At 40.8% G+C, this 57,671-nt stretch carries 49 protein-coding genes and 1 tRNA gene (1 of these 50 running past the window's edge); 16 read left to right on the plus strand and 34 right to left on the minus strand.

Annotation, left to right across the window (positions count from 1 at the left end; genetic code table 11):
* Window positions 1–551 precede the first annotated feature (551 nt).
* A complete protein-coding gene (pssA, locus tag IEY03_RS07445; RefSeq protein ID WP_188840734.1) occupies window positions 552–1,337 on the minus strand; it encodes a CDP-diacylglycerol--serine O-phosphatidyltransferase in 786 nt (261 codons plus the stop codon).
* Between the two features lie 108 nt (window positions 1,338–1,445).
* On the opposite strand from pssA, the gene IEY03_RS07450 reads away from it, so the two are divergent.
* Window positions 1,446–1,880 (plus strand): DUF4124 domain-containing protein, encoded by a 435-nt coding sequence (locus tag IEY03_RS07450; RefSeq protein WP_188840735.1) that lies wholly within the window; start codon window positions 1,446–1,448, stop codon window positions 1,878–1,880.
* A gap of 83 nt (window positions 1,881–1,963) precedes the next feature.
* Here the strand turns inward: IEY03_RS07450 and clpB are convergent, their stop codons facing one another.
* From clpB to rluD, 3 genes are all read right to left on the minus strand, one after another.
* Window positions 1,964–4,537, minus strand: a complete 2,574-nt coding sequence (clpB, locus tag IEY03_RS07455; RefSeq protein ID WP_188840736.1) for an ATP-dependent chaperone ClpB — start codon at window positions 4,535–4,537, stop codon at window positions 1,964–1,966.
* 146 nt (window positions 4,538–4,683) lie between these two features.
* Window positions 4,684–5,433, minus strand: a complete 750-nt coding sequence (pgeF, locus tag IEY03_RS07460) for a peptidoglycan editing factor PgeF (protein ID WP_188840737.1) — start codon at window positions 5,431–5,433, stop codon at window positions 4,684–4,686.
* Window positions 5,434–6,408: a 23S rRNA pseudouridine(1911/1915/1917) synthase RluD gene (gene rluD, locus IEY03_RS07465; protein WP_188840738.1), complete on the minus strand. Its 975-nt coding sequence runs from the start codon at window positions 6,406–6,408 to the stop codon at window positions 5,434–5,436. It abuts the gene before it with no gap.
* Between the two features lie 124 nt (window positions 6,409–6,532).
* On the opposite strand from rluD, the gene IEY03_RS07470 reads away from it, so the two are divergent.
* Both IEY03_RS07470 and IEY03_RS07475 read left to right on the plus strand, forming a co-directional pair.
* Window positions 6,533–7,294, plus strand: coding sequence for an outer membrane protein assembly factor BamD (locus IEY03_RS07470; RefSeq protein ID WP_188840739.1), 762 nt, complete (start codon window positions 6,533–6,535; stop codon window positions 7,292–7,294).
* A gap of 517 nt (window positions 7,295–7,811) precedes the next feature.
* Window positions 7,812–7,887 (plus strand) — tRNA-Phe (locus IEY03_RS07475).
* A gap of 141 nt (window positions 7,888–8,028) precedes the next feature.
* On the opposite strand, the gene recJ is transcribed toward IEY03_RS07475, so the two are convergent.
* The 4 genes from recJ to brnQ form a co-directional block, all read right to left on the minus strand.
* A complete protein-coding gene (recJ, locus tag IEY03_RS07480; protein ID WP_188840740.1) occupies window positions 8,029–9,753 on the minus strand; it encodes a single-stranded-DNA-specific exonuclease RecJ in 1,725 nt (574 codons plus the stop codon).
* Between the two features lie 85 nt (window positions 9,754–9,838).
* Window positions 9,839–10,561, minus strand: coding sequence for a bifunctional protein-disulfide isomerase/oxidoreductase DsbC (dsbC, locus tag IEY03_RS07485; protein ID WP_188840741.1), 723 nt, complete (start codon window positions 10,559–10,561; stop codon window positions 9,839–9,841).
* Between the two features lie 123 nt (window positions 10,562–10,684).
* Complete coding sequence (gene xerD, locus IEY03_RS07490) at window positions 10,685–11,560, minus strand: site-specific tyrosine recombinase XerD (protein ID WP_188840968.1); 876 nt, start codon at window positions 11,558–11,560, stop codon at window positions 10,685–10,687.
* 117 nt (window positions 11,561–11,677) lie between these two features.
* A complete protein-coding gene (brnQ, locus tag IEY03_RS07495) occupies window positions 11,678–13,009 on the minus strand; it encodes a branched-chain amino acid transport system II carrier protein (protein ID WP_188840742.1) in 1,332 nt (443 codons plus the stop codon).
* A 505-nt stretch (window positions 13,010–13,514) separates the two neighbouring features.
* Here brnQ and IEY03_RS07500 point away from each other — a divergent pair.
* From IEY03_RS07500 to IEY03_RS07525, 6 genes are all read left to right on the plus strand, one after another.
* Complete coding sequence (locus IEY03_RS07500; RefSeq protein ID WP_188840743.1) at window positions 13,515–14,240, plus strand: tRNA1(Val) (adenine(37)-N6)-methyltransferase; 726 nt, start codon at window positions 13,515–13,517, stop codon at window positions 14,238–14,240.
* Between the two features lie 55 nt (window positions 14,241–14,295).
* Complete coding sequence (gene srmB / locus IEY03_RS07505) at window positions 14,296–15,519, plus strand: ATP-dependent RNA helicase SrmB (protein WP_188840744.1); 1,224 nt, start codon at window positions 14,296–14,298, stop codon at window positions 15,517–15,519.
* 371 nt (window positions 15,520–15,890) lie between these two features.
* Window positions 15,891–17,093 (plus strand): efflux RND transporter periplasmic adaptor subunit, encoded by a 1,203-nt coding sequence (locus IEY03_RS07510; protein ID WP_188840745.1) that lies wholly within the window; start codon window positions 15,891–15,893, stop codon window positions 17,091–17,093.
* On the plus strand, window positions 17,093–20,224 hold the full coding sequence (locus IEY03_RS07515) for an efflux RND transporter permease subunit (RefSeq protein ID WP_188840746.1): 3,132 nt from the start codon (window positions 17,093–17,095) through the stop codon (window positions 20,222–20,224). The genes IEY03_RS07510 and IEY03_RS07515 overlap by 1 nt, the downstream gene beginning before the upstream one ends.
* Before the next feature lie 95 nt (window positions 20,225–20,319).
* Complete coding sequence (locus IEY03_RS07520; protein WP_188840747.1) at window positions 20,320–20,982, plus strand: TatD family nuclease-associated radical SAM protein; 663 nt, start codon at window positions 20,320–20,322, stop codon at window positions 20,980–20,982.
* 128 nt (window positions 20,983–21,110) lie between these two features.
* Window positions 21,111–23,363 carry a diguanylate cyclase gene (locus IEY03_RS07525; RefSeq protein WP_188840748.1) on the plus strand — a complete coding sequence of 751 codons (2,253 nt, stop codon included), beginning with the start codon at window positions 21,111–21,113 and terminating at the stop codon, window positions 23,361–23,363.
* 7 nt (window positions 23,364–23,370) lie between these two features.
* Here IEY03_RS07525 and IEY03_RS07530 read toward each other — a convergent pair whose 3' ends face one another.
* From IEY03_RS07530 to IEY03_RS07540, 3 genes are all read right to left on the minus strand, one after another.
* The gene (locus IEY03_RS07530; protein WP_188840749.1) at window positions 23,371–24,771 is read right to left on the minus strand and encodes a hypothetical protein; all 1,401 of its coding nucleotides are present in this window, start codon (window positions 24,769–24,771) and stop codon (window positions 23,371–23,373) included.
* A gap of 110 nt (window positions 24,772–24,881) precedes the next feature.
* Window positions 24,882–25,406, minus strand: coding sequence for a hypothetical protein (locus IEY03_RS07535; RefSeq protein ID WP_188840750.1), 525 nt, complete (start codon window positions 25,404–25,406; stop codon window positions 24,882–24,884).
* Complete coding sequence (locus IEY03_RS07540; protein WP_188840751.1) at window positions 25,399–26,124, minus strand: winged helix-turn-helix domain-containing protein; 726 nt, start codon at window positions 26,122–26,124, stop codon at window positions 25,399–25,401. Before IEY03_RS07540 ends, IEY03_RS07535 begins: the two co-directional genes overlap by 8 nt.
* A gap of 290 nt (window positions 26,125–26,414) precedes the next feature.
* Between IEY03_RS07540 and IEY03_RS07545 the strand changes: the two genes are divergently transcribed.
* Entirely contained in the window at window positions 26,415–27,080 is a 666-nt protein-coding gene (locus tag IEY03_RS07545; protein WP_188840752.1) for a response regulator, read from the plus strand.
* 77 nt (window positions 27,081–27,157) lie between these two features.
* On the opposite strand, the gene IEY03_RS07550 is transcribed toward IEY03_RS07545, so the two are convergent.
* The 6 genes from IEY03_RS07550 to tkt all read right to left on the minus strand — a co-directional run bounded on the left by IEY03_RS07550 (window position 27,158) and on the right by tkt (window position 35,472).
* Window positions 27,158–27,898, minus strand: a complete 741-nt coding sequence (locus IEY03_RS07550; RefSeq protein ID WP_188840753.1) for a DUF481 domain-containing protein — start codon at window positions 27,896–27,898, stop codon at window positions 27,158–27,160.
* A 112-nt stretch (window positions 27,899–28,010) separates the two neighbouring features.
* Window positions 28,011–29,360 (minus strand): MATE family efflux transporter, encoded by a 1,350-nt coding sequence (locus IEY03_RS07555; RefSeq protein ID WP_188840754.1) that lies wholly within the window; start codon window positions 29,358–29,360, stop codon window positions 28,011–28,013.
* A 457-nt stretch (window positions 29,361–29,817) separates the two neighbouring features.
* On the minus strand, window positions 29,818–30,885 hold the full coding sequence (gene fba, locus IEY03_RS07560; protein WP_188840755.1) for a class II fructose-bisphosphate aldolase: 1,068 nt from the start codon (window positions 30,883–30,885) through the stop codon (window positions 29,818–29,820).
* A 131-nt stretch (window positions 30,886–31,016) separates the two neighbouring features.
* The gene (locus IEY03_RS07565; protein WP_188840756.1) at window positions 31,017–32,195 is read right to left on the minus strand and encodes a phosphoglycerate kinase; all 1,179 of its coding nucleotides are present in this window, start codon (window positions 32,193–32,195) and stop codon (window positions 31,017–31,019) included.
* 120 nt (window positions 32,196–32,315) lie between these two features.
* Window positions 32,316–33,338, minus strand: a complete 1,023-nt coding sequence (gene epd, locus IEY03_RS07570) for an erythrose-4-phosphate dehydrogenase (RefSeq protein ID WP_188840757.1) — start codon at window positions 33,336–33,338, stop codon at window positions 32,316–32,318.
* Between the two features lie 139 nt (window positions 33,339–33,477).
* Window positions 33,478–35,472, minus strand: coding sequence for a transketolase (gene tkt / locus IEY03_RS07575; RefSeq protein ID WP_188840758.1), 1,995 nt, complete (start codon window positions 35,470–35,472; stop codon window positions 33,478–33,480).
* A gap of 482 nt (window positions 35,473–35,954) precedes the next feature.
* Here tkt and metK point away from each other — a divergent pair, with 482 nt between their 5' ends.
* Complete coding sequence (gene metK / locus IEY03_RS07580; RefSeq protein WP_188840759.1) at window positions 35,955–37,106, plus strand: methionine adenosyltransferase; 1,152 nt, start codon at window positions 35,955–35,957, stop codon at window positions 37,104–37,106.
* 281 nt (window positions 37,107–37,387) lie between these two features.
* Here metK and IEY03_RS07585 read toward each other — a convergent pair whose 3' ends face one another.
* From IEY03_RS07585 to IEY03_RS07595, 3 genes are read right to left on the minus strand one after another with little or no spacing between them, the layout of a single operon-like run.
* On the minus strand, window positions 37,388–37,741 hold the full coding sequence (locus tag IEY03_RS07585; protein WP_188840760.1) for a hypothetical protein: 354 nt from the start codon (window positions 37,739–37,741) through the stop codon (window positions 37,388–37,390).
* Between the two features lie 21 nt (window positions 37,742–37,762).
* Window positions 37,763–38,317, minus strand: a complete 555-nt coding sequence (locus tag IEY03_RS07590) for a GNAT family N-acetyltransferase (protein ID WP_188840761.1) — start codon at window positions 38,315–38,317, stop codon at window positions 37,763–37,765.
* Complete coding sequence (locus IEY03_RS07595) at window positions 38,314–38,601, minus strand: hypothetical protein (RefSeq protein ID WP_308424619.1); 288 nt, start codon at window positions 38,599–38,601, stop codon at window positions 38,314–38,316. The genes IEY03_RS07590 and IEY03_RS07595 overlap by 4 nt, the downstream gene beginning before the upstream one ends.
* Window positions 38,602–38,701: 100 nt before the next feature.
* Between IEY03_RS07595 and IEY03_RS07600 the strand changes: the two genes are divergently transcribed.
* Together IEY03_RS07600 and argR are read left to right on the plus strand one after the other, a co-directional pair.
* Window positions 38,702–39,118 (plus strand): META domain-containing protein, encoded by a 417-nt coding sequence (locus IEY03_RS07600; RefSeq protein ID WP_188840762.1) that lies wholly within the window; start codon window positions 38,702–38,704, stop codon window positions 39,116–39,118.
* A gap of 134 nt (window positions 39,119–39,252) precedes the next feature.
* On the plus strand, window positions 39,253–39,723 hold the full coding sequence (argR, locus tag IEY03_RS07605) for a transcriptional regulator ArgR (protein WP_188840763.1): 471 nt from the start codon (window positions 39,253–39,255) through the stop codon (window positions 39,721–39,723).
* Between the two features lie 146 nt (window positions 39,724–39,869).
* Here the strand turns inward: argR and IEY03_RS07610 are convergent, their stop codons facing one another.
* The 6 genes from IEY03_RS07610 to IEY03_RS07635 form a co-directional block, all read right to left on the minus strand.
* Window positions 39,870–40,808 carry a Dyp-type peroxidase gene (locus tag IEY03_RS07610; RefSeq protein WP_188840764.1) on the minus strand — a complete coding sequence of 313 codons (939 nt, stop codon included), beginning with the start codon at window positions 40,806–40,808 and terminating at the stop codon, window positions 39,870–39,872.
* Window positions 40,809–40,929: 121 nt separating this feature from the next.
* Window positions 40,930–41,958, minus strand: coding sequence for an ABC transporter ATP-binding protein (locus IEY03_RS07615; RefSeq protein WP_188840765.1), 1,029 nt, complete (start codon window positions 41,956–41,958; stop codon window positions 40,930–40,932).
* A gap of 1 nt (window position 41,959) precedes the next feature.
* Complete coding sequence (locus IEY03_RS07620) at window positions 41,960–43,591, minus strand: ABC transporter permease (protein WP_188840766.1); 1,632 nt, start codon at window positions 43,589–43,591, stop codon at window positions 41,960–41,962.
* An 87-nt stretch (window positions 43,592–43,678) separates the two neighbouring features.
* Entirely contained in the window at window positions 43,679–44,686 is a 1,008-nt protein-coding gene (locus tag IEY03_RS07625; RefSeq protein WP_188840767.1) for an extracellular solute-binding protein, read from the minus strand.
* Between the two features lie 181 nt (window positions 44,687–44,867).
* On the minus strand, window positions 44,868–45,617 hold the full coding sequence (locus tag IEY03_RS07630; RefSeq protein WP_188840768.1) for a ferredoxin--NADP reductase: 750 nt from the start codon (window positions 45,615–45,617) through the stop codon (window positions 44,868–44,870).
* 9 nt (window positions 45,618–45,626) lie between these two features.
* Window positions 45,627–46,244, minus strand: coding sequence for a DUF5610 domain-containing protein (locus IEY03_RS07635; RefSeq protein ID WP_188840769.1), 618 nt, complete (start codon window positions 46,242–46,244; stop codon window positions 45,627–45,629).
* 212 nt (window positions 46,245–46,456) lie between these two features.
* On the opposite strand from IEY03_RS07635, the gene IEY03_RS07640 reads away from it, so the two are divergent.
* Together IEY03_RS07640 and IEY03_RS07645 are read left to right on the plus strand one after the other, a co-directional pair.
* Entirely contained in the window at window positions 46,457–47,947 is a 1,491-nt protein-coding gene (locus IEY03_RS07640; protein WP_188840770.1) for an FMN-binding glutamate synthase family protein, read from the plus strand.
* Between the two features lie 154 nt (window positions 47,948–48,101).
* Complete coding sequence (locus IEY03_RS07645) at window positions 48,102–48,293, plus strand: hypothetical protein (RefSeq protein ID WP_188840771.1); 192 nt, start codon at window positions 48,102–48,104, stop codon at window positions 48,291–48,293.
* Window positions 48,294–48,375: 82 nt separating this feature from the next.
* On the opposite strand, the gene IEY03_RS07650 is transcribed toward IEY03_RS07645, so the two are convergent.
* Together IEY03_RS07650 and IEY03_RS07655 are read right to left on the minus strand one after the other, a co-directional pair.
* On the minus strand, window positions 48,376–48,621 hold the full coding sequence (locus IEY03_RS07650; protein WP_188840772.1) for a hypothetical protein: 246 nt from the start codon (window positions 48,619–48,621) through the stop codon (window positions 48,376–48,378).
* Window positions 48,622–49,085: 464 nt separating this feature from the next.
* A complete protein-coding gene (locus IEY03_RS07655) occupies window positions 49,086–50,873 on the minus strand; it encodes an ABCB family ABC transporter ATP-binding protein/permease (protein WP_188840773.1) in 1,788 nt (595 codons plus the stop codon).
* Window positions 50,874–51,242: 369 nt separating this feature from the next.
* Between IEY03_RS07655 and IEY03_RS07660 the strand changes: the two genes are divergently transcribed.
* Window positions 51,243–51,413: a hypothetical protein gene (locus IEY03_RS07660; protein ID WP_188840774.1), complete on the plus strand. Its 171-nt coding sequence runs from the start codon at window positions 51,243–51,245 to the stop codon at window positions 51,411–51,413.
* Between the two features lie 29 nt (window positions 51,414–51,442).
* On the opposite strand, the gene aroG is transcribed toward IEY03_RS07660, so the two are convergent.
* The 6 genes from aroG to nrfA form a co-directional block, all read right to left on the minus strand.
* Window positions 51,443–52,501, minus strand: coding sequence for a 3-deoxy-7-phosphoheptulonate synthase AroG (aroG, locus tag IEY03_RS07665; protein WP_188840775.1), 1,059 nt, complete (start codon window positions 52,499–52,501; stop codon window positions 51,443–51,445).
* An 891-nt stretch (window positions 52,502–53,392) separates the two neighbouring features.
* The gene (locus tag IEY03_RS07670) at window positions 53,393–54,511 is read right to left on the minus strand and encodes a tetratricopeptide repeat protein (RefSeq protein ID WP_373290848.1); all 1,119 of its coding nucleotides are present in this window, start codon (window positions 54,509–54,511) and stop codon (window positions 53,393–53,395) included.
* 210 nt (window positions 54,512–54,721) lie between these two features.
* Window positions 54,722–55,063, minus strand: coding sequence for a hypothetical protein (locus tag IEY03_RS07675; protein ID WP_188840776.1), 342 nt, complete (start codon window positions 55,061–55,063; stop codon window positions 54,722–54,724).
* A gap of 88 nt (window positions 55,064–55,151) precedes the next feature.
* On the minus strand, window positions 55,152–56,402 hold the full coding sequence (gene amtB, locus IEY03_RS07680; RefSeq protein ID WP_188840777.1) for an ammonium transporter AmtB: 1,251 nt from the start codon (window positions 56,400–56,402) through the stop codon (window positions 55,152–55,154).
* 12 nt (window positions 56,403–56,414) lie between these two features.
* Window positions 56,415–56,753, minus strand: coding sequence for a P-II family nitrogen regulator (glnK, locus tag IEY03_RS07685; RefSeq protein ID WP_188840778.1), 339 nt, complete (start codon window positions 56,751–56,753; stop codon window positions 56,415–56,417).
* A 339-nt stretch (window positions 56,754–57,092) separates the two neighbouring features.
* Window positions 57,093–57,671: the 3' portion of an ammonia-forming nitrite reductase cytochrome c552 subunit gene (gene nrfA / locus IEY03_RS07690; RefSeq protein WP_373290845.1), read on the minus strand. 822 nt of this gene lie beyond the right edge of the window; only the last 579 of its 1,401 coding nucleotides appear in the window; the start codon falls outside the window, past its right edge — the gene reads right to left on this strand; its stop codon occupies window positions 57,093–57,095.

The raw sequence follows: 57,671 nt of genomic DNA on the forward strand, positions 1-57,671 counted from the left end.
CCTAAGAAGAAGCAATTTCGAATAACTCAATACCTGTGAATGTCCACACAGATTTCTTGTTTAAGTTTTTAAAGAGCGTTGATGTTAATTTTTCAAACATCGCCGTTAGACGCTAGGTCGTTGGCTTGGGCTGCGTATTCTACGCTTTCCCTTGTCTGCGTCAAGTGTTTTTTCAAACTTTCTTTTCGCTGTTGATTTGAGCTTAAAACCGAAGTCTTTCTGTTTCAAATCAACCTGACTTGCTACTTTGCTTTCGCGCTGTGCCGTGTCAGTGGATGCGCATTATAGGGAGCTAAGATTTTTGCGCAAGGGGCAATTTGCACTTTTTATTAAAATAAGGTTTGTTCGATTACGAATTCATCAATTCGCTTTTATTTCGCACTATTTTGGTGTTCTTAGCTTGGATAAAGTGGATTTTTAGTGACTGACCTTTACTGAATCGATTTATATCAACGGCAATTTAAAACAAAAAACACCTTAGTTAATGAAATTAACAAGGTGTTTAGACGTTGCATATTCTGCTTTATAAGCACACAGGTTTAAGGTGGTGGCTATTTCTTGTCATCAAAGGAAGTTTCATCTGATGGATCATCGCCAACAATATGACCAACCTTTATTCTATCGACATTTTTTAACGTAATGAAAGGACCTGATAATGCGTATAGATAGAAACCAATACAAAGAATGATAGCGGGTTCTACCGATATAATGGCAAATACCGCGACAACTAGGATCATGACTAAAAAGTTAACTTTACCTTTCCAATCTACATCTTTAAAAGAGTGATATTTAAAGTTGCTCACCATCAGCAAACCGATCAGTGCAGTTATAAAAGCCACCAAGTAACTTATTTTTGTGGGTTCAATACCATAAGTTGAGCCGCTCCAGATACTGCCAGCTATTACTGCTGCAGCAGCTGGACTTGCTAATCCTTGGAAAAAACGTTTATCAGCTGATCCTACTTGTGTATTGAATCGGGCCAGTCTTAACGCTGCGGCAGCGCAATAAATAAATGCGGCCATCCAACCAATCTTGCCTAAATCATTTAATGCCCAATTATATGCAAGAATGGCTGGTGCCATACCAAAAGACACCATATCAGCCATACTGTCATATTCAGCACCAAAATCACTTTGTGTATTTGTTAGCCGTGCAACTCTGCCGTCTAGGCCATCACATACCATGGCGACAAAGATAGCAATTGCTGCAGATTCAAAATGTCCATTCATGGAAGAAATGACCGCATAAAAGCCAGAAAACAGGCCTGCTGTAGTAAATAGGTTAGGTAATAAGTAGATACCTTTGTTTTTTGCTGTTTGATTTGCTGAATTTTGCATACACTAATACTTAAATTATAAATATAAGTTGGATTTTACCTTAACATAACATATTTTTGTTTTATCAAGGATAGTCGTTTATTTCAGCTTTACACTTTGGATGCTTATATGAAACCCTTACTTTTATTGCTAGCAAGCCTTTTTATTGCACCATCTGTTTTAGGCGCAACAATCTATACATGGACAGACAGTAATGGTTTGGTTCATTACAGTCAGCAAGTGCCACCAGGTGTCGATGCCAAGCGTATTAGCAGTGATGATATTGAACCCAGTAAAATTGGCACTGCTTCGCCAATTCGTAAAACCGCCGAAAAAGAACCTGAAACAGATTTAGCTAAGTCAGCAAAACTGATTAAAGAAAAAGATTCTAAGCAGGCTGAATCTATTTGCGAAAGCGCAAAGCACAGTATGAGCTTACTTGATACCTACAATAGGCTTACCAGAAAAGATCCGGTGACGGGTGAAGATGTGGTAATGACAGAAGAAGCTAAGCAAGCCGCTAGAACCGAAAACGCTGAGCGTGTTAGGCTATTTTGTAATTAGTTCAGTTAGTGTAGAACACCTACCTAATTGGAATAACAAAGGGAGCCTTGGCTCCCTTTGTTTATTTAAGTTGTCAATTAAAGCTATTGTAAAAACACCAACTGTCCCTCTTCGACATCGACTCGTATCGCTTGGCCAGGGATTAACTGTCCACGGAGCAATTTTTGCGCTAATGGATTTTCCACTTCCTGTTGCAATGCTCGTTTTAGCGGTCTTGCGCCATAGACGGGATCAAATCCTGCTTCTGCAATTAACGACAATGCTTGTTCAGATACCAGTAGATCGAAATCTTTTTCTGCTAGGCGCTTTCTCAGTAATTCAATTTGAATACTGGCAATATGTTTGATGTTATTCGCATCTAGTGGATGAAAGACCACCGACTCATCGACTCGATTTAAAAACTCAGGACGGAAGTTTTGCATTACGACGTCCATGACACTTTGCTTCATCTCATCGTAACTCACCATGCCAAAGCTTTCTTGAATACGATCTGAACCTAAGTTCGATGTCATGATAATGACGGTATTCTTGAAGTCCACGGTACGCCCTTGGCCATCGGTTAAGCGTCCGTCATCTAATACCTGCAGTAAAATATTAAAGACATCTGGATGCGCTTTCTCGACTTCATCTAATAAAATGACTGAATACGGTTTACGGCGTACGGCTTCGGTTAAATATCCGCCCTCTTCATAACCGACATATCCTGGTGGGGCACCGACGAGTCTTGAAACTGTATGTTTTTCCATAAACTCTGACATATCGATACGCACTAATGCTGACTCTGTATCAAACAAAAACTTAGCTAATGATTTACATAGCTCGGTTTTACCAACACCCGTTGGCCCGAGAAATAAAAATGATCCAATGGGCCGCTGCGGATCGGCAAGTCCTGCTCGGCTGCGACGAATAGCATTTGATACGGCATCGACGGCTTCATTTTGGCCTATGACACGCTCATGGAGTGCTTGTTCCATTTGCAGTAACTTTTCACGTTCGCCTTCAAGCATTTTAGACACAGGGATCCCTGTCGCTTTAGATAATACCTCGGCGATTTCAACGTCGGTCACTTTATTGCGTAACAAGGTCATATCTTGCATTTCTGCTTGAGAGGCTAAATCTAACTGTTTTTCAAGCTCGGGAATACGGCCATACTGTAGCTCTGACATACGCGTTAAATCGCCCGCTCGACGGGCTACATCCATGTCCATTCTGGCTTGTTCTAAATCAGCCTTGATATGCTGAGTACCAGCTAAAGCTGCTTTTTCTGTATGCCAAATTTCGTTTAGCTCTGATGCTTTAGATTCAACATCTTTTAGTTCAACCTGCAAATGGTCTAAACGTTTACGACTAGCATCATCAGTTTCTTTAGACAGCGCTTGCTCTTCAAGTTTTAATTGGATTGCACGGCGCTCAAGTCGGTCTAACGATTCTGGTTTAGAATCAATTTGCATACGGATGCTTGATGCAGCTTCATCGATTAAATCGATGGCTTTATCTGGCAACTTACGATCTGAAATATATCGGTGCGACATACTGGCGGCTGCAACAATTGCAGGATCGGTAATTTCTACGTGATGATGTAATTCATAACGTTCTTTCAAACCACGTAAAATAGCAATGGTGTCTTCAACACTCGGCTCATCCACCAGCACTTTTTGAAAGCGACGCTCAAGTGCAGCATCTTTTTCAATATATTGACGATACTCATCTAAAGTGGTGGCACCAACACAATGCAAATCACCCCGGGCTAAGGCTGGCTTTAGCATGTTACCCGCATCCATAGCGCCTTCGCCTTTACCAGCGCCAACCATAGTATGTAACTCATCAATGAACAGAATGACCTGGCCTTCTTCTTGGGATAATTCATTTAGCACAGCTTTTAAGCGCTCTTCGAATTCACCACGATATTTTGCCCCCGCAATTAATGACCCCATATCTAAAGAAAGTACCCGCTTGTTTTTGATACCCTCAGGGACTTCACCATTGACAATGCGTTGAGCTAACCCCTCAACAATTGCGGTTTTACCGACTCCCGGTTCACCAATTAACACCGGATTATTTTTACTGCGTCGTTGTAAAACCTGAATGGTGCGACGAATTTCATCATCGCGGCCAATAACGGGATCTAATTTGCCCTGCTCAGCACGCTCAGTTAAATCGACGGTAAACTTCTTCAATGCCTGGCGTTGATCTTCAGCATTTGGGTCATCCACTTTTTGACCGCCACGAATTTGCTCTATAGTTTGCTCCATTAACTCTTTTGTGGCGCCAGCATCTTTTAATGCTTTAGCTAATGGGTCGTTACCTTCAAGGGCGGCAAGGATAAATAATTCTGATGAAATATATTTATCTTTACGTTTTTGAGCCAACTTGTCGCACAAGTTTAACAAGCGAATAAGGCCTTGCGATAATTGAACATCACCGCCAGTACCATCGACTTGTGAAAAACGTTCAAGCTCTTGACTTAACGACGAGCGCAAGGCACTGACACGAATGCCTGCTTGGGTTAATAAGGGGTGGATTGAACCGGAATCTTGATTAAGCAGTGCCATCATTAAATGGATGGGTTCAATAAATTGATGATCCCGTCCTAATGCTAATGACTGCGCATCAGAAATGGCAATTTGAAACTTATTAGTCATACGATCGAGTCTCATACAACCTCCTACATCTGATACATAAAATGGATATCCATTTTGGATATTCTGTTACCTAAAAGATGGGGGCGTCAGCAGACATTTTCAAGCGTATGAACAATTAACTTGTATAAAAAAGTGCAACTTTTTTGTACAACTAAAAAGGATTAAGATTTCAGCCAAATTAATGAGGCCATTCTGCCGGTTTGTTTTTCTCGGCGATATGAAAAGTAATTATGGTTAGACATGGTGCATTCATCGACACTCAATATACAACTGACACCAAGTTTGGCTAAACGCAGTTTTGCTAAACCGACAATGTCTGCTAAATATTTATCATCAGCCCCAGCCTTGGCGATAAAGCAACTGGCTGCCGTCATTTGTTGCGCCACAAACGCGCTTTTAACTTCCGCCCCAACTTCAAACATATTTGGACCAATAGAAGGACCAAGGCAAGCAATTAACTCAGAAGCTGGCACAGAAAAGCGCTTAACCGCTTGCTCGATAATCCCTGAGCATAAGCCACGCCATCCTGCATGAACCGCAGCAATTTGTTGGCCTTGTTTATCACAAAACAAAATAGGCAAGCAGTCTGCTGTCATGACCGCGCACACTTGCCCGAATTGATTAGTGTAACTACCATCAGCAATGGGTACTTGTTGATCATTTTTAGGTATTGAGGCGATGTCTGAAAACGACAGTACTTCAACACCATGAACCTGCTCGAGCCATAATGGTTCGCTAGGTAGATTTAATGCGTATACCAGTTGCTCACGATTCGCCTTTACTCGTTTAGGATCATCTCCAACATGCAGCCCAAGGTTTAAACTGTCGTAAGGTGGCAAACTATAACCACCATGACGGTCAGTAAACGCAATGGCTACATTTTTCGGTAAAGGCCAATCGGGTTTTAGCACTTATAAATACTCAACCGGATTTAGCTCGGTATCAATACGTAGGGCCTTAGTCAATAAAGCCATGTCTTCAGGAATAGGCGCTTGCCAACTCATGATTTCACAGGTAATAGGATGAGCTAACTCTAAACGTACTGCATGTAATGCTTGGCGTTTGAAGTTTTTCAATAGTTCAAAAAACTCAGGGCTTGCCGCTTTAGGTGGGCGAGGACGACCGCCATAAACGGGATCACCAAGCAGAACATGACCAATGTGCGCCATGTGCACACGAATTTGGTGAGTACGGCCGGTTTCAAGACGTAAACGCAGACGCGTATGTGCACGGAATTTTTCAGCAACACGGTAATGTGTCACTGAAGGACGCCCACCGTTAATCACTGCCATTTGCACGCGTTTAGTAGGATGACGATCGATAGGTTCATCAACAGAACCACCAGCTGTCATGGTACCTTGCACGATGGCTTCATACTCACGAACGATATCGCGAGCTTGAAGTGCTGCAACTAAGTGGGTTTGTGCTTCAACCGTTTTAGCCACAACCATTAAACCGGTTGTGTCTTTATCTAATCGGTGAATGATCCCCGCTCGTGGTACATGCTCAATATCAGGGCAATGATGCAACAAAGCATTCATTAATGTGCCATCAGCATTACCAGCTCCTGGATGAACGACCAAACCAGCAGGCTTATTAATTACAATAATGTAGTCGTCTTCGTAAATGATATTTAAATCGATATCTTGAGCTAATGCGCGGACTTCTTCTTCAAGCGTTGCATTAATTTCAATTAACTGAGATTCAAAAACCTTTTCCCGAGGCTTGTCGACTATGATACCGTCTACGGTAACTGCACCGGATAAAATCCATTCTTTGATGCGTGTGCGCGAGTAATCAGGAAAAAGAGCGGCCAATGCTTGGTCAATTCTTTGCCCTGTTTGGGTTGCTGTTATCTCGCTTTTTAGATTAATCTCTTGTGTCATAGGAACCGTACCCCTTTTTTGGGGTCCAAAGTGAATGTAGTATCTGTTACAATCGGATGTTTTCTATTTTACCGTGAAATGGAAAAATTCTTAACCACAACTTATAAAAGAATTGAATTCAAGTATGTATAAATTAGCCAAAGGCGCCGCCCTAGTATTACTTTCAGTAGCCATAACGGCTTGTAGCAGCAGTCCCGAAGATGACGAGTTTGCAAGTAAAGCTTCTCCAGAAGTGCTTTATTCACAAGCTAGAACATCAATGGAGTTAGGAAACTACTCTAAAGCGGTTCGTACATTAGAAGCGCTAGATTCGCGTTATCCTTTTGGCCCACATAAAACTCAAACTCAATTAGATCTGATTTTTGCTTATTACAAAATGGATGATGTTGCTTCTGGTTTAGCCAATATCGACCGTTTTTTACGTTTAAACCCAACTCATCCCAATATTGATTACGTGTATTATATGCGTGGTTTAACAAATATGCAGGCAGATAGTTATTTATTTCACGATATGATGAATATTGATCGTACAGATCGTGATCCTAAAAACGCTGAAGAAGCATTTAAAGACTTTGATCGCATGATCAAAAGCTATCCAAACAGCAAATATGCAGCAGATGCCCAACAACGTATGCAGTATCTAAAAAACCGCTTAGCGCGTTATTCAATTAACGTAGCAAGATACTACATTAAAATGAACGCCTGGAGCGCCGCCGCAGTACGTGCACAAACGGTATTAGAAAAGTTCCCTGGTACTCCAGAAGCCGAATCAGCCCTTGAAATTATGGCTATCGCTTATGAAGAATTAGGCCAAGAACAGTTAAGAGCAAATACCTTAAGTGTAATGAAAGCTAACTTTCCAAATAATGAATTAGTCAGTAACTAACGATTTACTGATTACTGATATTAAAAAGGTCTCTTTCTGAGGCCTTTTTTGCATCTGACAAACGGGCACGGTGAACTATATGAGTCGCATTTTCAACAATAGATGAAGTATTAATTACAGCAATAAGTGCCGCACGGCTACAGAATAATTTAAGTCATAGTAACTTAAGCCTATATAAAGCCTCCTTTATTATTGATTCAAAACTATATGATAACGGCATGACGATAACAAAAGTGTTTCACCAACTTGTACCCAAGATTCACTGATATCTTCAAGGGGAATAAAATTAAAGCGATAGGCAATGAAAAGAGTATTTACTGCGCCAAACATATTTTCGCTATTTAACTACGATAATTGTTTGTTACTGCGATAACCCAAGCATGACACTATTTAGCTGGCACAAATGTCGATTTGTTAGCCGAAACGGCTTTAAATCCAGCACATGCAATAAAATATGAATTGATTTGCAAAAAAACGGTTGACTCAAACACGAGAAAACCTTAAATTGCACCCCGTCGCCCGAATAGCTCAGTCGGTAGAGCAGAGGATTGAAAATCCTCGTGTCCCTGGTTCGATTCCGGGTTCGGGCACCATATTTACATTGGTGGCTTGAAGCGACTAATAAAGTGATTAACAAAAAAGCCTCGCACTGCGAGGCTTTTTTGTATGTAAAAATTAGCCCTTACCCGATTTACGTGCTTTACGATTGCTTGCAAAGCACAACGCCTTAAGTGTTACATAGGTTCAATATGCTCAACCATCAGTTGAACCGTTTGATTGCCTCTAAACTCATTGACATCTAACTTATAAACCACCCGAGCTTGTTTAATAGTCGCATCGGGCCAAGTTTGCATATCTACATTAAACGCAATGGCATCTAACATTAATTGACCGCACTCAGTTTCCAGTAATAGTTTAAGATGTTTTTCACCTACAATACGTTGCTGAACCACATTGAAAAAACCATCAAATAGAGGCTCTTCAAATGATTGCCCCCAAGGCCCGGCATTGCGCAGCATAAAGGCGGTATCTAATGTCATGTTAGCCGCAACTAACTCACCATCGGACATTAACTCTCCAGTAAGTTGCTCGTAGTCTAAAATGTCTCGCACAACATCATCATAAACGTGTTTAAATGTTGCTAAGGCATCAGCCTTTAATGTTAATCCCGCCGCCATTGCATGGCCACCAAACTTAATGATCATTCCTGGGTGCAAGGTATTAATCCGTTCTAATAAATCCCGCATGTGCAGCCCTTTAATCGACCGTGCAGAGCCTTTTACTTCTCCGTTTCCAGCATCAGCAAACGCAATGACTGGGCGATGATATCTGTCTTTGATGCGTGATGCTAAAATGCCAATAACGCCTTGATGCCAATCCGGCTGAAATAAGGCTAATCCCCAAGGCAATGTGGCCTCATCCAGCGCAATGGTTTGTAAACTTTTTAATGCTTCTTGTTGCATGCTAGCTTCAATATCACGTCGGTCTTGATTTAAACCATCTAATTCAGCCGCCATTCTCCTTGCACGCATGATGTCATCACACAATAGCGTTTCTACACCTAACGCCATTTCATCAAGACGCCCGGCTGCATTTAACCTAGGACCAACCGCAAAACCGAAGTCGGCAGCGACAATTTTACAAGGATCTCGCTTGGCCACTTCTAATAACGCGGTTATCCCTGGACGACATCGTCCTGCGCGCACGCGTTGAAGTCCAGCCTGAACCAAAATGCGATTGTTGGGATCTAAAGAAACCACGTCAGCCACTGTCCCTAAGGCGACAATATCTAACAGTACAGCTAAATTAGGCTGCTCGATACCTTGTAATGCGTACCAATTACGCTGACGCAGCTCCGCTCGAATGGCGGTCATTAAATAAAACGCCACTCCCACTCCAGCAATAGATTTACTGGCAAATTCACATTCTGGTTGATTAGGATTGACGATCGCATCGGCATTGGGCAAGGTTTGTCCGGGTAAGTGATGGTCGGTAACCACCACTTGCATACCGCAGGCCTTTGCCGCGTTCACCCCGTCAATAGATGAAATACCATTATCGACTGTGATAAGCAGTTGTGCATGTTTACTGTGTGCTACAGCAACAATTTCAGGGCTTAAACCATAACCATAATCAAAGCGGTTAGGAATAAGATAATCAACCCGCGTTGCGCCCATCATCCTTAATGCAAGTAAACACACGCTAGTTGAAGTTGCACCATCGGCATCAAAATCCCCAACGATCAGGATCTGTTTTTGGCTTTGCATCGCATCGGCAACAATTTTAGCGGCAATGTCTAACCCTTTCATCGTATCCGGACGTAACAATCTTGCGAGGACTAACTCACAATCATCCTGTCCCACCCCACGCCGTGCATACAACTGTTTCAATAGCGGTGGTAAGGAAGATGGTAAATGCGAGTCATCGACTTGAGGACGACGAATAATGTTCTGCGACAAAGCGAATCCTAGATCCTATGAGGATGATTTAAAGTTAAATATTGAATAAGAAAAAGGTGAGCCTGTGCTCACCTTTTTTAGCTTACTATCTAGATTCGATAGTCTGCAATAAATTTTCTGGTGGTTGATAGCCAGGTATCATAGTGCCATCTTCCAGTATCATTGCTGGCGTGCCATTAATACCAAAAGACATACCTAAGCGATACTGCTTAGAGATATCAATATCACATGAAGCCGCTTTAATATTCTTACCCGCTTTAGCATCTGTCATGGCTTGTAATGGATCTTTGGCACACCATACAGCTTGCATTTCATCCGCATTAGCTGAAGGTATACCGGCACGAGGATAAGCTAAGTAGCGCACAGTGATGCCTAAGTCATTATATTCTGACATTTGATTATGTAATTTACGACAGTAACCACAATCCACATCGGTAAATACGGTTATGACATGCTTTTCGTTTTTAGCTTTATACACCAACATGTCTTTTTCAAACGGCTTAAGCATCTCGATACGAGGACCCGCTAATGCCGCTTCCGTTAAGTTTTTCATGCGGTTATTTAAATCATAAACATTACCATGAATCAACTTAGAGCCATCTTCGGTGATATACAGTACACCACGGTCTGTCAGCACTTGCTGTAAACCACTAATTGGTGAGGGCTGAATTGTAGTGACCTCAACGCCTAACATATCGGATATTTTTTGTTTCAATTCACTGTTTTTGTTGTCAGTGTCAGAGGTTGCTTGTGACATTGCTGGCACAAGTAAACTGGCTACAAGAATGAATGCTTTTGATAACTTCATGATGATTCCTAATTACACGGGTTACATAACTAGACCCGACTTTAAGTGCAAAACTTACAGATTTACGCCTATTAACGCAACTATGAGATAGGCTTTTTAATGTAACCAAAACTATCTAGCGCATTAACCTCTTGGATGGTGCTGCTGATGTAACAGTTGTAACCTTGCTTTGGCTACATGGGTGTATATTTGTGTGGTCGATAAATCACTGTGTCCTAGTAATAGCTGCACAACTCTTAGGTCTGCACCATGGTTTAATAAATGAGTCGCAAATGCGTGCCTTAAAGTGTGTGGTGACAAGTGCACACTGATCCCAGATCTTGAAGCATATAACTTAATTCGATGCCAAAATGTTTGCCGAGTCATCATCTGAGCACGTTTAGAGGGGAATAACACATCTGACTGTTTCATGTGCAGCAACTCTGGTCGGGCTGTTTTCAAGTATTGCTCAATTTCATCAATTGCCTGCTCGCCTAAAGGCACTAACCTTTCTTTACCGCCCTTACCCATGACTCTTATCACCCCCTGGCGTAAACTAATTTGATCCATGGTTAAGCTCACTAGCTCTGTCACCCTAAGCCCTGTTGCATATAACAGCTCTAACATGGCTTTATCACGACACTCAACAGGATCATCATGATTAGGCTCACTAAGCAATGTATCAACTTGGGCTTCAGATAACGCATCTGGTAGTTTTCTTGCCAGTTTTGGTGATTTAATTAATGCCGTAGGATCAACACTTATACGTTTAGTGATCACTAAAAATCCATAAAAACGCCTGAGGCTGCTCATTAATCTTGCCGTACTGGTTTTGGCATACTTTTGTTCAAAACGATAAGCGAGGTAATCTTTTAGCAACAAACCATCGGCCTCAAGTAATGAGGAGTTTTGGCTAAGAACAAAACGTTCAAAATGAGCTAAATCGGTGCGATAAGAGGCTAAGGTGTTATCACTTAGCCCTTTAGTTGACCATAAATCATCAAGGAATTGATCAATCATTGGATGTGAAGAATAGTCAGTAGAATTCAAGTCATACTCAATTTAACACGCTGGACATACTGGCTGTAGACTAGCATATCCAACGGTTTAAGATCAGCTCACTTAGCATTAAAACCATTAGGCAACTGAGTGAGGTTGAGCCATTTTAGGTAAGAATAAACACACTATCGTTACGATAGCTGTTGGTAATAGCCATGCCATACCTTCTGCGTGCAAAGGTAAAAAGTTAAACGCAGACATATCGACACCGGCTGTTTTTAAGCCATCAAGAATACCAAAAGCTAAGGCGATACTGAGCACAAGTCGTTGTGAAAACGCTGGACGCGCAAACTTAGGTGTAATCAAAGTAATTAATACGAGTGCAATCGCCACAGGATAAATCGTCATTAGCACAGGAATACTGATAGAGATCAATTGTGATAATCCAACGTTAGCCACGGTTGCACAAACCACACTAAAAAAGATCACAAAATGTTGATATGAAATTTTCGGTAGTAACTCATTAAAAAACTCAGAACACGCTGTTACTAGACCAATTGCAGTGGTTAAACACGCTAAGCCAACAACAGCCGACAGCATAATAATGCCCAACAGGCCAAAGTGATGGTCAACATAGTTGGTTAAAATAGCTCCGCCATTAGATGCACCTGTTGCTAAATCTCCCGCTGAAGCACCAAGAAAGAACAGTGAAATATAGACAAAGGCTAAGCCGGATGCTGCAATGATTGCTGCGCGGATAAGATATTTAGTTTGATCAGCCGCATTTTCAATACCTTTTTTACGCAGTAAATCAATAATTAACATACCAAACATAATCGACGCCAGAGTATCCATGGTGTTATAGCCTTCAATAATCCCCTTTGATAAAGGGCTAGATAGGTATTCACCAGAAGGCGCGCCAATATCTGAACCAGATAAAAACAATACACTCATTGCCAATGCGACTAACAATGAAATTAAAATAGGCGTTAATACCTTACCGACGTTGTCTAATAGCTTTCCAGGGAATAATGACATTAACATTACTATAGAAAAAAACACTAAGGTAAAGATGAGCTGGGCAATATTGACTGACTGGCCCGCAATCATCACAACCGCATCAGGGTTAGCAATAAATGGACGAGCACCAATTTCAAATGCAACTAAACTGGTTCTTGGCGCGGCGAACGCTGGGCCAATAATGATATAAATGGCAATCGCCAATGCAGTCGCCGCAAAAGGGGGTAAATAAGCCATAATCTTGCCGTTAGCTTTAGCTACTGCAATTAAGCCTATCAGCGGCATACCCACAGCGGTTAACAGAAAACCCAGCATGGCAAGCGACATATTTTCACCAGCTAAAAAGCCAGCAAAAGGGGGGAAAATCAGGTTTCCTGCGCCTAAAAAGAAAGCAAAAGCCATAAATCCTAGGCCAAAGGTATCGGTAATCGATAATTTAGTTGTTTGCACTATGAGGTCTCATTTTATTGTATTTGTTTTTACCAACTTAAGTGATCAAATTCGATTTAGCTACTGCTAATCTATAACAAAACCCAAGTCGTAAAATTATATTTACACCTTAATCATCTAAAACCTACTCAAATAGGAATATAAAAAGCACTATTTTGGTACGATTATTTGTTCCATTACAGGTAAAAGCCCTTAAAACAAATAGAACCGCTGTTTTACTATGATTAAACAGGCAGAAACTAATATCAAAGAACACGGCAGTACACAATAGCAGAGCAGGATAAAGCGAAAATTTACATTTTTATGCTTAAACAACTCCCAAAATCAATAAACATAAGACAAACAGACAACAAATGACGTTAACAAAATTTAACAACTCAGCAATTAGAATCTAACCGTACAGCGCTCCCTATATTGATTGGCACAGTTAATCTAGAATGACACAAATTAACAAAGCTCAATATTTTGCTACAATGCCCACTTGTTTCCCATATCCGTAAAACGCATGCCATTTACATTTAAACAATTCCATATTGATGACAGCCACTGTGGTATGTCGGTAAGCACCGATGGCGTATTATTAGGAGCATGGGCACCACTAGCTGCAGCTAGAAACATTTTGGATATTGGCGCAGGCAGTGGATTATTGAGTTTAATGGCAGCTCAGCGCTCCCATTTCGATGCTAAGGTAACCGCAATAGAGCTTGACTCGGCCGCTGTTGATGACTGCCAAGCAAATATTGCAGACAGTCCATGGCCAGAAAAAGTCACTCTGCTACACACTAGTATTCAAAATTACTGCTTATCATTTATTCAACAGTCGCAAACACATTATGACCACATAATTTGCAACCCGCCCTACTTTACCACTGGGCCACAAACGCAAAATATCGCCAGAGCCACAGCAAGGCATACCAATCAACTCAGCTTTATTGAATTACTCAGCGCGATTGCGCAGCTGTTAGATGAACGCGGTACGGCAAGCCTAATTATTCCCATTCAAAGTTTGACAGAGTTTCAACTGGCGTTGGCGCAAACCCCTTTGTATATAAGTGAATATGTCGCCGTTAGTAGCGTTGAGGGAAAAGTTGAAAATCGTTTATTATTGGCACTAAAACAGGGCGAAGTCTCGGTGCCAATTATCGTCAGTCAGATGTTTATTCGCAATAAACAGGGGCACTACTCATCCAAAATGATAGATTTATGCCGAGATTTCTACTTAAAACTTTAGCCTATGTGATTCGTCAGTTATAATGCTCGGCTACTTTTAAGCGAGACCCACGCGCATGTTATTTGAAGATTTCGATTTAGACCCAAGGTTATTAGATTCGTTGAAAGCCATGGGCCATAAAAGCCCAACCACAGTCCAGCAAGAAGCTATTCCGATGGCGATGGAGCAACGGGATATTCTTGCGCGTGCACCAACAGGAACAGGCAAAACGGCCAGTTTCTTATTACCCGCATTACAACACCTTATTGACTTTCCACGTCGCTTTGAAGGTCAAGCACGTATATTGGTGCTTACCCCAACGCGTGAGCTTGCTAGCCAGATCCATCGTTACGCTTGTCATTTAGCAACGGACTTGGAGCTCGATATCGCCATAATTACCGGTGGTGTACCTTACGGTCCTCAAGAAGAAGCGCTTGCAGGTAATGTGGATATTTTAATCGCCACTCCGGGTCGATTAATGGAATACCTAGACAAAAGAAAATTCGATGCAACTGAAGTCGATATTCTGATTATTGATGAAGCTGACCGTATGCTTGATATGGGTTTCTCATCTGTCGTTCAAGCAATTGCGATTGAGGCACAAGGTCGCAAACAGAACATGTTATTCTCTGCCACGTTAGAGGGCAGCGGTGTAGAACGTTTTGCTCGTGATCTGTTAAAAGATCCTATTACTATCGATGTAGAAGCGCCGCGCAGCGAAAAAGCTAAGATACATCAATGGGCACATTTAGCCGATGATAAAGATCATAAGTTTGCCTTACTCTGCAATATTTTAAGACAAGAGCAAGTTAAACGAACCATAGTGTTTGTTAAAACCCGTGAAGTGGTTGCAAGCCTTGAAGGCTTATTGTTAAAAGCCAATATCCCTTGTGCCTTTATGCGTGGCGACATGGAGCAGAAAAAACGTTTTCAGGCGTTAGGTCGTTTTACTAAAGGCGAAGTCAATGTGTTGCTAGCTACCGATGTTGCCGCTCGCGGTATCGACGTAGATGATATTACCCATGTCATTAACTATGACATGCCACGCTCGGCTGACACCTATGTTCACCGTATTGGCCGTACAGGTCGTGCAGGCGCTAAAGGTACGGCGATTTCTTTAGTTGAAGCACACGACATTCGTATTGTAGGCAAAATTGAGCGCTATATTGAGCAACCGTTAAAGCGTCGCGTGATTGAAGAACTCCGCCCTAAGCATAAAGAAGCCAAGGTGCCAGGAAAGAAAAAAGCCAATGCAAAAGACGCAAAAAAACCGTCTAAAAAGTTTAAGAAAAAGAAATAAGCCACTCTTATTACTCTTTTAGTTAAATGTTAATCTAGCGAACCTCATCAGGTTCGCTTTTTTATACCCAGCTCATTCCATTTTCAGCACTCTTATTAAAACTAGCCCAGTTTATATTCACTTATAAAATGATTCTCCCGCTGAAATTCAACACGATTAAGTTCTCATCTCACAAGATCACGAACAATCAACAATGTAACAAGCTTGATACACTTTATTTACTTAAAGCTGTTTAGGTAAAGCTGAAATTCTGCTAGTTTAGGCATAATACTGATAAGCATAAAAAAAGCAGTTAATTGATTGATGATAAAAACAACAATTACGACTTGTTAATAGCCTCAATCACAATTCAGCATGGATACGCAAAAAGAATGATAACTATTTTAAGAAGACTTTCTCCACTTTTTATCCTGATTGTATTTATTGGACTCGCTATGCTGCTAATGGGTACGCAAGAAACTCCCGAGCAGAAAGAAGAAGCAGCGATTCTGACAATTGTGGATGTAATGACAGTTGAGCAACAAACAGTGTCGTTAAACTTACCGTCATATGGTGTTGTTAACCCAAAATATAAAACTCAATTAGTCACCGAGGTCCAAGGACGTTTACAAAGTATCTCGACTAACTTTGTGGCAGGTGGCATGGTTAAAAAAGGCGAACAACTGGCCTTAATCGAACCCTCTGATTATGAAGCAGACTTAATGCAAGCTGAGGCGAATGTCGCCCAGGCTACTGCAATGCTTAACGAAGAGATTGCCCGCGGTGAAGTGGCGAAGATTGAGTTTAAAGACTTTGATAAAGGCGTTGCACCAGAACTAGGTTTACGTATTCCTCAACTCAAAAAAGAGCAGGCTAATGTTAAATCGGCACAAGCAGGACTAGCAAGAGCAAAGCGCAATCTTGAACGCACTGTAATTCGAGCCCCTTTTGACGGCATCATCAAGGCAAGAAAAGTAGATTTAGGTCAATACGTTACTTTAGGTACTAACTTAGGCGAGCTTTATGATACCAATATCGCTGAAGTTCGCTTACCGCTTACCAATAGCGATTTAGCTTACTTAGAGTCAATCGATAACCCCGATACTCAAGTAACCTTAAATGCATCACTTGCTGGCCAAGATATCTCTTGGGAAGGCAATATTATCCGCAGTGAAAATGTCATCGATGAGCAAAACCGTATGGTGTATTTAGTTGCGGAGGTAACCGACCCTTACCTACTTCAAGCTCGCAGCATGAACAAACTACCATTGAAATACGGCAGTTTTGTTACCGCTGTGATTAAAGGTCGCACTGTCACGGGCATCGTTTCACTGCCACGCCATGTGGTTCGAAATGATCAAGTTGCCATCGTTAAAGCTGACAATACCATTGAAATGCGTTCAGTGAATATTGTCAAAAGTGATATCGACAAAGTGTATATCAAAGATAGCTTTACCGATGGGGAACGTATTTCAACCACCAATGTGGTTAATTTATCTGATGGCCAAAAAGTAAAAATTTTAGGTGAAGGTGAACAACCTAGCCCTGCTGATGATGTGTCCGATGATGAAATCAGCCCAGCAGGAGTCGAATAATGCAAGGTCAGTCAGGGATCATAGCTTGGTTTGCCCGTAATAACGTTGCCGCAAACTTATTAATGTTAGTCTTGATTGGCGGTGGCTTATTCAGTGCCGTACTGATCAACAAAGAAGTTTTCCCCAGTTTTACCCTTAACCTTATCAACGTCAATGTGGCATACCCAGGAGCCGCGCCACAGGAAATTGAAGAAGGGATTAACATCAAAATTGAAGAAGCCATTCAAGATGTGTCAGGGATTAAAAAAATTACCTCAGTCGCCAGTGATGGCGTGGGTTCTGTGACGATTGAAGTCGATGATGGTTATGATGTTCAATCGGTACTTGATGAATCTAAGCTGCGCATAGATGCCATTGCAACCTTTCCTGATAATATTGAAAAACCGAACATTTTTCAGATAAAACCAGAAAACAATGTTATCTGGGTATCGGTTTACGGTGATATTTCTTTACATGATATGAAAGAAATCGCCAAATCGATTCGTGAAGATATAACCGATCTTCCTGGGGTCACTCGCGCCAAATTAAACGGTGTACGTGACTATGAAATAGGCATTGAAGTGTCAGAAGATAAACTGCGGGAATACGGCTTGAGCTTTAGCCAAGTCGCCCAAGCGGTACAAAACTCTTCAATAGATTTACCGGGTGGGTCTATTCGCGCCAAAGACGGTGATATTTTATTACGCACCAAAGGTCAGGCTTATACTGGCGAAGATTTTGCAAAAATAGCCGTATTAACTAAAGCCGACGGCAGCCGAATTATGCTACCACAGGTCGCTGAAATTAAAGATGACTTTGAAGAGCGTCTTGGTTATACACGTTTTAATGGTAAACCTGCTGCCATTATTGAAATCACCAGTATTGATGATCAAAATGCCTTAGCCATTTCTGAGCAAGTTAAAACTTATATTGCCGATCGACAAAGTAGCTTACCTGCTAATGTGCAATTAGATACCTGGGGAGATTTAACCCACTATCTCAAAGGCCGATTAAACATGATGTTATCTAACATGTTTTATGGAGCGCTATTAGTCTTTATCATTCTAGCCCTTTTCCTTGATCTCAAACTCGCATTTTGGGTGATGATGGGGCTACCAGTATGCTTTTTAGGCGCGATGTTACTCATGCCCATGGTTGGCATGTCAATTAACATGCTTACGCTATTCGCGTTTATTTTGGTGCTGGGGATAGTTGTCGACGATGCCATTGTTATTGGAGAAAGTGCTTATAGTGAGGTAGAGGAAAACGGACACTCATTAAATAACGTCATTACAGGTGTGCACAAAGTGGCCATGCCAGCTACCTTTGGTGTTTTAACCACCATTGCGGCGTTTGTCCCCATGATCTTAGTTTCAGGCCCTATGGGGATTATTTGGAAATCCATCGGCATGATTGTTATTTTATGCCTAGCCTTTTCATTGATTGAATCAAAATTTATTTTACCCGCCCATTTAGCACACATGAAAGTGCGTAAAAAAACCAAGCCAACAAATGTGTTTTCTCGCTTCAAAGTGGCCTTAAATGACAAGCTGCAATTCTTTATTCATCACAAGTATCGCCACTTTTTAGAGGCTTGTATTAAGCAACGCTACAATGTGGTAGCGCTATTTGTTGGGGTATTAATTCTCTCTCTCGCCTTAGTGGCTAGTGGTAAAGTGCGCTGGGTGTTCTTCCCTGATATCCCATCAGACTTTATCCAAGTCCAATTAGAAATGGATGAAGGCAGTTCTGAACTCAATACCTTAAACACAGTGCAGCAAGTTGAAGATGCTTTATACAAAATGAATGTAGTGATGGAAGAGAAATATGGCTCCGCTGTGGTTAAGCACAGTTTTGTGGCGCTAAACTCCCGTACTTCAGCATTTATCTTTACTGAATTAACCAAAGGTGAAGATCGTGAAGTAGACGGCGTAACTATCGCTGAAGAATGGCGTAAACAGTTGCCGGAACTGTTATCGGTGAAAAAACTCAATATTAACGCCAGCACTAATGATACCGGTGGCGATTTATCGTTCCGATTAACGTCAAGCGATTTAGATCAGCTAGCTGAAGCCTCAAAAGAAATCAAAGCCAAGTTAGCCACCTATGAAGGTGTCTATGATATTTCTGATAACTTTTCATCTGGTAGTCACGAAATCAGGCTGAACATTTTACCTGAAGCTGAAGCTCAAGGGCTTACACTGTCTGACTTAGCGCGTCAGGTACGTTATGGATTTTACGGTTATGAAGCCCAGCGAATTTTACGTAATAAAGAAGAAGTGAAAGTCATGGTTCGCTATCCTTTGGAGCAGCGACGCACGATTGGCCATCTTGAAAATATGATGATACGCACTAAGAATGGACAAACGGTTCCCTTCTCAAGTGTGGCATCAGTTGAATTAGGCGATTCTTACGCATCAATTACTCGTGTTGATGGGCGCCGCGCTATTACTATCCGCGCTAACGCTAACAAAAATAAAGTTGAACCAAGCAAAGTGGTGGATGAAGTACAGTCAGAGTTTATTCCTTATTTAACGGCTAAATATCCGCATGTATCAGCATCGCTTGATGGCAGCAGCTTAGATGAGCAGAATGCCATGATAGGTTTAATACAAGGCTTCTTCTTTGCCATGTTTACCATTTATGCATTAATGGCTATCCCATTAAAATCATATAGTCAGCCATTAATTATTATGTCTGTCATTCCATTTGGTATGATTGGCGCATTAGTGGGCCACTTCATGCTGGGACTATCGATGAGCGTATTAAGCTTGTGCGGTATTGTCGCTTTGGCGGGTGTGGTGGTAAATGATTCGTTAATATTGGTCGACTTTGTTAACAAGGCTAGAGAAGAAGGCAAGCCATTATTACAATCGGCTATAGATGCCGGTTGTTACCGCTTTAGAGCGATTATTCTTACTTCACTAACCACCTTTGTTGGTTTAGCGCCAATCATTATGGAAAAAAGCTTACAGGCGAAGATTGTGATCCCAATGGCCACATCATTGGCGTTTGGTATTCTGTTTTCAACTGTAGTGACCTTGATTCTAGTACCGGTGCTTTACATCATATTAGATGATATAAAACGGCTTATTAAACGTTTCTACTTGTGGTGGTGGCAACCCAAAAATACTGAAGCCGACTACCTCTAAAACGAACGATAACCATAAAACAGCGTCTAATTAGGCGCTGTTTTTGTTTTCAGATTCTGCGACATGACCAACATTCATCACTGACCAAATACACTATGATAAATCGTCATCCATCACCTTCATATTGTATGCAATCAACTCCATCTACAGACACCACTTTTACGCATACCTTAGTGTATGATATTCGCAGAAGTCGCTATATCAATCTGACTAGCCGCTGCACATTACGCTGTCAGTTTTGCCCTAAGCATAATGGCAGCAAACAAGTGGCTGAATATGATTTAACCTTGAGTAAAACCATCCATGCAGATGATATATTACCTTTGCTGGGGGATGTGTCAGCGTTCGAGGAATACGTCTTTTGTGGTTATGGTGAACCCACCTTAAATCTAGCAACGCTATTAACCGTAGCTGCCGAGCTGAAGCAACGTGGAGCTAAAGTCAGACTTAATACGGATGGGTTAGGCAATTTATTTCACCGACGTAATATTTTACCTGAGCTTTCAAAGTATATTGATGCCATATCAATTTCATTGAATGCCGATACTGAAGCGGCCTACATAAAACATTGCCAACCTAAGCTACCAAAGGCTTACGCTGCCGTTCGCGACTTTATTAAACTAGCTCCGCAATATATAAATTCAGTCTCTGTTAGTGCGATAAATGGATTAAGTGAAGTCAACATCGAACAGTGCCGTCAAATTGCAATCAATGCTGGATGCCACTTTACCGAACGACAACTTGATATTGTCGGTTAACCAAGCTTTAAAGTGAGTAACATCATAAAATGTAGGGTTCTATTATTTAGTTAAACAAATCATGCTAATATGAGTGTCCGCTTCACATCAGTGTAATTTGGCGATATTTTACAGACAAAGTTGGCACAATGTTTAAACGAAAAAATACCATCTCAAGTGCAATACCACTTATTGCATCAGTCCAAGATATTCATTGGTCTCGCACCCATATTTTGTCTCTTGCAAGTCAAATCATATTGCTGATTATCGGTCTGTTTATTGCCACAAATATGATTATTAATATGGGCGAGCGCAGACTTCAGGAAGACTGGGCTGGTCAACGTTACAGTGAATTGCAAACCGTCGCATCCTTGGCGTCAGATAAGATGAGTTTTTTACAATTTCGTACTCAAACATTCGCCAACGGTGAATTGCTTCGCCAATACTTATCGACCCCTAGTGAAGAACAAAAACACAAACTTTTCCAAAGCTGGGATTCGCTCACCAAACATATCCCTGAACTGCTCGGGTTAGCGCTGTACGATCCACAAGGTAATCTTAAATTTGCAACCTCAAGTAATTTTGAAGGGCTAACACTGCCGCCTAAATTATTGAAGGGAAAAAGTGCACTGGGTGGTGGCGAAATATTCTCTTCTGATATGGCCTTTATTCCTATTGATGGCAAGCTAGAACCTTATATTTTTCAACTAGCTTGGTTAGAAAACCCTGATCAGTCTATTAATGGTTATTTAATCACCTACAACTCAGTAACCCGCTTATTGGATACCATTAAACCGGCTTTTTTTAATCCCAATTCGCCACTTTTATTACTCGATCATCAAAGCTTTTTATATGCTGGCGCGAATCAGTCGAATCCACTCACCAACATGCCTGACACCTTAGGAGCGAGCTTAAAACAGACTCATCCAGAATTATGGCAATCTATGGCGATGAACAACTTTGGTCAATACCACAGTAAAAATTCCACTTTCGTATATTTGAAGGTTGAGCTTACCGGCCAAAATGAAACCAAGAGAGAATACTTCTTTTTATCGTATATCCGACATCAAGATATCGCCACCCGCTTTGAACAATGGACGATAGTGCTTGTGATCGCGAGCATTTTTATTGGCTTACTTGGCGTTGGGTTAATTGTATTCCGCCATCGCTATTTAATGGAACGCAAAGCTCGACACAATAGTATTCGACTGTCCAATGGTTTATTCAATACTGAGCTGAGCTACGCCATTACCAACGACAGTGGCAGAATTTTAGGCATTAACGAAAGTGCCGCTAACTCTTTACACTACCAATTAAAAACCTTAACGGATCGCAGTTTACAGCGGGTATTAAATCTTACCGATGATAAGTTCGATGAAATAGTCAAAATTCTAATTGATAAACAGTGCTGGTCTGGTTGCATAGGTTTAGAAGATGACAACCATCAAATCAACATCCATATCCACCGCGAATCATTATCACCATCTGAACATTACTGGATAGTAGTGTTTAATGATATCAGTGAGTTAGTAGCAAGTCGTCAGCTGGCATTTTTAAATCAACTGCTCAGTGACGGCGCTGTCGCCACTGCTTTGACCGATGCACAAGGTAAAATGATTAGTTGTAACCATTGTTTTGATAGCTTGATGAAGTTGCATGGTAATAACCAGCTCGATATCGCTTCACTACTGGGTGATGAAATTAGTCATATTTGGGGAAATATCCTGACCCAAGTGACACTTCAAGGTGAATGGCAAGGCCAAGTACAGCCTTTTGAAGAAAGCCGATTTACTAAAAACTTGAAGATAACCATTAACGGTCATCTTTCGTTAGAAGGTGATATTGAGTACTTGATATTTACAGTTGAAACCAACGCTCCCGCACCTATGCATAGCCCCAAAGTGTTGGCATCAAAAAGCAATATGGTGATGAGAATGGTCGATTTAGAAAACCATTTTTATAATATCAGTGAAAAAATTCGAGCAAGCTCAAGTTTAATGGTCATGGATATCAACCCCGAGGGCATTTTCAATAATATGGGTGATATTAGCCAGTTAGAAAAACGTCAACAAGATATTGAAAACCAAATTATAATCGATTTACCATCTAACTATAAATTAGCCCATTTACAGCTGGGTAAGTTGGTGTTGTTTTTACCCGAAACCGATGCCACACATACGCATTTATTTGCGATAAAGACCTTACAAAAACTTAGCCTGCTACAATTAGATGAAGGGATAAACATTGGTATTGCAGGGTATTTAGAAAAACAAACCTTAGAACAATATTTAGTCAATGCGGATGTTGCTCTTAAACGCGCGAAGCAATCTGGTGATCAAAATATTTGCCAAGCTTTTACTCGAACTTCTACATTCGACTTTGGCAATACCAGCATGTACTAAGCTGCCCTTATTCTTGCTCTATGGTAAACGGATTGATGTTATCAGGTAATTTGCTTTCAGTGATCTCAATAATACTAGAACGGTTCATGGTCACTTTAAATCGAGCGTACTCAGCAGGCTCTTTTCCGTCTTTTAGCACAGCGACTAAGTTAAGTTGATAGCGACGCTCAACCGATTCATTGCTGATTTTGCCCTCAGATTCATGGTAAATTTTTGCTTTACCGCGCTCAAGATGGCGGGCGAAAGGCACAAGGCTAAAGTTAACTTGCTCTTGAATTTGTGAATACCCTGCTTCAAATGGCTTATTAGTCACTTTAGTCGCAATGCGATAATGCAGTACCGTAGTATCAACCTTATTTTGGCTGTGGCGGTGCTTCATTATTTCAGCGACATTTTTAGGAATGTCCTGTTGGCGAATAAATTCCAGCCAAACTAATTGTTTAGCTACCACTGCCTGAGTTGTTGTATCGCGTAAGATGCGACTCCAACGCGGACGCCCGCGCTGAATAATGCGCCACATTGCATTGCGAATGTCTTCTTTAAAAATCTCACGAAATCCGTAGATCACCGCGAGCGTCAGTAATAGCGTTAGAGTTAAACCATTAAAGAATCCCTGAGCCTTAAAGATCAAAGCCGAGACAACTAACATCACTAATCCGGTTGCTAATCCGGTGACAAACTTCTTCAATCCAATCCCAAGCGGTTTCAACTCTTCTTTTAACACAACACCTTGCTGAATAAGACGTCGCAACAACAACATTTTATTAGAAATACGGTTGGCATCTTGCTTAGTGCTTGTTGAGTTATAACGTTTTTCAACTTCACGATAATCATTTTCACTTCGGCACAGAGCAATTACCTTTTCTGAAATATCACTATGTTCAGCGCTTCTTGGGCCATGAGCCAATGTTTTTAACAGTTGCTGCTCGCAAAACCACGAAAGATAGTTATCCGCATGCTCAAAGTAAGATTTCCACTTATCTTCACTGGGTTCATTACGACGAAATTTCTTTAATAGCTGCGCGACTTGATCACTTAAATCATTGAGTGCTGGGTAAAACTCTTGCGGTTCCGTTTTTTGACGTAGCTCTTTGGCATCAGTTTCAATGGCAACAGCAAACTGATAGGCGAATAAATTCAGATATAGGCGGAACTCTTCTAGGGTGCGTTTATTTAAGCTTGCAAAACGTGACTGCACTAATGGTAAATGAAGGCCTTTAGAATAATATGAACGACGACCAACTATGCCACTATGATAATAAGCTTCTTCATCTAAGGTTTTACTGTCTATCCACATTTCACTGGGTAAAAAAAAGTACAGGTCAAAAGCTCGCTGATCACCCGTTTCCATTTGGTGGCTAAATTTTACGGAAAGCGCTTCTTCTTGTTTAACTTTAACCTTTGCCACAGACCCACTCAATTAGTCGTTTAGATAGCGTAATCTTACTATAGTTTTGATAGATTTTTTATAGGATTAAATTAATTTACTTAAACCTACAATCATCTAAAGACTCAACATTAAGGCAATATCTTACAAGCCCATAACTGATTACTTGGGGAAAATTTTATCACTAAAAAATGTCGTTCTAAATCGGCTTCAATCACTTGAATACTTTGTGGAAAGAGTTGACCTAGTTTTAAACTATCTAGATTAAGCTCATGCAACAGGTAATCGTTCAAATGGCTCACTTCGGCAAATTTATAGTCGGTCATATTGACGTTGTAATCATAGGTCAGTGAGCCAGAATGCATAGTCACCAACTCACCTTCAAAGATGGCATATTCACGAATAGGTTCATCAAATGCGGAATAATATGCTAAAGACAGCCGACCATTTTGTTCAATCAATTGCAGCAACATGTCTCCACGCAATAACTCACCCTCTTGCAGATGAGCTAAATCAAACGCACTGGCCTGACATTGCACATCGTACATGTGCATTTCAGTAAACCAAGTTAACTTTATCATTAACAAAGTGAATAATAGCGCGCCAATATAAAGCCCACCTTTAACACTTAACAGCTTTGCGCAGATCTTATTCACAGATATGCACCTCTTTTAGCCAATTTGGACTTAACCATTTTTGATCGACATAAGCCCGGGATAATTTAACATTATGATATAACCAAGCAGCCTCAGTTTGTTGCAGCATAATGATACTTAGGCTTAGTTTGTCACGGGATAAGGCTAATGTGATCGTTTGCCAAGCTATCGCATCACAGCTTTTGATATGTTTGGCTATGATATTAACTTGCTCATTTAACTTATAATTCTCTTCGTCGGCGGCATAGACTAATAACTGGGTCAAACCGCCCTGCTTTGAAACAATCCGTTCTGAATAATCAGCTTTTATATGGCTTGTCGTCGACAAGCCAGAGTAGGCATAAACACAGCCTGCTATCACCAACATGATAATTAACAGATAGTGACTGTAGGGCAAAGTCCCTCGCGGCGACATCAATAAACTAGCATGTGGCGATGTTGTATTTTTATACAAAATAACGCCTTGATTGGGGATGTACTCCAATAAAATGTCTTTACCACCGCCTAAAAACTGAATCAATGATTCGATAATTTTGAGCATGGTTGTGCGATGCATATGAGGCGATTTTAGCTGATGAATTGATACAACTTGGCCACGATGTTGAACCAGTTGTTCCAACACCCAATATTCTTGATCATTCAATGGCCACGAAATGTCCTTAGCCTGATCGATTAATTGCTTATTCTGTCGGTCATACCAACAGTGACCAATTTGCATATCATGCTCTCTAAAACGATTGACCAACCGAAGTTAGCTTTAGCGTTATTTATGACAAGTAAAATGCGTTAGCTCATGACTTAATCGCTTCAGGCTTAATCGATTTACCTGAAATTAGCCTGAGGTGAACAACATTGTGCACCTATTTTGAATTAAAAATCGTGAACTTAAGCGCGAAAAATAAATAACTTGAGCAACAAAATGTATCGCGTCGACATTATAGAAGCGCTACATTTATAGTTCAGTCCACTTTCTATGTCTTTTTAATCCTATAGGGGCACTTAATAACTATGTTTACTTCAAAAGAAGCAAATAGTTTAAAGGCTATATTGGTTGATTCCATTAACCAGCAACGGGCACTTATTACTAAAAGCGATACTCTAGAGACTACAGACGAGCAAGAAACCAAGCTTATTACACTGGTATCGATTCACAATAAAGTAAAAATGATGCTTAATAAGCTGCAAAAGACCCCTCCGCCATTGACTATGCCTCGGGTACTGGTCGTTGATGATGCGGAATCAATGATAGGGATCACTTGCACCATATTATCGGAAATGGGATTTAAAAAAGTAGACAATGCCAACAGTGCAGAGAAAGCGTTAGCTAAGCTTATTGAAGCCTCAGAAAAAAAAGCGCCTTTTCAATTAGTATTAACTGATTGGGAAATGGAAGGAGATTCAGGGTTAGATTTATTAAAAAACATTCGCATTCATGAACAGCTATTAGAAACCGATGTTTTTATTATTAGTTCTCATGGGGAGCAAGCTAATATTCTTAAAGCCATTCAAGCTGGAGTAACCGGCTACATGCTAAAACCGATTAATTATAACGTGCTTAAACATAAGCTATCAGGATACTTGCCTGATCCTAATCTTCATCCTAGCGATAGTAATGATATTGTCCCGAAAGTGAATGCATTAGGTCATGCCATCAAATCAAACGCCAAGAATTAAGATTGTCTTACAGCAAGAATTGCATAAACATTAAAGCCAGCTTTCGCTGGCTTTATCAATGTACTAAAACAACAAGACTAGAATGAATAAAGCAATGTCATATTGGTTTCAGTATCCGTGCTTTCTTTACCTTCTAAAGGCTCGCTGTTATAGCGCACAACCACAGCAAACTTCATTGCCAACGCGCCAACAATGCTGGCGGTCAGAGATGTTTCAGAACGCGCATCTATTTTATCACCCCAATCAGCAACAAAACGTTGTTGAAACTTTGATGAGTCACTAATTTTTGTCTGGAAGTTTATCACGCCATGGGCAACAACACTGTCGGTAGATTCATAACCTTCAATCAATGCTGTTTCAGCATCTAAACGCTGATAAATATAACCGGGACCGATTTCAGCTTTTAAAGATGTATCAGCATTATCAATGATTCGATGACCATAACCAGCTGAGGTGGTAGAGGTGAAATCGTAACCAGTAAAAGGATCTAATTCGTAGTTGGTATTAGCAAACAGATAGCTGCGGTCGTTAATTTGATAATCACCCTGAACACCTGCAAAGAAACGCTTAGCGGTCACTTCTTTAGTGTCTTCTTTATAAAGCCCTTCCAGTAAGTATTGGTTTTCCCAATTATCTAACTCATGCTTCATATCCAAACGCGCTTTATAAGATGATGTATCCGTATTACCTGTTGTTAAGGTTGCCCCTAACTCAGCATCTGCAGCAAATGTTTTATCACCCTCAACAAAATCACCACCGGCAAAAGCAGTACATGGCATAACCATTGATATTGCAGCAGTTAATAGCAACTTTCTCATGTTATCTGATCCTTTATTTAACAATTAATCCCCTCAAAATCGTGCGCATGTTAACACTTTCGTGACTAAAATGAAAAACTCACAACCAATCAAACCCAATATCCCATTGAGATTAAAGATGATCTACTACCAAACTTTTAGTTTGCCAGCGCCCACTGCGCCAACGCCAAAGCATAGCAAGCCCACGTACCCACTCATCAATGGCTAAAGCGACCCAAATTCCCACTAGCCCATACTCTAAATGCACACCTAGCCAATATGCTCCCGGTACAGCAATACACCACATGGAAAACACACCGACAAAGAATGGGAATTTCGCATCACCACTGGCGCGTAAAGCATTTATTACCACAAGGTTAAAGGTTCTCCCTGGCTCCATAAATAAAGTTAAAATAAACAAAGGCGCCACGAGTTGGAGTACATCCCTCTCATCTGTAAACCAAGAGACTAAATATTCGCCATATACTGCTGCAAACGCCGCAACTGAAGTGGTAACTATAAGGCCAATTTTTAAGGCTCGATAAAGTTGCGCCTCTGCAGCCTTGATGGCTTTTGCTCCGACTAAATGACCGATAATAATCTCATTGCCGATCCCAATAGATAAACCAAATAACAAAATGAACATGCAGATCTGAAAGTACAAGGATTGCGCTGCTAACGCTTTATCGCCCATCAAACCGACAAAAGAGGTCACCACTAAAAATTGCAGCATCCAAGATAAGTTTTCACCCGCCGCGGGCAGACCAATATGAAACACTTTTTTAAGCATTTTCCATTGAGGATTAATCATTGAAGGAATGTGAAGACGAATACCGGTATAGCGAACAAACAGCAATAACATTATGCACATGCCAATAATTCGGCCGGTAACAGTGCTAATTGCAACACCTGCTACCCCCATTTGGGGCAAGCCAAACCAGCCATATAAAAGTAATAAATTACCTATGAATGTAATCACATTCATTGCCAACGTAACCCACATAGCCTGCAATGTATGCCCATGGGCGCGCATCGCACCAGCTATACACATAGCGACGGCTTCAGGTATCAAGCACAAACCAACAATTTGCAAATACAACTTACCGTCAGCCAATAGATGCTCAGGTAGATTCATTAAGTACAAAATAGTGCTTGCCCCAGCAATGCTCCCTAATGCTGCAACGACACCCACCCCTAAATTAAATCCAATCGATGAGTACACCACTTCTCGGGCAGCCTGCTTATTCTTAGCCCCTAGGTATTGGGTTATTACAACGCTGGCACCAATGCTTACAAAGCTGAATAGGGTAATTGCCAACTCAAATACCATATTACCTACAGATAATGCGGCAACACCTTGATAAGAAACGTGACTGATCATAAATGTGTTTAATGCAGCGGTAAGAAAGTGCAGTGCAAAATCAATAAACAATGGCCATGTAAGGGCAAAAAGCTTGAGGGGTTTATCTGTCGAAGTTTGCATAACAAAATCACTTTAATGATATAAAACAGAAATTAAACTACATCACGCCACAGCCAATAGAAGCTAGTACGTCATGGCAGTTGGGCTTTAGCCTATCTTTAGAGATATTTTAAGGGCGGCGATAATGCGCCTTTTTGTATGAATATACAACAGATTTGATAGTTAACTTCAACTCGAGTTAGAGATGAATAACCATGATTTAAATTGAAGCATTCGGATGGGTACAGTCAAAGTTTAAATTTGTAATGATAACAAGGTGAATGTACGCGTCGACTGCAACTAAACCCAACGCAGAGAATGTTATAAGCCACTGTTTTATAATTGATTACCCTCCAAATTAAGGTTAGCTAATCTCATGTTGTTAAAATAATAAAAAGCCCGCTTAACTAAGATTAAACGGGCTTTACTAAAAATCTGTACTCAGTGATTAAACTCGTGATGAGTTAATAACTGTCGATTAGTTATTGATTTTTGGATCTAACTCACCAGATTGATACGCTTTATACATAGCTTGTAAAGACTTAGGCTTAATTTTAGAGCCCATACCCGCACAACCAAATGCTTCATAACGTGTAGTACAAATGTCAGCCATTGCTTCCATCGACGCTTTTAAGAATTTACGAGGGTCAAATTCTGCTGGGTTTTCGGCTAAGAATTTACGCACTGCACCGGTAGATGCTAAACGCAAGTCTGTATCAATGTTAACTTTACGCACACCATGCTTAATCCCTTCAACGATTTCCTCTAAAGGTACACCGTAAGTTTCAGGGATAGCGCCGCCGTACTGGTTAATAATCTGTAGCCACTCTTGCGGGACAGAAGAGGAACCATGCATAACTAAGTGAGTGTTTGGAATGCGGGCATGGATTTCTTTAATACGATCGATACGTAATACATCGCCGGTAGGTTTACGGCTAAACTTGTAAGCACCATGGCTAGTACCAATTGCAATCGCAAGTGCATCGACATGGGTATCAGCCACAAAGCGCGCAGCTTCTTCAGGGGTAGTTAACAGTTGGTCATGGCTTAAAATACCTTCTGCACCGACACCATCTTCTTCACCTGCCATACCGGTTTCTAAGCTACCTAAACAGCCTATTTCGCCTTCTACTGACACACCGCAAGCGTGAGCAAAAGCCACGGTACGACGAGTAACATCAACATTGTACTCATACGATGCTGGGGTTTTACCATCAGCCATTAATGAGCCGTCCATCATTACTGATGACATACCAAGCTGAATAGAACGCTGACAGATATCGGGATCTGTGCCGTGATCTTGGTGAATACACACTGGAATATCTGGATACTGCTCAAGTGCTGCAGCCATTAAATACTTTAAAAACTGAGGGCGAGCATACTTACGTGCACCAGCAGATGCTTGAACGATGACAGGGCTGTCAGTCGCTTCGGCAGCTTGCATAATTGCACGCATTTGCTCAAGGTTATTTACGTTGAAAGCAGGTACGCCATAACCGTGCTCTGCAGCATGGTCTAGCATTTGTCGTAGAGAGATAAGAGCCATTTTGTTCTCCAATTATAGGGTGATTACTCACCTAGGTCGCTATTTTTTGGATGGATTTATATGTTCCTTAAACTGCAAAACGCAGTTTAAGGAACGGTTTTTCTAATAATTATTATGTTGTCGCTTAACGCTTATTTTGCGCCGCGTTGCTCTAGCATCTCAACAGCGGGTAACTTTTTACCTTCAAGAAACTCAAGGAAAGCACCACCGCCAGTTGAAATGTAGGACACTTTATCTGCGATATTGTATTTATCCACTGCCGCTAAGGTGTCACCACCGCCGGCAATAGAAAAGGCTTTTGATTCCGCAATCGCCATCGCGATGCGCTCAGTTCCTTTACCAAATTGATCAAATTCAAACACGCCCACCGGACCATTCCACACAATGGTACCAGCCTGTTCGATAATTTTGGCTAAGGCTTCTGCGCTATCTGGGCCGATATCAAAAATCATATCGGTATCTGACACATCACTTACCGCTTTGAGGGTTGCGGTTGCTGTTGGGCTGAACTCGCTAGCAACAACTACATCTGTCGGCACAGGAATATCACCACCACGGCTTTGTGCATTAGTAACCAGACGTTTTGCTTCATCAAGTAAATCAGCTTCGTATAATGATTTACCTACATTGTGGCCAGCCGCTGCGATAAAGGTATTAGCAATACCGCCACCGACAACAAGTTGATCAACAATTGTCGATAAACTTTCAAGTACAGTTAACTTAGTTGAGACTTTTGAGCCGCCAACAATCGCCACCAATGGACGCGCCGGATTATCCATGGCTTTAGCTAATGCATCTAATTCTTGAGCCAGTAATGGACCCGCGCATGCGATAGGCGCATATACACCCACACCATGGGTTGATGCTTGAGCACGATGTGCTGTACCGAATGCATCCATGACATAAACGTCACATAATGCAGCCATTTTCTTCGCTAAGGCTTCATCGTTTTTCTTCTCACCTGGATTAAAGCGTACGTTTTCAAAAACGACCACTTCACCCACTTGAGCATCAACACCATTTAGGTACTCATTAGCTAGACGCACTGGGCAATCAAGTGCTTTTACTAAATAATCCACCACAGGTTGTAATGAAAACTCTGCATTAAACTCACCCTCAGTTGGGCGACCTAAATGTGACATCACCATTACCGCGGCACCTTTTTCAAGTGCCAGTTTAATTGTTGGTAATGCTGCACGTAAACGAGCATCACTGGTGACTACGCCATCTTTAACTGGTACGTTTAAATCTTCACGAATAAGCACTCGCTTATTTTGTAGATCCAAATCCACCATATTGATAATTGCCATAATTAGCCTTTCCTCATAAATGTAAAAATAAAAAACAAAATTGGTGCAAACCGCCGATAAAATCCACGGTTAATTAATCCTTGTCGCCTTTACGTTTTAGGCATCACATACGGCAATATATTATTGACCAGAGTGCTTAGCTTGAATCATCGCCAAGCTGGTGTCGAGCATGCGGTTGGCAAAACCCCACTCGTTGTCACACCATAAAAGTAATTTAACCAAATGACCGGCACTTACACGGGTTTGGGTTCCATCGACAATACTCGAACGTGGGTCATGATTAAAATCACATGATACTAGCGGCTCATCAGTATAGCCTAAAATGCCGTTAAAACTGCCATTAGAGGCCAATGCTAACATGTGATTGACTTGCCCAATATCAACCTTTTTATCCACGGTGACAGACAAGTCGATAGCGGTCACATTAATGGTTGGCACACGCACAGAGATAGCTTCAAACATATCTTTCATGTGTGGCAAAATACGCTCAATTCCGCGAGCAAGTTTGGTATCAACCGGAATAATTGACTGACCCGCTGCGCGAGTGCGACGTAAATCATCGTGATAGGCATCAATTACTTGTTGATCGTTCATTGCTGAGTGAATGGTAGTAATAGCGCCACTTTTGACACCAAAATGTTTATCTAACACCGCAATCACCGGCACGATACAATTGGTGGTACATGAAGCGTTTGACACTACAGTATGCCCTGGGCGTAATAAATCATGATTGACGCCATAAACAATGGTGCCATCAACATCTGCTGAAGAAGGATGAGAAATCAGCACTTGCTTAGCACCAGCTTGAATATGCACTTCACATTGTTGACGATCACTTAAGCTACCAGTAGCTTCATACACTATGTCTATGTCCAATTCACCCCAAGGCAGTAAGCTCGGATCGGCTTGATTGAGCAATAAAATCGCATCATCACCGACAATAAGGTGATTATCTTTTAACCTAACTTGATGTTGAAAACGACCATGGGTGGTATCGTATTGCGTAAGGTGACAAATGGCTTCAGGTTTTGCAAGTTCATTGATTGCAACGATTTGAATCTGCTGGCGTTTACCTGATTCATATAGGGATCTAAGAATAGACCGACCAATACGACCATAACCATTTATTGCAACTCGAATCATTCCATTCCCAGCATAAAAAGAAAAGTAAATAAGGCAGAAAAATAAAAACGGCCCACACTGAAAGTGTAGACCGTCTTATTATACACAATTAAACACTTAACATATAAGCGATAATTTGAGTAAGTGACTCAGCTTATTTTTATGCTAATGCGTTAACTTTGTTAACGACATTTTCAACAGTAAAACCGAAGTGCTTCATTAAGTCGCCACCTGGTGCTGACTCGCCGAAGGTAGTCATACCCACAACGTCACCACCAAAGCCAACGTACTTGTACCAGTAGTCAACGTGAGCCGCTTCAATTGCGACGCGCTTGGTCACAGCTTTTGGTAATACTGACTCTTTGTAAGCTGCATCTTGCTTATCAAATACGTTCGTTGAAGGCATAGAAACAACGCGTACTTTCTTACCTTCGTTAGCCAATACTGCTGCTGAATCAAGTGCTAGCTGCACTTCACTGCCTGTTGCAATTAAAATCACATCCGCAGTACCTTCACAATCAGAAAGTACATAACCACCTTTCGCCACGTTTGCTAATTGCTCTGCAGTACGTGATTGTGCTTTTAAGCCCTGACGGCTAAAGATTAGCGAAGTAGGTGATTTACGAGTTTCAATCGCAGACTTCCACGATACTGCGGTTTCGGCAGCATCACATGGACGCCATACCGTCATATTTGGTGTCATACGTAAGTTAGCAAGCTGCTCAACGGGCTGATGCGTTGGGCCATCTTCACCTTGACCAATTGAATCGTGGGTATAAACGAAGATATTTTGAATACCCATTAATGCAGACATACGAACAGCATTACGAGCATATTCCATAAACATCATGAACGTTGCACCATAATTGATGAAACCACCATGAAGTGATGCACCATTCATAATACCGCTCATACCAAATTCACGTACACCGTAGTAAATGTAGTTACCCGCTGGGTCGTCCTGAATGCCTTTAGAACCAGACCAAAGGGTAAGGTTAGAACCCGCTAAGTCAGCGCTGCCGCCTAGAAGTTCTGGTAACATTTCACCAAAGAAACCAATTGCGTTTTGTGATGCTTTACGGCTAGCAATACCTTCGGCTTTATCTTGGCATTGTTGAATGAATGCTTGTGCTTTAGCTTCGAAATCTGCTGGTAAATCACCGTTTAATACACGACGTTCAAATTCAGCGGCCAATGCAGGCTCTGCCACTTTATAAGCTGCAAATTTTTCATTCCATGCATTTTCATTTGTCTTGCCAGCTTCTTTAGCATCCCAACCTTTATATACATCAGTTGGAATTTCAAATGGCGCATGTGGCCAACCTAGAAATTCGCGTGCTGCTGCAATTTCAGCATCACCGAGTGGCGCGCCGTGACAATCATGACTGCCAGACTTGTTAGGCGAACCAAAACCAATAATCGTTTTACAACAAATCATTGTCGGCTTATCAGTTACCGATTTGGCTTCTTCAATGGCAGCGCGAATGGCGTCGCTATCATGGCCATCAACATTGGCAATGACATGCCAACCGTATGATTCAAAACGCTTAGGGGTATCATCAGTAAACCAACCTTCAACATGACCATCGATAGAAATACCGTTGTCATCCCAAAACGCAATAAGTTTACCTAAGCCTAAAGTACCTGCTAATGAACAAGCTTCGTGTGAAATGCCTTCCATTAAACAACCATCACCTAAGAAGCAATAAGTGAAGTGATCAACGATATCAAAACCAGGACGGTTAAATTGTGCTGCTAAGGTTTTTTCAGCAATAGCCATACCGACTGCATTACTGATACCGGCACCCAATGGGCCTGTGGTGGTTTCAACGCCCGGTGTATAACCATATTCTGGGTGGCCAGGGGTTTTTGAATGTAATTGACGGAAGTTTTTAAGTTCTTCAATTGGTAATGCATAACCAGAAAGATGCAGTAGAGAGTAGATAAGCATTGAGCCATGGCCGTTAGATAAAATGAAACGGTCACGATCTGCCCAATTTGGGTTATTCGGGTTGTGCTTTAAAAAATCATTCCATAACACTTCAGCAATATCTGCCATACCCATAGGTGCGCCTGGGTGTCCAGAATTGGCTTTTTGAACGGCATCCATACTTAACGCACGAATTGCGTTTGCGAGTTCTTTACGAGATGACATGCTCTCTCCTGCTTGTTAATGAGGTCTAGCGGGCAATTTGAAGGGATATTTTCCCCTACTAGGCGACAGGACGCAAATTAAAATTTACACAACAACTAGCCAAATCATTTCTATTGCCTGTCTCTATACATTTATGGACAAAAAAACACTAAATCTTGGTAAAATCGAGTATTTATTAAAGCTATTGCATCGCCCCCCCCAACCAAGCTGAAGTTTTTATTGCATTGATATTGTTTCGTAATATATATCTGCCTTTATTTTAAAATCGCATAAATTATAATGAAATCTTTAAATTTCATATTGTTAATTACGCAATATAGAAAACAGGCAAATTTCAGTTAAGATTATTTTTTGCAGCATTGCACAATTCTGTCGATTAATTCGTATAGAGGGGTGTTATCAGATTCAATTTCGACTAGAATAGACGTCTAGACGTATAAAACTTTTTATTTTTTATCAGCAAACGACGAGATTTTCCCACTATGGCAAAGCACTTGTTCACTTCTGAATCAGTTTCAGAAGGTCATCCAGATAAAATCGCCGATCAGATTTCTGATGCGGTATTAGACGCAATTCTTGAGCAAGACCCGAAAGCTCGTGTTGCGTGCGAAACCTATGTTAAAACAGGCATGGTATTAGTGGGTGGCGAAGTGACCACCTCTGCTTGGGTTGATATTGAAGAAATTACCCGTAAAACGGTTCGTGATATTGGTTACACCCATTCAGATATGGGCTTTGATGCTGATTCTTGTGCAATCTTAAATGCGATCGGCAAACAATCACCTGACATCAACCAAGGTGTTGACCGTAGCGATCCAGCTGAGCAAGGTGCTGGCGACCAGGGATTAATGTTTGGTTATGCAAGCAACGAAACTGATGTATTGATGCCTGCTCCAATCACATATGCGCACAAACTGGTTAAACGTCAATCAGAAGTACGTAAAGACGGGACATTACCTTGGTTACGTCCTGACGCAAAAAGCCAAGTTACCTTTGCCTATAATGAAGGTAAAATTGTTGGTATTGATGCCGTTGTGTTATCAACGCAACACAAAGAAGAAATCAAGCAAGCTGATTTAATTGAAGCTGTGATGGAAACCATCATTAAACCAGTATTACCATCTCAATGGTTAAATAAAGACACTAAATACTTTATCAATCCAACTGGCCGTTTTGTAATTGGTGGCCCTGTGGGTGACTGTGGTTTAACTGGTCGTAAGATCATCGTAGACACCTACGGCGGCATGGCTCGTCATGGCGGCGGTGCTTTCTCTGGTAAAGACCCTTCAAAAGTTGACCGCAGTGCGGCTTATGCTGCCCGTTATGTGGCTAAGAATATCGTTGCTGCTGGCTTAGCTGACCGTTGTGAGATCCAAGTATCTTACGCTATTGGTGTTGCAGAACCGACCTCTATCAGTATTGAAACATTTGGTACGGGTAAAGTTTCTGAAGAAGTGTTAATCAAACTCGTGCGTCAACACTTCGAACTACGTCCTTATGGCTTAACAGCAATGCTAGATTTGGCTCGCCCTATCTATCAGCAAACTGCAGCATATGGACACTTCGGTCGTGAAGGTTTCCCATGGGAAGCGACTGACAAAGCTGAAATATTACGCGCAGACGCAGGACTTTAACTGTTCGCCTTTGCATCGTGAAAAACCGCCATAACGGCGGTTTTTTTATGGCAATTTTATAGTGAATGTAGCGTTTCAGAAATGACTTAAAACCATGTAAAAGTTATCACTATCTAATGCCAATCACAGTAAATAAGTGGCCCGAAATAGCGTAGGAAAAATGCGTGATAACAAGGCAGATTTTTTGATACGTAGTTATTCTACAATCAAAAAATCTAACGCCGTTATCAGGTATTTTCACAAGCTAGAATGATCAGTTATTTATTACGATTGGTATAATACTAACAATGATCGAAATGTGCGCTCTCAATACACATAAAACCAACCTGTTGCATAGTCATCACGGGGACTTTGATTTCATTAATCATGTCAAGCGACGGCTTCTTACTGTCATCAACTAAACGTAAACCTACTTGGTATTGATTTAATTTTCCGCAATCAATCCAGTAACCTAGCCATTTAACCCCATAGTGCTTAAGTGATTTTGTCGCATCGTCTGTGAGCAATGTGATTTCTGCCATCTGAAACGCTTGCTCATGTGCCGTTAACACTGACACAACTAGCTTCGCATTATCAAAAGCACTCAGGCGTAACCCGAGATAAGGTTCAAATAAGGTTTCAAATTGACCAGACATATTCAGCTCCACAATCTAAGCTTAAGACAGCTTTCGTAGCAAAAGATAAAAATCACGTTGCTGGAACCCAAAATAATCCACGACTTGCATTTCAGCATATTGAGTGTGAGCCTTAAAAGAGCGCCCATTATCCTCAGCGATATAAGCCACTAAGTAGCGACTTTGCTGATTGATAGCAAGAACCAGTTGATTAACTAACTGGGTAAAAATCCCTTGTCCGCGATGTCCTTCAGCAATCCAAATTGGCCCATATTGAAGGCTGTTATCTTGATTTACTCGCTGTGGCAGACCATCTTGATCTATATCCAGTAAGGGAAGTTTTTGAATTATTTTTTGATATAAAGCCTGTTTACCAAAGAAGCTCCATTGAGCCGAGATGACATACCCAACAATATTAGCCCCCTCTAACGCTAATATTATCCAATGCTGATTAATCAATTGCGTTAATTGAGCTTGGGTTAACCCCTGCCCTTGAAGACTGGGATCATGTCGAGTTAATTCAGCATTAACATGCTTACGTTCCAGTTCAGCTAACTGAGGCACATCCGCTAAATTGGCTTTGCGATATTGAATCACGATTTATCCTGAGAGTTTTCTGATGACTTTTCAGCTGGGCTTGGCGATGACTTTTCAGAAGCCGCCTCTGATGCAGGTAATGATTGGCTATCTTGATTTTTTGCCCACTGGATCATTAGTGCGACGGGGAAAGGTGCCATCATCACTAAGCCTAAACCAATACAGCTGGCGACAATCAACATACCTTGTGCTCGCTGACTGGTGTCGGTGAACAGATGCAAATAACAACCCAGCATTAATAACATTGAACCAAGGTAATGAAGTAACTTAAGCGCTTTAATCATACTGATTTCTCATTAATAGACAGAAGACGGGTTATCACTTTGTCACAGTATCAAGTAGAATAGCCACAACTTGAATAATCTAGGCAATAAATTAGCAAACATGATAAAGCATTTTTTAGGCGCTGCTGCAGTAATTTTCGCTTTAAGCGCATGTCAAAGTCATTCAGCAATCGATAATTCAACCTCATTAATTGGCTCGTGGCACATTGAATCAGTATTATCTGCGCCAACCATTGATTACAGCCCGGCAAAATTGATTTTTTCTGAAAATGGCCAGCTTAGTGGCAATACCAGTTGTAATTCTTTTATGGGAAATTACACATTTGAAGATGATATCTTAACGCTCTCACCTGCGGGGACAACACGCAAAGCCTGTATCGAAGCGCTTATGAACCAAGAGCAAAAAGTCATGCAAGCCATGCCTTTAGTTAAGTCGGCGTCCATTTCACAGGGTAAATTACGCTTAGCGGATCAAAATAATCAACCCATTATTGTATTAAGCAAGTTGACCAAGTAAAGCATTTGCTACACTTTCAAAACAATTAACATTGAATTTTTATTCATCAAAAGTGGGTTTTTCTTGACAAAAAAACCACTAGTATTCAAAATAAGGTGTTTTTCTGAATAACAACTATAAGATGAAAATACTATATGCCAACCACTAAAAATCAGGATGATCTGGTCAAAACCTTCAAAGCTATCTTAAAAGAAGAACGTTTTGGCAGCCAAAGTGAAATTGTTAATGCACTTCAAGCCGAAGGATTCGGTAACATTAACCAATCAAAAGTTTCAAGAATGCTGAGTAAGTTTGGCGCGGTAAGAACCCGTAACGCCAAACAAGAAATGGTGTATTGTTTACCAGCTGAATTAGGCGTGCCAACTGCTGGCAGCCCACTTAAAAATCTGGTGCTTGATGTTGACCATAACCAAGCCATGATTGTAGTAAGAACCAGCCCCGGTGCGGCGCAATTAATTGCGCGTCTATTAGACTCAATAGGTAAACCTGAAGGTATTTTGGGCACGATTGCTGGTGATGATACGATCTTTATTTGCCCTTCAAGCATCAAAACCATTGATGATACTCTTGAAACGGTCAAGTCATTATTTAATTTTAGCGAGTAATGCCTACGGCAATTTTTTAGTAAAGACAGAATAAAAAAGCAATGCCTCGGCATTGCTTTTTTATTTATAAATCACACGTTCACTAAAATTAAAATTAAACAATATAAATCAACACCTTAATTCAGGCATCGCCGTAAGCGTATATATTACGCTTCATCCCACTGGAGCAAAAAATCCAATGATGGCGCAAAAAACGATGATCCAGTCAGTGCCTTAGTAAATTGCATCAAATGATCGTGATTACCGTGTCCGTCACCATAGATCATACTGCGTAGCATTTGCTCAAAATTATCGGGTGTTTTACAGCTAGAGATAAACATTAATCCCTGCTCTTTTACAGAGCCATACGGCATGCTTTGACGTAAAATCTCCATTGATGCGCCGTTAGCATCTTTTAAATTAACCCGCTTAATATGACTGGTTAATGGCTTATCTTCCGAGTCATATTCGATATCATCTTGTTTGGTTCTGCCAATGATATCTTCTTGTTTTTTAACTGGTAAACGATGCCACTTACTTAAGTTATGAGCATACTTTTGTACATGAACATAACTTCCAGATTTAAACTCTGGATCTTCATCAGCGACTAAAGCCACTTGCTGACGATGACGGCCTTTAGGATTTTCGGTACCATCAACAAAACCGGTTAAATCGCGATTATCCATAAAGCGGAAACCACGCTCTTCTTCGACCAGCTCAACCAAATCTTCAAACATTTGGCTAATTTCATTGGCCACTAAATGCAAAATATCAAAGCGATCACAACGAATATGAACAAATAAATCGTATTCAATAGCTGGCGCATCACGATTACCTTCATTCATAGAAGGAAAAGGTTTTAACAAGGCTGGGCGGGCTTCTGGGTAATAGGTATCCCAAAAGTTAGCACCAATAGCAACAAAACCGTTAAAAGCACTGTCAGCATATTGGTCGGTGAGTTCATAGATATACTGCGCGACACTGGCAATAGAAGGACGCAATTGATCTTCAACACCATCATTGGCATTAAACATCAAATAAATACTGTGTAAATTACCTTCGGCACAAATCCCTAATTGCTCGCGCGGCATAACCTGATTATCCATATTGAAACAAACCACCTAGATTGTTATCGGTTTAAAAAATGAAAACTAAACAAACAAGTTCAGTTAGCGCTCAGTTGAATATTCTAAACCCATCATAATTTAACTCTTTGATCTGGCACAATCAAAAAATAACCAAGGGGTGCACTGGTGCAAATAAATTGACCTTTTGCCCCGGTGAAAGTTGCAATAGCTGGCTTCGAACTTCCAAGCAATGCTCTTCAACTTTAACCCAATAATGGCATACCGTTCCAAGAAAGCGTCGCTCGACAATTACCGCCAGCCCATGCTCATCGGCAACCAATTCAACTTGTTGAGGCCTGAGTAGTAACTGCCCTTGATAATCAACAGGATAGTTTATAGACGCACTACTTTGCAATACACCAATTGGGGATGACACTTCCATGCAACTATTTACAGTAACAGGTAAGTAATTACCCGCCCCCAAAAACTCAGCCACATATCTATCGTTTGGATGAGCATATAACTCTTCCGCTAAACCATGCTGAATAATGCAACCTTCTTTAAACAATGCCAATTTATCAGCAAAGACAAAAGCTTCATCTTTACTGTGGGTCACAAAAACCGCACTGACATTGCGTTGTTTGAGAATACTGCGGATCTCAAGCATCATTTCATTACGCACTTGCGCATCGATATTTGAAAATGGCTCATCGAGTAACAATAACTGCGGCTGATAAGCTAACGCACGAGCAATCGATACGCGTTGTTGCTGTCCCCCTGACAACTCATGCGGGTAACGTTGACTTAATCCAGTTAATTTAACCAGTTCAAGCATTTCATCTAAACGTGCTTGTCGCTCACTTTTAGATAAGCCTTTTACACCAAACAGAATGTTTTCGGCCACAGTCAAGTGCGGGAACAGGGCATAATCTTGAAATATCATCCCCACGCCACGCTGTTCACTCGGGACAAACAGGTCATCACCACTTAGCGCATCACCATTAATCTTAATCGTACCCTGACTAATCGGTTGCAAACCTGCTATGGCACGCAATAAAGTGGTTTTTCCACAGCCGCTAGGGCCTAGCAAAGCAACAATCTCACCTTGCTGTAAAGTTAAATTCAGTCCGTTTAAAATCACCTGTCCTTGGTAATCACTGAAAACATTTTCAATCGTGAGAGTCGACATATTAGCTAGTATGCTCCAATGAACGGTTGAGATAAATTAACGGGATCAGTCCAACAAAAACAATCACAATCGCCGCTAGCGCGCCATGTTCAAGTTTCTCATCAGACACAAACTGGAACACATAGGTGGCTAAGTTTTCAAACCCTATGGGACGTAATAATAATGCGGCGGGTAGCTCTTTCATACTTTCAATGAAAACAAGTAACGCGCCCGCCAATAACCCTTTGCGAAGAAGAGGTAAATGCACACGGATTAGCAATTGCTGAGGCGTCTGCCCCATAGTGATACTTGCCATGTCTAATGAAGGTGAAATCCGTTTGTAACTGTTTTCAAGACTGCCTATGGCAATCGCTAAAAATCGCACAGAAAATGCAAAAACGATTGCTATTGCACTCCCGGTAAAAACTAAACCTGGACCTCTGGCACCAAACCAATCATAAACATCGTTAATCGCAAAATCTAAATAAGTCAGTGGTACTAATACCCCAATGGCTAATACTGTGCCAGGTAACGCATAACCCGTACTGCTTAAGCGTGATGGCAGCGAATCTGTTGAACGCGGGCTAACACGGCGAACAAACATTAAAATCAGTGCCAATATTAAACATATACCACTAACTAATACCGCAATATACAGACTGTTCCAACTGTATTGCCAAAAGCGGTCATCCCAACTTTGCTCGAAATATTCAATGGCATAACCTGTTAGCACAATAAAAGGTAATAGAAAGGCTAGAAACAATAAGGCTGAACAATAAAACCAGGCACCAATTGCTTTAAACCCGCTAAGACGATATCGGTCAGAGTCGTTTAGTGCGCTTTGTTTTTGAAATAGTTCCTGCTTACGTCGAGCAAATCGCTCGACACCCACTAAGGTAAAAATCACTAATAGCATAATTGCCGATAACTTGGCCGCAGCGGTTAAACTGCCATAACCTAGCCACGTATCGTAAACCGCTGTAGTTAACGTTGGCACAGCAAAATAGCTAACTGTAGCGTAGTCGGCAGCGGTTTCCATTGCCACTAACGCCACGCCAACAGCTAATGCAGGGCGCGACATAGGTAAGGCTAAACGCCAGAAGCTTCGCCAAGGACTACAGCCCATGATACGAGATGCATGCAATAGACTAGAAGATTGCTCCATGAAAGCAGTACGAGCAAGCAGATAGATATACGGAAATAAGACCAGTGACAGCATCATTGCTGCACCGCCTAAGCTGCGAATTGCGGGGAAATAATAATCGTGTGGCGAGCTCCATTGAAACGCAGCTCTTAACGCCCGTTGCACTGGACCGGCATAATCCAGCATATCAGTATAAACATAAGCCACAATGTAAGCAGGCATAGCAAGTGGCAATAGTAATAACCATTGAAAATAGCGCCGACCAGGAAATTCACATCTTGCGACAAACCAAGCGGCGGGTACAGCAATAAGCAATGAGCCAATTCCCACCAACAGCATCAATAACAGGCTGTTAGCGATATATGTGGGGAGTACCGTATCAAACAGGTGACTAAAAACTGCTTCATCGGGAAATGCGGCTTGCACAATTAATGCAATAAGCGGCAGGATGATCACTGCCGCAATTGAGTAACCAGCAAGCGACCAGCTTCTGGTTAGACCTAAAATCATAACTACTATCCAGTTAAATCAATACGGCGTTATCCTCAACACCGTATCGAATGACAATGCAAAACTGGCTTTATATCAATATTGATATTAAAGATCGAACTTAACTTCATCTAACAGCTTCACTGCCGCTTGATGATTTTCAGCCAATTTATAAATAGGAAGTGGATCAGCTTTGAATTCGCCCCATGATGCCACAAGTTTTGATGGCTTAACATCCGCTTTAACTGGATATTCCATGTTAACATCAGCATAAGCTTGCTGAGCAACATTTGAAGTTAAAAACTCCATCAGCTTGATTGCATTATCTTTATTAGGTGAGAATTTAGCCAACGCCATTCCTGATACGTTGATATGTGCACCGCGGTTATCTTGGTTAGGAAAGTTAATGTAAACCGCTTCAGCCCAACTCTTTTGGTTTTCATCCATCATCATATTGCCGTAGTAATAGCTATTACCAATGGCAAAATCACACATACCCTCTTTTACCGCTAATACTTGATCACGGTCATTACCTTGGGGTTTCCGCGCCAAGTTAGACTTCACGCCTTCCAACCAAGTTTTAGTGTCTGCTTCGCCGTGGTGGGCAATCATAGATGCCACTAACGCCACATTATAAGGGTGTTTACCGCTACGAGTACAAATTTTACCTTTGTATTCAGGCTTCGCCAGATCTTCATAATTGATGTCGACTTTACCGGTACGCTCTTTTGACGAATACACATTACGAACACGCATCGTCAGCGCATACCATTCATTTTTAGGTGAGCGATAAACTTCAGGAATATTATTGTTAATCACCTCGTTGTTAACTGGAGACACTAAGTCTTTTTCAACTAGCTCCATTAAACGAGAAAAATCAGAAGTTAATACAACATCAGCGGGAGATAAACGGCCTTCACGCGCAATACGTTCAGCAATACCATCTTTAGCAAAGACAACATTTACCTTAATCCCCGTATCTTGAGTAAATTGCTCTAAGATCGGTTCAACTAAAAATGCTTGTCGATATGAATATACAGTTAACGCATCATCCGCCATTGCTGAGTTGGCTAAACATGCTAAACCTAAAACTGCAGCGCCTTTTACCATTTTCATTTCCACATTCTCCCTTGTCGTTAAAAACTATTGAAAGCAATTAACATTAGCAATGATAATAATTATCAATCGCGCCAAGAGTAAATGATCGGCATTAAAGGAGCAAGTGCCTTTTAGGAAATTTGTATTGATATTGATTTAGATCACGCGATTTTTATCATCTCAATAATGAGCAGGCTGTTTACCAGTATTTTTCAACGGTAATTTGACCTGGAGCACGTCTTAAGTTTTTAGTTAGCCCCAACTCTAACAACGCATTTTGTGATTCAGTGATCATCCCAGGATTGCCACAAATCATTACCTGTGAGTTTTCGGGATTAATCTCTATTGCCGCTTTTTGTTGTAACATACCGCTCTGAATGGCTTCGGGGATCCGACAGGTTAATGCATCGTCAAATGGCTCGCGGGTGACGATGGGAATAAATACAAATTGTTGCGAATATTTAGCTTGCAGCTGTTTTATCAAGTCTAAATAAGCCAGGTCTTTAGCTAAGCGAACACCATAAACTAAAACCACTTTTTCAAACCTTTGCCAAGGTTCCTCTGTTAACAGCATGGATAAAAATGGACCTACTGCGGTGCCTGTAGATAACAACCATAGATGCTTTCCTTGCAATACGCCTTGTGGAATTTCATCAAGTGTCATAAACCCTGTCGCTTTTGGAGTCACTTCAATACTATCTCCAGGATTGAGTGATTGAAGGTCTGGCGACAATAATCCATCTTCAACAGCAACCGCTAAAATTTCAACATAGTCACTGCCTGGTGGGTTTACCACAGAATAAGCTCTTGCTAACCGTTTATCATCACGGATCTGACTCAGTTTGATAAATTGACCAGCAATAAAAGGCTCGACAGCGGCTTTAATCTTTAATGAAAACAATTTTTCATTCCAGTCAATTCGTTCCAGCACCTCACCTGTTACCCACATAGTAAATCCTTATTCTTTTAGATCATTACTTGAAGGTAGCATGTCTGACTTAAACTTGGCTAATCCACTTTGAATGAGTTCGTAAGTATTCTCAACACCGGCGGCGATATCACCTTGTAATACTTTTAAACCTGACAGGATTTCTTTCGCTTGACCAAAGCCGTCATCTATCGCTTTAGTAATTTTGTCCATAAAGCTATTGAGCTGCTGCTCATAATCACTTTGTGGATTTTGTTGTTGATGTAATGCAAAAAAGCCAGTCGCAAATTGTAAGATACGATCAGCGGTGGCCGCAGGTGAATAATCGATTTCAGCCCCAGCCATCGGCTTACTCGGGGTGTTTTCACCTAATACTAAGTCTAACTCCGAATCAATGGCATCAATTGCATTGCGATACAATAACGCCATCGATTGATCCCCTGACGCTATGGTGACTTTTTCTTGTGCAGCCAATATTTGGCCATTCATTAATCGCTTAGTAATTTGACTAACCGACATATTGGATTTACTTTCGACAGCTTGATTTGCTTGCGTTTGCCCACTATCCCCAGTTTTCTGTTTAGCGCTTTCAGTCTGGCTCGACACGGATGTATATTGCGCGATGTTACGGGTTGATTTTATTTCCATGACGTCCACCTTTTATTAACTTGATATATCTTTATCGACGTATAAAATTTAACCTATAGTGTTAATTACAAAAATACACCAGATACCGTCAATAATAGCAATGTATCAATAAAGTTAACGGCACATTTGATGTGCAAATAAATAGACCTAAGCCGTCGTGTTTTTACCACCAACATTCAATATTGAGAATATATCTTTATTAAGGATAATACATGCAGTTTCAACCGTGGATTTTATGGGGCATAGATCTTTTTTCTGGGCTATTTCTCATCCTATTTTGGGTAATACTCATCGGTGTTGTCTATATGTACATCGCTGATAAATTACAAACAAAGCAGGCAATTAGACATAATTACCCCGTAATAGGACGCTTTCGTTATTTATTAGAAAAACAAGGTGAGTTTTTCAGGCAATACTTTTTCTCCCATGACCGTGAAGAACTGCCATTTAATCGTGCTGAACGAAGCTGGGTGTATCGCGCTGCCAAAAATGTCGATCGCACCATCGCATTTGGCTCTACACAGCCGCTCGACAAGCAAGGCAGTATTTTGTTTCTCAACTCTGCATTTCCAATAAGTGACCATCTGTATCAACAGCCCATTTCTGTAACCGTAGGCGAATTCTGCCCTTCACCTTACACCACGGATAAAATTTGCCATATTTCAGCCATGAGTTTTGGCGCACTATCACGACCTGCTATTACAGCGTTATCCCACGGTGCTGCTCAGGCTGGTTGCTGGTTAAACACAGGCGAAGGCGGATTAAGTGCGCATCACCTCAAAGGCGACTGTGATTTAGTCTTTCAAATAGGTACGGCCAAATACGGTGTACGCAATGAACAGGGCCAACTGGATGATGACAAACTAGCGCAAATTGCAGCCAAGCCACAGGTTAAAATGTTTGAATTAAAACTCAGTCAAGGCGCTAAACCAGGGAAAGGGGGGATTTTGCCGGGGCTCAAAGTAACAGAAGAAATTGCCAGTATTCGTGGCATTCCCATTGGCGAGGATTCAATAAGCCCAAATGGTCACCCTGAAATAACCTGTGTTGCGGATATTTTAGATATGGTTGCTCAAATAAGGCATGCTACCGGAAAACCGACGGGGATTAAGGCGGTTATTGGCGATATACATTGGGTTGAAGATATGTGTGATGAAATACTCAGCCGAGGAATTGAACACGCCCCCGACTTTTTTACGCTGGACAGTTCTGACGGCGGAACAGGGGCTGCCCCACAAGCCCTAATGGACAATGTAGGCTTACCACTAAGAGAAAGTTTGCCTAGACTCGTTGATCTATTCATTCAAAAAGGATTACGTCAACGCATTAAAGTTATTGCTACCGGCAAATTGGTAATGCCATCTTATGTTGCATGGGCGCTGGCAACTGGAGCCGACTTTATTGCTTCGGCCCGAGGGAATATGTTTGCACTCGGATGTATTCAATCACTGCAATGCAATAAAGATACTTGTCCAACAGGAATAACCACCCACAATAAACGTCTACAACAAGGGTTAGATCCTAAAAACAAGTCGACACGTGTAGCTAATTACAACCAGTATTTACATTATGATTTAACCATGATTGCCCATTCGTGCGGGGTACATGATGCTCGATTACTTACACGAAAACATGCGCATATAGTCATATCTAGCGGAGTATCCATTTCGTTAGATCAACATTATAAGCATATGATTACATAAGTAAGTAGTAATGTACGGCCAAAGTATTACTTTTCAGCTAGCGTGTTATCGGCTAAACTACAGGATGATACTTGTGTCACATTAAACAGGTAAAGTGATGCATATATCACTCTCGTCTGCGATATATAGGTAACACGCTTTAAAGGATACAAACTTGGACAGGAAGAACCATCAAACCGTGGCTAATAACAAAACCGCCAGTTACAGCTGTCAAAACTGTGATCGTCTGACTGAAATTGAAGGCGAAATGGTGTGTTTTGACCAAGGAAAAATAACGCGTCTCATCCCATTAGATAAACCTGACGCGCTGATAAAGCTAGTGTGCATAGGGTGGCAGAAAAAATAAGCAGCTATTCTCACGTTTTAAAGATAGCTGTACCTCTTTTACCTGATTAATCTTTAATTATCTTATCCCAATCGCTAAACACTTATATCAGTATATCCTTGTTTTCAGATTGCTTAATAATCTGATGGTTTAATTCATCCGCTGAAAGCTTAGATAAAGTCACTCCTCGAGTTGTCACCCTTAAACCCGCACAAAGTTCATTATAAACATTGTGAATGTCATCATCTGACATCTCTCGTGTTTTCAGCATTGCCATAATAGCAAACCAGTCGGTGCTAACTTTATGCTGAGTTCCTTCTAATGCAGCTATTAAAGGAATATTTTGCATCTACCCTCTCCATATGCCATGAGCACTTAAATACGATTAAAAACCATTCATCGTTATTGGTTGTTTGATAAATTTACTCGATAATCAAAAATATGACTTAAAAATGAACATCAAGCCAAATAAACCCACCTATGATGACAACTTACAAATCAAGCATATAATCGAGCGTAGCAAGTGATAGCTAACTCGTGGTAACTCATTGTTTAACCTTAACTCATGCTAGGAGATGAATAAACGTGAGTTAAAATACAATATTCAAGCATTTGCAGTCAAACTTGAACTTTATACTGATAAAAAGATTAATTTACGCGTCAATAGCAGGTCTATTGCAAGTAAATTCAACGCTGTTAGCGGTACAAATAGCTGTTTAATATAATTAATATCCCGAGTTAAGCTTAATTATACTGATAGCCAATAAACAAACATAATTTTTTAACCTTAGCTAAATCACATGCTTCTATTCGTTAATATGCCCGTTCATTCTGTATATGCCATAGATGTGCATATAACCCTGCGCCATTGATTAAATCATTATGGTTGCCGACCTCAATCACCCTTCCTTTACTGAGTACAATGATAATATCAGCATCAATAATGGTGGACAAACGATGCGCAACCACTAGGCTAGTATGCCCTTTAGCTGCATCTTTCAACGCAGTTAATATCGCCTGTTCAGAACGACTATCTAAAGATGATGTTGCTTCATCAAATACCAGAAATGGCGCAGACTTCAAAATAGCCCTGGCAATGGATACCCTTTGCTTTTCTCCGCCGGATAATTTCAAGCCCCTTTCACCCACTTTGGTTTGCCACTGCTTAGGTAATGAAGCGATAAAATCACTTAAGTGCGCCATTGATGCTGCATGCTCTATCTCAGCTTGAGTTGCACTTGGCCTGCCGTATCGAATATTCTCATATAAAGTATCGTTAAATAGCACGGTATCTTGTGGAACAATAGCAATCGCTTGACGTAATGCTTGCTGGGTAAAATGACGAATATCGGTGCCATTGATAGATATGCAACCTTTATTGACATCATAAAAGCGAAACAACAACTTTATTAAAGTCGATTTACCTGCTCCGCTGTCTCCTACCACGGCAACCTTTTTACCTAAAGGCACTTCAAAACTAATGTCATGCAAAATTTGTCTTTCATCGTATTGAAAGCTGACATTTTCAAATTTGATGGTACCTAACTCAGGTGATTGCTGAATTGCATCATCTATATCAACGACTTTAGGTTGCTTATCTAAAATATCAAACATGCGCTCAATGTTAGCCAAGGCCCCTCTAATTTCACGATAAACAAACCCTAAAAAATTGAGTGGAATAAACAGCTGCATCATAAAGGCATTAATTAACACAAAATCACCGATACTCATGGTTTTTTGAGAAACTTCATAAGCGGCTAACCCCATCATTGCTGTCATGGCGATAGCAATAATGAGTGCTTGGCCAGCATTTAAAGCAAAAAGCGATAAGCGGTTTTTCCTTTTAGCTACTTCCCACTCACTTAATGCTGAATCATAACGTTCAGACTCATGGGATTCGTTATTAAAATATTTAACGGTTTCATAGTTTAACAAGCTGTCAATTGCACGGGTATTTGATAATGAGTCAGCCCTCGCCGCCTCGCGAACATACTCAGTACGCCACTCTGTCGCCATGACAGAATAACCAATATAAGCAATCACAGACACCAAAGTAATCAGGGCAAAACTGATACCATACTGAAAGAGAAATATGCCTATAACTAAGGTGATTTCTAGGAGGGTTGGCACAATATTAAAAACCATAAAGCGCATTAAAAAGCTCACGCCGCTCGTGCCACGTTCAATATCTCTGGATAAACCGCCGGTTCGACGGTCGAGATGAAAATCTAAATCAAGACGATGCAGATGATTAAATACGGCAAGACCTAAACGCCGCATAGCACGCTCGGTCACTCGCCCAAAAAGTGTATCCCGTATCTCGCCAATGACTACGTTAAGAAATCTTATGACTCCATAAGCAAGCACCAATCCAATCGGCGCCGCAACAATAGCTGTAGCCATAGAAGTATTGTCACTTAAAGTATCAACCATCTCTTTGAGAATAAATGGCAAACCAACACTGGCTAACTTTGCTACCACTAAACAAGCCATCGCGAGAACAATTCGGCCTTTAAACTCTAAAAGATAAGGCCATAACATGCTCAGTACTTGCCAGTTTAATTTACCTACTGGTCCTTCAAAATAGGCGGATGGCCGCATACTTAACTCCAATTAATGTGTAATAAATCGAATTAGCTGAATCAATTTTGGATCTTCTTAACCCGATAATACCACTTTTAGATAAGCAACTTTGTTAACAAATCGCCAAATCGACGATGAGAGCTGATGACTAAAAAATCTCACTGATCAAACCTTAAAGTAGCACTTTAGAATTACAAAAAATCTTGCGGCATGACCCATGTATACTATTATTTGGTAAAATAGCATTGAAATTGTGTCTTTTTAGGCGAATTAGAGTTATTTCTGTATCCAGAATTTGTTACTCTTTAGCTTGAGTCGATTACATAGTGAGATAATTGGTTATTATAACGGTTATTAGATCTTGAATGATTTTTAGGAAGATTTATCTTGGAAACTACGAATGTAAAGTATCCCCCATTGCAGTTAATCCAAACATGGGTGTGGATGATGATAGAGTCTGGCAATCCAGAATTACAGGATAAAGGGCGAAATAATCTAATCTTAGCCTTTGGCACACTGGCAAAAGCCAATGAATATCTCACTCAAAATTTGAAATAAAATAAGGCGCTCTTGGCGCCTTATGTTAATTAAAGTGACTGTCTACGCTTGATAACACTATTACTCAAGGTCGCTAATAATGATTCTGTATCCTGCCAACCAATGCAGGCATCAGTGACGCTCTGACCATAACAAGCTACTTTACCATCAACAATATCTTGGCGTCCCTCAACTAAGTGGCTTTCAACCATCACCCCGAAAATCCCCATATTACCTGCAGATATTTGTCCTGCAACATCTTCAGCCACATGCATTTGACGTCGATAATCTTTAGCACTATTTGCATGGCTAAAATCAATCATGACGTTGTCGGCAAGGTTTGACGACTTTAGTTGTTGCTGAATAACAGATACATCTTCAGCACTGTAATTAGGCTTCTTGCCACCACGGAGAATAATATGGCAGTCAGGATTACCAATGGTCGACACAATCGCTGAATGACCAAACTTGGTCACAGACAAAAAGTGATGAGGCGCATTTGCAGCACCAATCGCATCAATAGCCACTTTAATCGTGCCATCAGTGCCATTTTTAAAACCTACGGGACATGATAATCCCGATGCTAGCTCTCGATGAACCTGAGACTCTGTTGTTCGAGCACCAATCGCGCCCCAGCACATCATATCGGCAACATATTGTGGGGTGATCATATCTAAATACTCCCCAGCGGTTGGTATGCCAAGATCGTTTAAATCGACGAGCAATTTTCTAGCGGTACGTAAACCATCATTGAGTTGGAAACTATTGTCCATGTAAGGATCATTAATAAGGCCTTTCCAACCTACAGTTGTACGTGGTTTTTCAAAGTAGACTCGCATAACCACTTCGAGTTGATCCGCATATTTTTCGCGCATAGCCGCTAATCGTTGTCCATACTCAAGCGCAGCTTTGGGGTCATGAATTGAGCAAGGACCTATCACAACCAATAAGCGGTCATCTTTTCTAGCTAAAATATTGTGGATGTTATTACGTGCCGTAAATACTGTTTCGGATGCATTTTCGGATGCCGGAAATCGTTCTAGAATCGCAATAGGAGGTAGTAACTCTTTAACTTCTTTGATGCGCACATCATCATTCTGATAATACATATAATACAACTCCGGCGTTACAGGCTAAATTTCAATCGTTTTACAATTATCTTCCCTAAACAATCAGGGTTCAAATGGAAATGATATTAAAATTTACCCATTATCCACTGATAAATCAACAAACTATTCATATTTTAACATTTGCAGCGTATGACATTGTTTTTTATTGTTATTAATAAACTATTTATAACTTTATTTATCTAGCCACATTCACCATATAAGCTATATTTGCAACATCAGCAGCAAAATCGTCTTAGCGTTGTTGTTTTTTAAGTTAGAGAATGATCCTTAGGAGTTAAATTTTGCCGCTACATTATTATTACTTTGCTAAGGGCACTTGATTTGAAGCATAAACAATACCAGATTAACGTTAGAAATAAGCCAATACTTCTCGGTGTTTTAGCATGTTTAAGTTTTGTATTAGCTAATGAAGCGGATTTTGAAAAAGTAAACAACAATTAACTTAACTACCAGCAATAGCGTTGAACCTTAGTTTTTTTTGGCGATAAGAAAGGTGGGCTTAGGTATGAGTGATGAAATGCGACATTAGAAATAAGTCATCTGCAGTTAGGTGAAATAACCTTGGCATCGGATCGCCGCGCATTACGATGAGTAAAAACAACAATCGACAGTCTTATTTATACTCCTTCTAATATCGATGGATTATTTTTAACTCAAAGTTTAATTGCGTATCAAAGAAGTAAATTTTTTTAACTCAAAACAAACTTAATATTGATGCAATACCAGAACTTCTGCACGACTTATTGTTTGGATTTCAAAACGCGAATCATTATCTAGGTGAAAAATTTTTAGCTTTATTAGGGTCTGTTGATCTTCCAAGGTTATTTTGGCAGCCAATTATTGGCAATAAACTTTACTCCTCATCATCTCTTACCAACGTTTCATTGCTTGCAATTTACTTTGATAACGACGCTTACTGTCTTCATCCGCAGTTAAGGCTAATGCTTTTTGCATATTTTTCTGCGCTAATCTGTGCTCGCCCGTTGCCCAGTATGTTCGAGACAATCCAAAATAAAACTCATGTCGATAATCCGCTTTTGCGAGTGCACGCTTGTACCAAACTAAGGCTTCTTGATAATGCTGTTCAAAGTAGGCCTGCTGCGCCATGTCATAATAATAGAAAGGGTTATTGATGCGACTTAGCTCTAAAATTTTATGCACTTCAGCCCATTCATCTAATCTATCTTGCTCGCCTAAAATAAGCGCAAGATTGAATAGCGTTGTCATGTCTTCTTTGTCCATTGCTAGGGCTGCGCGATAGGCCTGTTCTGCTTTTTGATTATCACCTTTATGGCGATATATCACAGCAAGGGTATTAATACTTGATACAAAACTTGGGTCGCTTTTGATGCTTTGTTTGATTAATGCATACGCTAAATCATATTGCTGCTCCACTAAAGCTTCTGCAGCAACATTGTTATAGTACATTGCGGTCAGCGTTTGTTTATTCACAATGGTTTTACTGTATCCACGAACGGCCTGTTCTGGTAAAAAGTCGACCAATATTTTATGCGCGCTAAATGCAACTACATTGGCATCTTGTACTGGTGATAGCAATAAATTCACATGACCATTAACTAAGTAAAACCCACCGCGTTTATCCCAAATAGGCTCAACATCAATATCTTGAAACTCAACGGGAATATTAAATGCTTCAGCCAGCGCGGCAGATAACACCACTAATGACATGCAATTTCCCTGTCTCACGGTAGAAGTAATACTGGCTGGACGGGTAAAATGATCTCGATATTCAAAGCCGCCATTTTGCGCGCCAATGTATTGAGATAACCATTCATGAGGAGTGATATTTTTATGACGAATATTTTTGTATCGATAATAATCTTGTTTAACTTGAGCAATGTATTCTCGGGGCAAGGCATAGATTTGTTCAGGTGTGATGACATCAACTGGCGTAAATAGCTCATCATGGAACAAAGGTTCTATGGCAATAGTTTGGCTAGATTTAGGAGTAGATTGGCAGCCAGACATTAAACTTAAAAAAGCGACAAATAGCAGGATAGTGATAAATCCCCTATCGCTTTGTTGGCCAGAATAAAGACGCATTACGTACTGCGTAAAAGAAATGTTTAACATAACCTAAGCCTCTTAAACGAGATACGAATAAGGTAAGTTTAGTCAAGCATTGCTTTTTCAGCCAAAAAATCGCTTAAAATGGCATTCAGCAGCAGGTGATATTCTCTATCGAGATGGTTTATATTCGTTAGGTTGATCGATTTGAATATATAACTCTTTGTTTTGATATTGATAAGGACGATAAGCCAAGCCGTTACAAGTAAAGTAACGATATGGCACAGCCATAGGCAAGCATCCTAATGGTAATGATTGCAGAATTTGAATTTGTTGCTGCATTCTCAGTGCTTCTTGCCACTCATAATCTTTGAGTACCTGATCTCTTACCGCAAAAGCATCGAAAGACTCTGAAGACTTTCTAACAACAACCTGACCAGCTGTAGATAACCCACTGAACAATAAGCCGCTTAAGGCAATAGTGAGACACGCCCGCTTTGTTAATTGCTTCATAACCCCTCCTGCTGTGTGATCAGGTTTAATCTAACACATAAAAAAACAGAGCCCAAAAGGACTCTGCTTAAACATAGCGCTTATATAACTAGCCTGCGGTTTTAACACTCACAAACTCTGGATAAGCATCAATCCCACAGTCAGAAGCATCCATACCGTTGTATTCCTCTTCTTCTGTTACACGAATGCCCATAGTGACTTTTAATGCAAACCACACAACCAAAGATGCACCAAATACCCAGACAAAGATAACCCCAGCACCAAATAACTGTGCACCAAAACTCGCATCAGCATTAGATAAAGGGACTAACATCAGACCTAAAAAGCCTGCGACACCATGAACTGAAATAGCACCCACTGGGTCATCAATTTTAATCCGGTCAAAACCTATGATAGAGAAAATAACCACACCACCAGCCACAAGACCAATCACACCCGCCATCATTAATGAAGGCGATAATGGATCCGCTGTGATTGCCACTAATCCCGCTAATGCACCGTTAAGTATCATGGTTAAATCCGCTTTGCCCCAAATGACTTTACACACGATCAATGCAGCTACGGCACCAAATGCGGCGGCAGAGTTAGTGTTTACAAAGATTTTAGCTACCGCAGAAGCATTTTCTGCATCAGAGACTAATAACTGTGAACCACCGTTAAAACCAAACCAGCCCATCCATAAAATAAACATACCTAAAGTTGCCATGGGCAGGTTAGACCCAGGGATCGGATGAACCTGACCATTTGCGCCATATTTACCCTTGCGCGCACCTAACAATAGTACCCCAGAAATCGCCGCGGCAGCGCCTGCCATGTGCACAATGCCACTACCTGCAAAATCAACAAAACCAGCTTCAGAAATAAATCCACCACCCCATGTCCAGTAACCTTCAACAGGATATATCACAGCCGTCATTACCACTGAGAAAGCAAGGAAAGCCCATAGTTTCATGCGTTCAGCAACAGCTCCCGATACAATCGACATTGCAGTGGCGACAAATACCACTTGGAAGAAGAAATCAGATTCAAGCGCGTGATCTGCATCGGCGGCCTGTGAACCGATTAAAGCCGCAAATGATGGAATAATGCCGCCCTCTGCATTATCAACATACATGATGTTATAACCTACTAGCAGATACATCACACAAGCGATGGAATATAAACACACGTTTTTTGTTAAAATCTCAGTGGTGTTTTTTGATCTCACTAAACCCGCTTCTAACATAGCAAAGCCGGCAGCCATCCACATAACTAATGCACCAGAGATTAAAAAGTAGAAGGTATCTAACGCAAAGCGCAACTCGCTAACTGTTAGTCCTAATTTTGCTAATTCTTCCATTATGATCGCCCCTTATAGTGCTTCGTTATCAACTTCACCCGTACGAATACGAATGGCTTGCTCTAATTCGGTAACAAAAATTTTTCCGTCACCAATTTTGCCGGTATGCGCTGCCGTTGTAATAGCTTCAATTAGCATGTCTAAATTTTCTTCTTTAGTGGCTATCTCTAATTTTACTTTTGGTAAAAAATCCACTTGATATTCAGCACCACGATATAGTTCGGTATGCCCTTTTTGACGACCAAAACCTTTCACCTCAGTGACTGTCATACCTTCAATGCCCATACCTGCAATGGCTTCACGGACATCATCTAGTTTAAATGGTTTGATGATTGCGCTGACGAGTTTCATCTCGACCTCCAAAAAATTAATAAAAAGACAACTTGTTATATATTTGTTGAAATAACAGATTCAATCATCAGGCCAACTATTTAAGACATTGTTTTTAAATGCAAAATAACTGACACCTAGTAACGTTAGTGATAAAAAAGCACCATACTGGTGCGCATAAAAATCAACTTGCTTGATCTTGGTGCGGAATTTAACACCCAAAAAGGCACATCAATGAGATCAATATTGACACTGAACGTAGGATATTTAAGCGAAAAAAAAGCCCTCAAATGAGGGCTTAATATTTTGATTTTTTAATTCAGATTCATTTTAACATTAGTCTGAATAACACTTAGCTTCTTATTTATAAGTCGCTTCGCGCTTTTTAGCTTCTTCTTGCCATTTAGGTACAACATTCTTTTTGAACGCATCTTTTTCTGCATTCATTGTTTTCATGTCCATACCTAACGCAGCTTGTGCTTTAGCTTTAGTAGATGTATCTGGGTAAGCAATAGGTTGCTTAACGCCTTTGGCTGCTAATAATTGAGCAAGCTTGATACGGGCATTAGCCGCTTTATCTACAGCAGTACCTAAAATACGTAATGCTTCATCAGCTGCGTGAGCTGCAACACCATGTGATGCAGTTGCATAGTCCCAACGCCATTGTGAATGACGAATATCCATAAGGATAGGCTTCATTTCAGCTTCAGTGGCACCCGCATCCCAAGCAGCTTTCGCTTCAAAGTGAGCTTTAACTAGTTGAGTTTCAGCGCTGGTTTTAAGCTCAGCAACTTTCTTCTTACGTTCATTAGTTAAATCAACCATGAACTCTTTGCTTTGGTTATGACACGTCGCACAGGTTTCTTCGAAACGATCAAATGGGTTACCCACTTTATGATCGGTGAATTTACCCTTACCGTTTGCTTTAGCCACTTTAGG

This window comes from Shewanella aestuarii (genome assembly GCF_014647215.1).
GTDB classification, from domain to species: Bacteria; Pseudomonadota; Gammaproteobacteria; order Enterobacterales; family Shewanellaceae; genus Shewanella; species Shewanella aestuarii.

Bases quoted from the DNA above. Each gene is read 5' to 3' on its own strand.
- pssA (WP_188840734.1), bottom strand. From the start codon at position 1,337: ATGCAAAATTCAGCAAATCAAACAGCAAAAAACAAAGGTATCTACTTA.
- IEY03_RS07450 (WP_188840735.1), top strand. From the start codon at position 1,446: ATGAAACCCTTACTTTTATTGCTAGCAAGCCTTTTTATTGCACCATCT.
- clpB (WP_188840736.1), bottom strand. From the start codon at position 4,537: ATGAGACTCGATCGTATGACTAATAAGTTTCAAATTGCCATTTCTGAT.
- rluD (WP_188840738.1), bottom strand. From the start codon at position 6,408: ATGACACAAGAGATTAATCTAAAAAGCGAGATAACAGCAACCCAAACA.
- IEY03_RS07470 (WP_188840739.1), top strand. From the start codon at position 6,533: ATGTATAAATTAGCCAAAGGCGCCGCCCTAGTATTACTTTCAGTAGCC.
- dsbC (WP_188840741.1), bottom strand. From the start codon at position 10,561: ATGAAGTTATCAAAAGCATTCATTCTTGTAGCCAGTTTACTTGTGCCA.
- xerD (WP_188840968.1), bottom strand. From the start codon at position 11,560: ATGATTGATCAATTCCTTGATGATTTATGGTCAACTAAAGGGCTAAGT.
- IEY03_RS07500 (WP_188840743.1), top strand. From the start codon at position 13,515: ATGCCATTTACATTTAAACAATTCCATATTGATGACAGCCACTGTGGT.
- srmB (WP_188840744.1), top strand. From the start codon at position 14,296: ATGTTATTTGAAGATTTCGATTTAGACCCAAGGTTATTAGATTCGTTG.
- IEY03_RS07510 (WP_188840745.1), top strand. From the start codon at position 15,891: ATGATAACTATTTTAAGAAGACTTTCTCCACTTTTTATCCTGATTGTA.
- IEY03_RS07515 (WP_188840746.1), top strand. From the start codon at position 17,093: ATGCAAGGTCAGTCAGGGATCATAGCTTGGTTTGCCCGTAATAACGTT.
- IEY03_RS07520 (WP_188840747.1), top strand. From the start codon at position 20,320: ATGATAAATCGTCATCCATCACCTTCATATTGTATGCAATCAACTCCA.
- IEY03_RS07525 (WP_188840748.1), top strand. From the start codon at position 21,111: ATGTTTAAACGAAAAAATACCATCTCAAGTGCAATACCACTTATTGCA.
- IEY03_RS07540 (WP_188840751.1), bottom strand. From the start codon at position 26,124: ATGCAAATTGGTCACTGTTGGTATGACCGACAGAATAAGCAATTAATC.
- IEY03_RS07545 (WP_188840752.1), top strand. From the start codon at position 26,415: ATGTTTACTTCAAAAGAAGCAAATAGTTTAAAGGCTATATTGGTTGAT.
- IEY03_RS07550 (WP_188840753.1), bottom strand. From the start codon at position 27,898: ATGAGAAAGTTGCTATTAACTGCTGCAATATCAATGGTTATGCCATGT.
- IEY03_RS07555 (WP_188840754.1), bottom strand. From the start codon at position 29,360: ATGCAAACTTCGACAGATAAACCCCTCAAGCTTTTTGCCCTTACATGG.
- fba (WP_188840755.1), bottom strand. From the start codon at position 30,885: ATGGCTCTTATCTCTCTACGACAAATGCTAGACCATGCTGCAGAGCAC.
- IEY03_RS07565 (WP_188840756.1), bottom strand. From the start codon at position 32,195: ATGGCAATTATCAATATGGTGGATTTGGATCTACAAAATAAGCGAGTG.
- epd (WP_188840757.1), bottom strand. From the start codon at position 33,338: ATGATTCGAGTTGCAATAAATGGTTATGGTCGTATTGGTCGGTCTATT.
- tkt (WP_188840758.1), bottom strand. From the start codon at position 35,472: ATGTCATCTCGTAAAGAACTCGCAAACGCAATTCGTGCGTTAAGTATG.
- metK (WP_188840759.1), top strand. From the start codon at position 35,955: ATGGCAAAGCACTTGTTCACTTCTGAATCAGTTTCAGAAGGTCATCCA.
- IEY03_RS07585 (WP_188840760.1), bottom strand. From the start codon at position 37,741: ATGTCTGGTCAATTTGAAACCTTATTTGAACCTTATCTCGGGTTACGC.
- IEY03_RS07595 (WP_308424619.1), bottom strand. From the start codon at position 38,601: ATGATTAAAGCGCTTAAGTTACTTCATTACCTTGGTTCAATGTTATTA.
- IEY03_RS07600 (WP_188840762.1), top strand. From the start codon at position 38,702: ATGATAAAGCATTTTTTAGGCGCTGCTGCAGTAATTTTCGCTTTAAGC.
- argR (WP_188840763.1), top strand. From the start codon at position 39,253: ATGCCAACCACTAAAAATCAGGATGATCTGGTCAAAACCTTCAAAGCT.
- IEY03_RS07610 (WP_188840764.1), bottom strand. From the start codon at position 40,808: ATGGATAATCAGGTTATGCCGCGCGAGCAATTAGGGATTTGTGCCGAA.
- IEY03_RS07615 (WP_188840765.1), bottom strand. From the start codon at position 41,958: ATGTCGACTCTCACGATTGAAAATGTTTTCAGTGATTACCAAGGACAG.
- IEY03_RS07620 (WP_188840766.1), bottom strand. From the start codon at position 43,591: ATGATTTTAGGTCTAACCAGAAGCTGGTCGCTTGCTGGTTACTCAATT.
- IEY03_RS07625 (WP_188840767.1), bottom strand. From the start codon at position 44,686: ATGAAAATGGTAAAAGGCGCTGCAGTTTTAGGTTTAGCATGTTTAGCC.
- IEY03_RS07630 (WP_188840768.1), bottom strand. From the start codon at position 45,617: ATGTGGGTAACAGGTGAGGTGCTGGAACGAATTGACTGGAATGAAAAA.
- IEY03_RS07635 (WP_188840769.1), bottom strand. From the start codon at position 46,244: ATGGAAATAAAATCAACCCGTAACATCGCGCAATATACATCCGTGTCG.
- IEY03_RS07640 (WP_188840770.1), top strand. From the start codon at position 46,457: ATGCAGTTTCAACCGTGGATTTTATGGGGCATAGATCTTTTTTCTGGG.
- IEY03_RS07650 (WP_188840772.1), bottom strand. From the start codon at position 48,621: ATGCAAAATATTCCTTTAATAGCTGCATTAGAAGGAACTCAGCATAAA.
- IEY03_RS07655 (WP_188840773.1), bottom strand. From the start codon at position 50,873: ATGCGGCCATCCGCCTATTTTGAAGGACCAGTAGGTAAATTAAACTGG.
- aroG (WP_188840775.1), bottom strand. From the start codon at position 52,501: ATGTATTATCAGAATGATGATGTGCGCATCAAAGAAGTTAAAGAGTTA.
- IEY03_RS07670 (WP_373290848.1), bottom strand. From the start codon at position 54,511: ATGTCTGGCTGCCAATCTACTCCTAAATCTAGCCAAACTATTGCCATA.
- IEY03_RS07675 (WP_188840776.1), bottom strand. From the start codon at position 55,063: ATGAAGCAATTAACAAAGCGGGCGTGTCTCACTATTGCCTTAAGCGGC.
- amtB (WP_188840777.1), bottom strand. From the start codon at position 56,402: ATGGAAGAATTAGCAAAATTAGGACTAACAGTTAGCGAGTTGCGCTTT.
- glnK (WP_188840778.1), bottom strand. From the start codon at position 56,753: ATGAAACTCGTCAGCGCAATCATCAAACCATTTAAACTAGATGATGTC.